This window comes from Nostoc sp. LEGE 12454 (assembly GCF_056620565.1).
In genome coordinates this window covers 1-57,671 of record NZ_JBWQXL010000032.1, presented here as the reverse complement: position 1 = coordinate 57,671, position 57,671 = coordinate 1, and the positions used below count along the sequence as shown (strand labels likewise).

52 protein-coding genes and 2 pseudogenes (1 of these 54 running past the window's edge) are annotated in these 57,671 nt (G+C 41.7%); 24 read left to right on the top strand and 30 right to left on the bottom strand.

Annotated elements, in window-relative coordinates; genetic code table 11:
* Both AC1F2U_RS25315 and AC1F2U_RS25310 read left to right on the top strand, forming a co-directional pair.
* On the top strand, positions 1-1,269 hold the 3' portion of the coding sequence (locus tag AC1F2U_RS25315) for an MFS transporter (RefSeq protein ID WP_480263587.1). It extends 15 nt beyond the left edge of the window; the window shows 1,269 of its 1,284 coding nt (coding positions 16-1,284); its start codon lies off the left edge, out of view; its stop codon occupies positions 1,267-1,269.
* Between the two features lie 303 nt (positions 1,270-1,572).
* Entirely contained in the window at positions 1,573-2,676 is a 1,104-nt protein-coding gene (locus AC1F2U_RS25310; protein ID WP_480263586.1) for an alpha/beta fold hydrolase, read from the top strand.
* 487 nt (positions 2,677-3,163) lie between these two features.
* Here the strand turns inward: AC1F2U_RS25310 and AC1F2U_RS25305 are convergent, their stop codons facing one another.
* Positions 3,164-4,693, bottom strand: a complete 1,530-nt coding sequence (locus AC1F2U_RS25305; protein ID WP_480263585.1) for a glycosyltransferase — start codon at positions 4,691-4,693, stop codon at positions 3,164-3,166.
* 363 nt (positions 4,694-5,056) lie between these two features.
* Here AC1F2U_RS25305 and AC1F2U_RS25300 point away from each other — a divergent pair, with 363 nt between their 5' ends.
* Positions 5,057-5,329 (top strand): Precorrin-3B methylase, encoded by a 273-nt coding sequence (locus AC1F2U_RS25300; RefSeq protein ID WP_194041835.1) that lies wholly within the window; start codon positions 5,057-5,059, stop codon positions 5,327-5,329.
* Between the two features lie 7 nt (positions 5,330-5,336).
* Here the strand turns inward: AC1F2U_RS25300 and AC1F2U_RS25295 are convergent, their stop codons facing one another.
* The gene (locus tag AC1F2U_RS25295) at positions 5,337-5,798 is read right to left on the bottom strand and encodes a DUF3592 domain-containing protein (RefSeq protein ID WP_480263584.1); all 462 of its coding nucleotides are present in this window, start codon (positions 5,796-5,798) and stop codon (positions 5,337-5,339) included.
* Between the two features lie 205 nt (positions 5,799-6,003).
* Between AC1F2U_RS25295 and AC1F2U_RS25290 the strand changes: the two genes are divergently transcribed.
* Positions 6,004-8,265: a family 10 glycosylhydrolase gene (locus AC1F2U_RS25290; protein WP_480263583.1), complete on the top strand. Its 2,262-nt coding sequence runs from the start codon at positions 6,004-6,006 to the stop codon at positions 8,263-8,265.
* Positions 8,266-8,439: 174 nt separating this feature from the next.
* Here the strand turns inward: AC1F2U_RS25290 and AC1F2U_RS25285 are convergent, their stop codons facing one another.
* The 10 genes and pseudogenes from AC1F2U_RS25285 to AC1F2U_RS25240 form a co-directional block, all read right to left on the bottom strand.
* The gene (locus tag AC1F2U_RS25285) at positions 8,440-9,081 is read right to left on the bottom strand and encodes a DUF938 domain-containing protein (RefSeq protein WP_480263582.1); all 642 of its coding nucleotides are present in this window, start codon (positions 9,079-9,081) and stop codon (positions 8,440-8,442) included.
* 415 nt (positions 9,082-9,496) lie between these two features.
* Complete coding sequence (locus AC1F2U_RS25280) at positions 9,497-9,964, bottom strand: hypothetical protein (RefSeq protein ID WP_480263581.1); 468 nt, start codon at positions 9,962-9,964, stop codon at positions 9,497-9,499.
* 103 nt (positions 9,965-10,067) lie between these two features.
* Positions 10,068-10,370: a hypothetical protein gene (locus AC1F2U_RS25275; protein ID WP_480263580.1), complete on the bottom strand. Its 303-nt coding sequence runs from the start codon at positions 10,368-10,370 to the stop codon at positions 10,068-10,070.
* Between the two features lie 512 nt (positions 10,371-10,882).
* On the bottom strand, positions 10,883-12,286 hold the full coding sequence (locus tag AC1F2U_RS25270; RefSeq protein ID WP_480263579.1) for a glycoside hydrolase 100 family protein: 1,404 nt from the start codon (positions 12,284-12,286) through the stop codon (positions 10,883-10,885).
* A gap of 62 nt (positions 12,287-12,348) precedes the next feature.
* A pseudogene (locus AC1F2U_RS25265) lies at positions 12,349-13,158 on the bottom strand (glucose 1-dehydrogenase).
* 392 nt (positions 13,159-13,550) lie between these two features.
* Positions 13,551-14,213 (bottom strand): class I SAM-dependent methyltransferase, encoded by a 663-nt coding sequence (locus tag AC1F2U_RS25260; RefSeq protein ID WP_480263578.1) that lies wholly within the window; start codon positions 14,211-14,213, stop codon positions 13,551-13,553.
* Positions 14,214-14,327: 114 nt separating this feature from the next.
* Positions 14,328-15,683 carry an APC family permease gene (locus AC1F2U_RS25255; RefSeq protein ID WP_480263577.1) on the bottom strand — a complete coding sequence of 452 codons (1,356 nt, stop codon included), beginning with the start codon at positions 15,681-15,683 and terminating at the stop codon, positions 14,328-14,330.
* A gap of 618 nt (positions 15,684-16,301) precedes the next feature.
* Positions 16,302-16,730, bottom strand: coding sequence for a hypothetical protein (locus tag AC1F2U_RS25250; protein ID WP_480263576.1), 429 nt, complete (start codon positions 16,728-16,730; stop codon positions 16,302-16,304).
* 244 nt (positions 16,731-16,974) lie between these two features.
* The gene (locus AC1F2U_RS25245; RefSeq protein WP_480263575.1) at positions 16,975-17,103 is read right to left on the bottom strand and encodes a hypothetical protein; all 129 of its coding nucleotides are present in this window, start codon (positions 17,101-17,103) and stop codon (positions 16,975-16,977) included.
* Between the two features lie 340 nt (positions 17,104-17,443).
* Positions 17,444-18,214 carry a tetratricopeptide repeat protein gene (locus AC1F2U_RS25240; RefSeq protein WP_480263574.1) on the bottom strand — a complete coding sequence of 257 codons (771 nt, stop codon included), beginning with the start codon at positions 18,212-18,214 and terminating at the stop codon, positions 17,444-17,446.
* A 315-nt stretch (positions 18,215-18,529) separates the two neighbouring features.
* Here AC1F2U_RS25240 and AC1F2U_RS25235 point away from each other — a divergent pair, with 315 nt between their 5' ends.
* Both AC1F2U_RS25235 and AC1F2U_RS25230 read left to right on the top strand, forming a co-directional pair.
* On the top strand, positions 18,530-19,951 hold the full coding sequence (locus AC1F2U_RS25235; protein ID WP_480263597.1) for a WGR domain-containing protein: 1,422 nt from the start codon (positions 18,530-18,532) through the stop codon (positions 19,949-19,951).
* 355 nt (positions 19,952-20,306) lie between these two features.
* Positions 20,307-20,912, top strand: a complete 606-nt coding sequence (locus AC1F2U_RS25230; RefSeq protein WP_480263573.1) for a YdcF family protein — start codon at positions 20,307-20,309, stop codon at positions 20,910-20,912.
* 157 nt (positions 20,913-21,069) lie between these two features.
* On the opposite strand, the gene AC1F2U_RS25225 is transcribed toward AC1F2U_RS25230, so the two are convergent.
* The 5 genes from AC1F2U_RS25225 to bchM all read right to left on the bottom strand — a co-directional run bounded on the left by AC1F2U_RS25225 (position 21,070) and on the right by bchM (position 28,168).
* Positions 21,070-22,650, bottom strand: a complete 1,581-nt coding sequence (locus AC1F2U_RS25225; RefSeq protein WP_480263572.1) for a TniQ family protein — start codon at positions 22,648-22,650, stop codon at positions 21,070-21,072.
* 5 nt (positions 22,651-22,655) lie between these two features.
* The gene (locus tag AC1F2U_RS25220) at positions 22,656-23,825 is read right to left on the bottom strand and encodes an ATP-binding protein (RefSeq protein ID WP_480263571.1); all 1,170 of its coding nucleotides are present in this window, start codon (positions 23,823-23,825) and stop codon (positions 22,656-22,658) included.
* Between the two features lie 2 nt (positions 23,826-23,827).
* Positions 23,828-26,560 carry a TnsA endonuclease N-terminal domain-containing protein gene (locus AC1F2U_RS25215; RefSeq protein WP_480263570.1) on the bottom strand — a complete coding sequence of 911 codons (2,733 nt, stop codon included), beginning with the start codon at positions 26,558-26,560 and terminating at the stop codon, positions 23,828-23,830.
* 396 nt (positions 26,561-26,956) lie between these two features.
* On the bottom strand, positions 26,957-27,400 hold the full coding sequence (locus tag AC1F2U_RS25210; protein ID WP_480263569.1) for a hypothetical protein: 444 nt from the start codon (positions 27,398-27,400) through the stop codon (positions 26,957-26,959).
* A gap of 81 nt (positions 27,401-27,481) precedes the next feature.
* Positions 27,482-28,168, bottom strand: coding sequence for a magnesium protoporphyrin IX methyltransferase (bchM, locus tag AC1F2U_RS25205; RefSeq protein ID WP_480263567.1), 687 nt, complete (start codon positions 28,166-28,168; stop codon positions 27,482-27,484).
* A gap of 210 nt (positions 28,169-28,378) precedes the next feature.
* Between bchM and AC1F2U_RS25200 the strand changes: the two genes are divergently transcribed.
* The 6 genes from AC1F2U_RS25200 (at position 28,379) to AC1F2U_RS25175 (ending at position 33,648) form a co-directional block, all read left to right on the top strand.
* A complete protein-coding gene (locus AC1F2U_RS25200; RefSeq protein WP_480263566.1) occupies positions 28,379-29,539 on the top strand; it encodes a DUF58 domain-containing protein in 1,161 nt (386 codons plus the stop codon).
* A 206-nt stretch (positions 29,540-29,745) separates the two neighbouring features.
* A complete protein-coding gene (locus AC1F2U_RS25195) occupies positions 29,746-30,111 on the top strand; it encodes a ferredoxin thioredoxin reductase catalytic beta subunit (protein WP_099100573.1) in 366 nt (121 codons plus the stop codon).
* Positions 30,108-30,500 carry a DUF309 domain-containing protein gene (locus AC1F2U_RS25190; protein WP_480263565.1) on the top strand — a complete coding sequence of 131 codons (393 nt, stop codon included), beginning with the start codon at positions 30,108-30,110 and terminating at the stop codon, positions 30,498-30,500. Before AC1F2U_RS25195 ends, AC1F2U_RS25190 begins: the two co-directional genes overlap by 4 nt.
* A gap of 298 nt (positions 30,501-30,798) precedes the next feature.
* The gene (locus AC1F2U_RS25185) at positions 30,799-31,296 is read left to right on the top strand and encodes an LptA/OstA family protein (RefSeq protein WP_480263564.1); all 498 of its coding nucleotides are present in this window, start codon (positions 30,799-30,801) and stop codon (positions 31,294-31,296) included.
* Positions 31,297-31,326: 30 nt separating this feature from the next.
* Positions 31,327-32,055, top strand: a complete 729-nt coding sequence (gene lptB, locus AC1F2U_RS25180) for an LPS export ABC transporter ATP-binding protein (RefSeq protein ID WP_480263563.1) — start codon at positions 31,327-31,329, stop codon at positions 32,053-32,055.
* A gap of 477 nt (positions 32,056-32,532) precedes the next feature.
* Positions 32,533-33,648, top strand: a complete 1,116-nt coding sequence (locus AC1F2U_RS25175) for an LptF/LptG family permease (RefSeq protein ID WP_480263562.1) — start codon at positions 32,533-32,535, stop codon at positions 33,646-33,648.
* A gap of 152 nt (positions 33,649-33,800) precedes the next feature.
* Here AC1F2U_RS25175 and AC1F2U_RS25170 read toward each other — a convergent pair whose 3' ends face one another.
* From AC1F2U_RS25170 to AC1F2U_RS25150, 5 genes are all read right to left on the bottom strand, one after another.
* Positions 33,801-34,421 (bottom strand): CP12 domain-containing protein, encoded by a 621-nt coding sequence (locus AC1F2U_RS25170; protein WP_480263596.1) that lies wholly within the window; start codon positions 34,419-34,421, stop codon positions 33,801-33,803.
* A 225-nt stretch (positions 34,422-34,646) separates the two neighbouring features.
* Entirely contained in the window at positions 34,647-35,243 is a 597-nt protein-coding gene (locus AC1F2U_RS25165) for a CPBP family intramembrane glutamic endopeptidase (protein ID WP_480263561.1), read from the bottom strand.
* 141 nt (positions 35,244-35,384) lie between these two features.
* Positions 35,385-36,446, bottom strand: coding sequence for a DUF3326 domain-containing protein (locus AC1F2U_RS25160; RefSeq protein WP_480263560.1), 1,062 nt, complete (start codon positions 36,444-36,446; stop codon positions 35,385-35,387).
* Positions 36,447-36,549: 103 nt separating this feature from the next.
* Positions 36,550-36,729: a hypothetical protein gene (locus AC1F2U_RS25155; protein ID WP_012408584.1), complete on the bottom strand. Its 180-nt coding sequence runs from the start codon at positions 36,727-36,729 to the stop codon at positions 36,550-36,552.
* A gap of 147 nt (positions 36,730-36,876) precedes the next feature.
* Entirely contained in the window at positions 36,877-37,197 is a 321-nt protein-coding gene (locus tag AC1F2U_RS25150; protein WP_480263559.1) for a 2Fe-2S iron-sulfur cluster-binding protein, read from the bottom strand.
* A gap of 194 nt (positions 37,198-37,391) precedes the next feature.
* On the opposite strand from AC1F2U_RS25150, the gene AC1F2U_RS25145 reads away from it, so the two are divergent.
* Both AC1F2U_RS25145 and AC1F2U_RS25140 read left to right on the top strand, forming a co-directional pair.
* Positions 37,392-37,883 (top strand): hypothetical protein, encoded by a 492-nt coding sequence (locus AC1F2U_RS25145; protein WP_323200641.1) that lies wholly within the window; start codon positions 37,392-37,394, stop codon positions 37,881-37,883.
* Between the two features lie 3 nt (positions 37,884-37,886).
* On the top strand, positions 37,887-38,825 hold the full coding sequence (locus tag AC1F2U_RS25140) for a GUN4 domain-containing protein (protein WP_480263558.1): 939 nt from the start codon (positions 37,887-37,889) through the stop codon (positions 38,823-38,825).
* A gap of 52 nt (positions 38,826-38,877) precedes the next feature.
* Here AC1F2U_RS25140 and AC1F2U_RS25135 read toward each other — a convergent pair whose 3' ends face one another.
* Both AC1F2U_RS25135 and AC1F2U_RS25130 read right to left on the bottom strand, forming a co-directional pair.
* Complete coding sequence (locus AC1F2U_RS25135; RefSeq protein WP_480263557.1) at positions 38,878-39,003, bottom strand: hypothetical protein; 126 nt, start codon at positions 39,001-39,003, stop codon at positions 38,878-38,880.
* Positions 39,004-39,093: 90 nt separating this feature from the next.
* Complete coding sequence (locus AC1F2U_RS25130; RefSeq protein ID WP_480263556.1) at positions 39,094-39,666, bottom strand: transposase; 573 nt, start codon at positions 39,664-39,666, stop codon at positions 39,094-39,096.
* 473 nt (positions 39,667-40,139) lie between these two features.
* On the opposite strand from AC1F2U_RS25130, the gene AC1F2U_RS25125 reads away from it, so the two are divergent.
* The 6 genes and pseudogenes from AC1F2U_RS25125 to AC1F2U_RS25100 all read left to right on the top strand — a co-directional run bounded on the left by AC1F2U_RS25125 (position 40,140) and on the right by AC1F2U_RS25100 (position 46,355).
* Entirely contained in the window at positions 40,140-40,535 is a 396-nt protein-coding gene (locus tag AC1F2U_RS25125) for a hypothetical protein (RefSeq protein ID WP_414512195.1), read from the top strand.
* A 373-nt stretch (positions 40,536-40,908) separates the two neighbouring features.
* Positions 40,909-41,853, top strand: coding sequence for a DUF4351 domain-containing protein (locus AC1F2U_RS25120; RefSeq protein WP_480263555.1), 945 nt, complete (start codon positions 40,909-40,911; stop codon positions 41,851-41,853).
* Between the two features lie 12 nt (positions 41,854-41,865).
* Positions 41,866-42,144, top strand: a pseudogene (locus AC1F2U_RS25115) (DUF4351 domain-containing protein); the annotation flags it as partial.
* A 316-nt stretch (positions 42,145-42,460) separates the two neighbouring features.
* Positions 42,461-45,091, top strand: coding sequence for a bifunctional aconitate hydratase 2/2-methylisocitrate dehydratase (acnB, locus tag AC1F2U_RS25110; protein WP_480263595.1), 2,631 nt, complete (start codon positions 42,461-42,463; stop codon positions 45,089-45,091).
* A gap of 57 nt (positions 45,092-45,148) precedes the next feature.
* Complete coding sequence (locus AC1F2U_RS25105) at positions 45,149-45,595, top strand: DUF29 domain-containing protein (RefSeq protein ID WP_480263554.1); 447 nt, start codon at positions 45,149-45,151, stop codon at positions 45,593-45,595.
* 340 nt (positions 45,596-45,935) lie between these two features.
* Positions 45,936-46,355 carry an endonuclease domain-containing protein gene (locus AC1F2U_RS25100; protein WP_480263553.1) on the top strand — a complete coding sequence of 140 codons (420 nt, stop codon included), beginning with the start codon at positions 45,936-45,938 and terminating at the stop codon, positions 46,353-46,355.
* Positions 46,356-46,623: 268 nt separating this feature from the next.
* On the opposite strand, the gene AC1F2U_RS25095 is transcribed toward AC1F2U_RS25100, so the two are convergent.
* On the bottom strand, positions 46,624-48,303 hold the full coding sequence (locus tag AC1F2U_RS25095) for a hybrid sensor histidine kinase/response regulator (protein WP_480263552.1): 1,680 nt from the start codon (positions 48,301-48,303) through the stop codon (positions 46,624-46,626).
* 346 nt (positions 48,304-48,649) lie between these two features.
* The gene (locus AC1F2U_RS25090) at positions 48,650-50,560 is read right to left on the bottom strand and encodes a GTPase family protein (RefSeq protein WP_480263551.1); all 1,911 of its coding nucleotides are present in this window, start codon (positions 50,558-50,560) and stop codon (positions 48,650-48,652) included.
* A gap of 252 nt (positions 50,561-50,812) precedes the next feature.
* Between AC1F2U_RS25090 and AC1F2U_RS25085 the strand changes: the two genes are divergently transcribed.
* The 3 genes from AC1F2U_RS25085 to AC1F2U_RS25075 all read left to right on the top strand — a co-directional run bounded on the left by AC1F2U_RS25085 (position 50,813) and on the right by AC1F2U_RS25075 (position 52,531).
* Positions 50,813-51,103, top strand: coding sequence for a DUF433 domain-containing protein (locus AC1F2U_RS25085; protein ID WP_480263550.1), 291 nt, complete (start codon positions 50,813-50,815; stop codon positions 51,101-51,103).
* Positions 51,100-51,474: a DUF5615 family PIN-like protein gene (locus AC1F2U_RS25080; protein ID WP_480263549.1), complete on the top strand. Its 375-nt coding sequence runs from the start codon at positions 51,100-51,102 to the stop codon at positions 51,472-51,474. The genes AC1F2U_RS25085 and AC1F2U_RS25080 overlap by 4 nt, the downstream gene beginning before the upstream one ends.
* Before the next feature lie 82 nt (positions 51,475-51,556).
* Positions 51,557-52,531, top strand: a complete 975-nt coding sequence (locus tag AC1F2U_RS25075; protein WP_480263548.1) for an AbiJ-NTD4 domain-containing protein — start codon at positions 51,557-51,559, stop codon at positions 52,529-52,531.
* Between the two features lie 182 nt (positions 52,532-52,713).
* Here the strand turns inward: AC1F2U_RS25075 and AC1F2U_RS25070 are convergent, their stop codons facing one another.
* The 4 genes from AC1F2U_RS25070 to AC1F2U_RS25055 all read right to left on the bottom strand — a co-directional run bounded on the left by AC1F2U_RS25070 (position 52,714) and on the right by AC1F2U_RS25055 (position 56,863).
* The gene (locus tag AC1F2U_RS25070; protein ID WP_480263547.1) at positions 52,714-53,427 is read right to left on the bottom strand and encodes a protein kinase family protein; all 714 of its coding nucleotides are present in this window, start codon (positions 53,425-53,427) and stop codon (positions 52,714-52,716) included.
* Between the two features lie 111 nt (positions 53,428-53,538).
* Positions 53,539-54,645: an AI-2E family transporter gene (locus tag AC1F2U_RS25065; protein ID WP_480263546.1), complete on the bottom strand. Its 1,107-nt coding sequence runs from the start codon at positions 54,643-54,645 to the stop codon at positions 53,539-53,541.
* 161 nt (positions 54,646-54,806) lie between these two features.
* Positions 54,807-56,240, bottom strand: a complete 1,434-nt coding sequence (locus tag AC1F2U_RS25060; RefSeq protein WP_480263545.1) for a bifunctional orotidine-5'-phosphate decarboxylase/orotate phosphoribosyltransferase — start codon at positions 56,238-56,240, stop codon at positions 54,807-54,809.
* A gap of 8 nt (positions 56,241-56,248) precedes the next feature.
* Positions 56,249-56,863, bottom strand: coding sequence for a cytochrome b/b6 domain-containing protein (locus AC1F2U_RS25055; RefSeq protein ID WP_480263544.1), 615 nt, complete (start codon positions 56,861-56,863; stop codon positions 56,249-56,251).
* Positions 56,864-57,393: 530 nt separating this feature from the next.
* On the opposite strand from AC1F2U_RS25055, the gene AC1F2U_RS25050 reads away from it, so the two are divergent.
* Positions 57,394-57,671, top strand: a 278-nt coding sequence (locus tag AC1F2U_RS25050) for an SIMPL domain-containing protein (RefSeq protein WP_480263543.1), incomplete at its 3' end; no start/stop codon positions are given.

Here is a 57,671-nt window from a genome sequence, read left to right as displayed (position 1 = left end):
ATTCAAAAAGACCTTCGCCATAACTTTACTGTCAATGTTATTGAAAGTGGATTTTTTGGTTTTGGGAGTGGTTTTGCTTCATTTTTCACGATTCTTCCACTATTTGTTAGCACTCTTACCGATTCTGCATTGCTTATCGGCCTGATTCCAGCTATTCCACGCTTAGGCTGGCAATTACCTCAGCTATTAACAGTTAATAAAGTAGCTCGCCTACAGTGTTACAAACCAACTGTAATGTTGTTGACAATTCATCATAAGCTTCCTTTTTTGGGATTAGCACTGGTGGCTTTATTACAACTAGAACTCAATCACCAAACTATCTTACTGTTGACATTTGCCATACTCATTTGGCATGGGCTAGGCGGTGGGTTTAGCGCCACTGCTTGGCAAAGCATGATTGCTAAAATTGTTCCCTCCAGAAAGCTTGGTATTTTTTACGGTACTTTAGCAGCATCTGCTAATTTGATGAGTATTTGTGGTGCTGCGATCGCTGGTTTACTGCTTAAGGAAATTGCTCAACCATTTAACTTTGCTCTGTGTTTTTTGTGTGCCAGTTTGGCAATGGCTCTATCTTGGTTTTTTATGTCTAGGACGCGAGAGCCAGTAAAGACCACACCATCAGCTTTTGAAACTAGAGGTGAATTTTGGCACACTCTGGGTGTAATTCTCCGGTGCGATGAGAATTTCCGTTGCTTTGTAATCGCACGTATGATCTCACAGTTCGCACTGATGCCACTTCCCTTCTATACACTCTATGCCATACATCAATATGGGATGGGAGAAGTTTCTGTTGGGTTAATTACGACTCTATTGATGGTTACACAAACTATTGCTGGATTGGTTTTGGGTTGGTTGGGCGATCGCACAGGTTGCAAGTTAATTTTACAAATTGGTTGTGTCGCTTGTGTATTCAGTTCGGTTTTAGCTTGTTTAGCACCCAATACAAACTGGTTTTACTTGGTATTTATAGGAGAAGGAATAGGTATGATGGCTCTGCAAAATATTGCTGCGGTAATGACTTTAGAGTTTGGCAACCAACACCAACGACCAGCCTATATTGGTCTTGGTAATACCCTTATTGCTCCTGCCACCATCCTTGCGCCCCTACTAGGTGGATGGATAGTGGAGAATATTGACTATAAAACTACCTTCTTGGTAGCAGCTATCGGTGCATTAGCTACAGCAGTGCTTTTGCACGTAGGAGTAAGCGATCCACACTATCTTGAAGAAAATTTTAGTAACGATTCAGTTAATGTTTTGCCTGAGTAGTAAGCATTTGATATTAATTCGTAATCCCTAATGCGAATGCGCTAGCGTGCTGTAGGCTCATGCACCTGTCACTAACCTATCCCTACTGAAGAGTTGTTAATTAATAAAAAGCAGGAGGCAGAGGGAATATTTTTTATTAATAGTTATTTTTGCCCATATACACCGTTTATTAACTAACCCAGCATTTTTATCACCCCAACACTGTATAAATCATTCTTGGGAGTGAAAGTTGGACTATTCTAACTATGGTATGAACCTAAAAGCAGTTAACAAAGCATTGCAAGGTTTAGGCTCATGATATTCATGCCTCATAATTTTCTACTTGTATGGCTGTTTCAACTGCTGTCCGTTGGGGTGCTTGGCGGGGGGATTTACATTCTCTATGAGTGGTATGAAAGAGAACTTGTAGGAACGCCCTACTTAGTAGCTGGACTAGTAATGTTTCTGTGGTCTTTTGGCGGTCGTTTTATCAGTTTGCCACTGCTGCGCCGTCCTGGAAACCAGGAACCCAAGTTTATGCGTAGCAAAACCGTACAGCGCTTGCCACGTCCAGATGGGAGCGTATTGCAAGTAGAGTTTTTTGGCCCTGAAGATGGCCAACCAATTATCTTGTCACACGGTTGGGGGCCAAACAGTACTATATGGTATTATGCCAAACGACAATTAAGCGATCGCTTCCGAGTAATTGTTTGGGATCTACCAGGGTTAGGAAAATCCACTAAACCGAAAAACAACGATCACTCTATAGAAAAATATGCCCGTGACTTGGAAGCTGTTGTTGCGATCGCAGGGGATAAACCCGTTATCTTGGTAGGACACAGCATGGGCGGCATGATTAACCTGACATTCTGTCGCCTGTTTCCAGAGCAATTGGGGAGTCGGGTGGCTGGCTTAATTCTTGTAGATACTACTTACACTAATCCGGTAAAAACTTGTATCTTTAGCAATCTGGTACGTAAGTTGCAGAAACCTCTACTCGAACCTGTGTTGTACCTGACTATCGTGTTGTGGCCGGTTTTTTGGTTGATGACTTGGCTCTCGTATTTAAATGGTTCGCTGTACATCACCGTCGAACTATCTGGATTTACGGGTACTGAAACACGCGGTCAATTAAGTTTTGCAGGTCTATTATCAGCATTGGGTTCGCCTGGTGTTCTGGCTCGTGGCACACTGGGAATGTTGAAGTTCGACGAAACAGACACACTTGCAACTATTAACGTTCCTGTATTGGTAATGTGTGGGGCTTCAGATATAGCGACAAAACCTGTAGCAAGCGATCGCATGAAAGCAGAATTACCTTACTCTGAAAGAGTCACCCTAAAACCAGGTGGACACATGGCATTGATGGAACAAAACCAACAGTTTGCTGAAGCAGTCAGCACATTTTGCGCTGGCTGCTCCTCATAGCTGCCTGATATCATGTCCGATTAAAGACTTATCATTAAGACCGCAGAGGTGCAGAGGGGAGGGGTTTTGGGTTTTCTGCATAGATTTGGGAATTATAACTAATTAACCGGACATGATATGAATCCCACATTTAGCATCCATCAAAAAATATTGCTCCAGGGTTGACGTTTCGGTGTTTCGCGCAGTCTGTAGCAACTTCCGCCTTCCCTGCAAGAACTTCCGCCTTGACGTTTCGGTGTTTTGCGCAGTCTGTAGCAACTTCCGTCTTCCCTGTAAGAACTTCCGCCTTGACGTTTCGGTGTTTTGCGCAGTCTGTAGCAACTTCCGCCTTAACGTTTCGGTGTTTCGCGCAGTCTGTAGCAACTTCCGTCTTCCCTGCAAGAACTTCCGCTTTGACGTTTCGGTGTTTCGCGCAGTCTGTAGCAACCTCCGCCTTCCCTGCAAGAACTCCCACTTTTTTTGTAGCAACTTCTGCTTTGCACTTTATTTAATCCGCATTCCTTACTACCTTTTGATTAGATCCAAAGTAGAGTTCGCTCAATTCTTCCAAAAAAACATCGGTCTGCGATTCTGGATTAAGGAAGTAGGGATGGATAGGAAGGAGTTCAGCGCGAGGGCGAGTTTCCGGTGAAGACAAAATTTGCTCAAGCAAAGACAGGTAGTTTTCACCAGTAGATTCCCAAGTGTACTTCTTCAACACTCGTTGCTGACCAGCTTGGGCAAAATACTCCCACTCCTGAGCATCGCATAGCAACCGCTCCAAGCCCCGTGCAATATCAGCAGGATCTTCTGGATCGACGAGTACGCCATATTCTCGATCTCCCTGTCGCAAGCTCTCGCTAGGGCCGCCGTTCTTGGTTGCTACCACTGGTAAACCTGCTACTGCTGCTTCTAAGGGAGCAAGCCCAAAGGGTTCGTAGAGTGCGGTCAGCGCAAATACTGAGCGACGTTTAACCAAAAACCTATAGGTTGCTGCTAATGACTCTTGAGACTGATGTAACAAGCCAAATGCACTGATTTTGCCCCACAAGTCGTTTTCTTTGACCGCCTCCCGAATCGGGGCTAATACTTCTTCAGTTATTTCGTCGCTAGTTTCTTCTCGTAAAGGATTGTCCAGCGCCCCTGTAATTACCACCAAGTTAGCTCGTTCTTGAAGTGTTGGACTGATTGCGAAAGCTTGCACTAGACCCAATATGTTTTTTTTCAGTTCTAATCGACTAGATGCTAAGATAACGGGCAAATCTCGACGATCTTCTGCAATGTCCCGTATCAATCGTTCCTGAATGAACTCGTAAGTAGCCTCCTCGTTTTCGGAACGCGCTTTTGCACCAAAAATCGAGAAATCTGCTCCCGGTGGAATCACTGCAAAGCGGTTGTCGTTGTCTACATCCACTGCACCAGTATAGACTCGATGAGAATACTGTTCAAAACGTTCTTGTCGTGTACTGGTGATATTAACTGCCGAGCGATTCATGCTCAGGCGTTCGGCTAAAATGCGATATCTAAAATTAAATTGCTCGTCTATTGCTGTGAGATTTTCTGGGGTGACTTCCAATTTGTCGATCTTTTGAGCGCCGAGAGAATGAGCAGTAAAGGTAAAAGGTATGCCTGTCTCCTCTTCAATTAGAACGGCACACAGTCCTCCATCAGCGTAGTGAGCAGTCATAGCATCGGGTAAGCTACCTTCCTGTTGATAAAATTTTAAGATGTTGGGTATCCAATCAGCGACAAGATGAGGCCATAACAACTCTTTAGAGAGAAATTCTTTTGGCCCAGCTGGTAAGCGGATAATGCGGACATTATCGATTTTTGGATAAGTGCCAATCGCTTCGGCAAACTCTGGCCACTCCGGGTCAATAATTTGACGGGTGATAATATCAACTTTATGACCCATTTGAGCAATGGCTATGGCGACTTGCCTAACGTAAATTAGCTGACCCCCAAAATCTGGGTGTTTGGTGATGTGGTTATTGCCTGAATCAAAATTGCCTTGAGGGTTGAGAAATCCAATATGCATTGCCCACTTCCTAATACAGGTTGATTTCTACCAGAGATTTTTGCCTGAAGACGGCAGCATAAGAGCTTAGTGAGCTTGTTAAAAACTCCCAAGGCTGAAAAATGCAGGCAGTGAGACTGTAGATAAATACCATCAAAAAGTAAGTAAAAGGTCTTTTATTGATTCCCTTTAGCTTAAACTCAATTAATACAGTCATTTTCCTAATGCTTAAGTTAATCACTACTGCGGTTCGCGCACATATACCGAATGACATAAATAGTAATGTGATGGAATTACCTCAGTGAAATCAGCCAGCTTGAAATTTGAACTGTCAAGATAAATCTGACTCGCTAGGATGGCATTAGAAATTTATAGCATTTGAGTATGACCAAGCAAGATACTCCACTTACGGGAGAGGCACTGATTAAAGAAGTCTGTCGGCGGATTCGAGTAGCCCGCAGCTATTGGGATGCTCACAACAATGCTGCTTGTCGGGGCGAACGCGATCGCGCTTTAGCCCTTTACAATACCTTGACTAAGGAACAAAAAGACCAGATTCCGCAAGTGTTGCGGGTGTGGTTGCGTTACCGCAGTGAGAAATATTTTGGCGCACACCGAACGCCGCCAAAGTCAGCACGAAAATCAAAACATATCTAATTTATAGTCACTCACCTGAAGACCAGCGTATAGGCAACAGTGCGCCCACACTAAAAACCACAGCTAACCCACCCATACCAAACATTCCCCAAGGTACTAAACCTTCTAGCGGATTCACGACACGCGCAGTGCTTATGGGTTGTTTAGGATTGTAACGTATCACCACCATCTGGCCGTTGCTGGAGCGGTAAGACTCATAATTGCCTGTAAAGCGAGTGCGTTTACCGTTAGCTAAAAACTCGATAACTGGCGCATAGGTTTCTTTTTGCTCATTGTTATTCGTACTGCTGCGATCGCGACGACTAATGCTGTCTACCACCGTACCACGTGTTTCGTTTAGCGTTGCACTTTCGCGGGCAATTATGTTACGTACCCAAAAACCGCCCCCAATGAACAGCAATCCAATGGCCAGTCCAATACTTGCGCTTAGTTTGTCGTCAAAAGTATTTTGGTGAGGTTGAAAATTCATGGGTTTGAGGATAGCACAACAATAAATTTCATCACAGCATTTCGATTACAGCTTACATTTGAAACATTTCTATTTGGCACCACTAACCTTATAACTGCGTCAAATATCTTGCAGCTAAATTACTGCATCAGTTTTTTGATGTAGTAATTTAACCTTTATATGGTACTAAATATAACCAATTAACCTCATTTAGTAAGCAGAAGTAATGACAACTCAGTTTTGGGAAAAAAGTAGAGAAATTAATGCAACTCTAACTAACTTACTATTTAAGCCTGTACACAGACGAGTACTAGTAGGTCTAAGCAAGCTACAGGTAACGAGTCAACAGACATCGCCGTGGATTTTGAAAAAGCGTCTGCTGCTATTATTATGTCTGATCTCATTCTTTCTAGTATTGCTACTAAACAGCTTTGCGCCTGCCGTTGCCCAATTACCTGCTCAACCTCGTCAGGAAATTCGGGGAGTATGGCTAAGTGGTAACGATTTTAGCGTTTTTAGAAATCGTTCACAGGTGCAAGCAGCCATGAGCCAACTGCGGCAGTTAAACTTTAATACTGTTTATCCCGTAGTCTGGAATGATGGTTATACACAATACCCCAGTGCCATCATGGAGAAAAAGGGTATCCCGTTTTTCTTCAAGGGAGCAGAGGGACAAGATGTAATTGCAGACATTATTACTCAAGCCCGCAGACAAGGGTTACTAGCAATACCCTGGTTTGAATTTGGTTTTATGGTTCCTCTAACTTCAGAACTCGCATCGCAGCATCCAGATTGGCTAACACAAAAAGGGGATGGGACTCAAACTTCAATTAGTGCTGCGGGTGAAGTAGCGTGGTTGAATCCCTTTCACCCCGAAGTGCAACAGCTTATCCGCGAACTCGTGATAGAAGTTATCGCTAAATACGATGCTGATGGCGTTCAATTTGACGACCACATGAGTTTACCTGTAGATTTTGGTTACGATAAGTACACAATTAGTCTATATACTCAAGAAACTGGGAATCCTCCACCACCCAACCCCCAAGCCCAAGCATGGATAAAATGGCGGGCAGATAAAATTACTACCTTCATGGTAGACCTTTACCAAACCGTGAAAGCCAGAAAACCAAATGCTATTTTTTCAGTTGCTCCTAATTACTATAATTTCGCCTATAAAATGCAACTGCAAGATTGGCTAAACTGGGTACGGTTGGGTATTGTTGATGAGTTGGTCATGCAGGTGTACCGTAATGATTTGGAAAGTTTTATCGCTCAAATTACCCGCCCAGAAATTTTAGAAACCCAACAAATTATTCCAACTGGTATCGGGATTATGGCGGGTTTACGAAATCGTCCAGTAGCCATCCCACAAATCAAATCCCAGGTAGAAGCAGCGCAACAACGCGGTTTAGGTATCGGCTTTTTCTACTACGAAAGCCTTTGGGATATTGCCCCTGAACCAGCAGCGCAACGCCAGTCGGCATTTGCGGCTCTTTTTCCAAATTCAGCGTTGCGCGATATCTCGCAAAATACACCCCGCCAGCCAACTTTTAACACCATAAGCTTACCTTTATATCCAAAACCTTCCCTTGGGCAACGCGTTCGCGGCTATTTTTTGGAAGTTGCGATCGCAAATGGTCAACCAAAACGTATTTTATTAGATACAGGGTCAGCAGGGCTAAGAGTTCCCAAAGAGTTTTTAGGTAATTCTCCGATCGAAAGAACAGGTCAAAATATCAAGGAAGTATTAAGCGATGGTACTATCCTGGAAGGAGAATTAGTTTACACTAATGTCCGATTTGGTTTGATTCCCACCGCCGAACCTGTTCCCGTACAGGTTGTTACTAGTCGCCAATGTACTGCCCAAAAACCTAAATGTTCGGCAAATAGTGGTGTACCATTTTCGGGAATTATCGGTGTTAACTATTTTGAAAAATCACTTCCCTATAACCCGTTGAGAAAATTACCAGGCAATCTGAGTAACGGATTTATTGTCGTTGGAAATGGTGGTAGTAATAATGGCAGCCTAATTCTCGGTTTAACTGCCGAGAATCAAGCAGGTTTCAAAATGGCCTCTTGGAGTCAACAACCCGAAATTAATGGTGTACCCGGTAAAAGATGGGATTCTCGACTGAACAAAGTTTGTTTAACTATTGCTGGGAGTTCTGCAAAAAATTTGTGTAATAGCAGAGCGATCGCTGATACTGGAACTATTAATGGTTTGACTGAATTCAAGTCAGCTTCTACAGCAGGTAAACTCAAACCCGGAGTATTAGGGTCAGCAAATGCTGTGAAAGTAGGAATTAATGGCATTTTTGATTACAGTTTGACACCAGGAACCCGTGACGGATTTAATCGCTGGAATTTGAGTATCTCGCCACAAGCAGAACTGACTATATTTGTAAATCCTGGAATCGCCTTATTTGATAAATACGATGTACTCTTTGACCAAGTTAATGGTAAACAGGGTTTTCGCAGTCGGCGGTGAGAAGAAAGTAAAGACTTGCTTACTCAGATAGCGTTCAATTAACCCAGGATTTACACAAACATTGCCGAAACCCAGATGTAGAGACGCGATTTATCGCGTCTTGAAAGAGCAATTATTGACACCAATAACCCTTAACTTAAGGGTATTGGCTTTTAGCCCAATAAAAGTCAATCACTAGATAGAACGTTGAAACACTACTGAAAGATTATTAGCTGGCATTTGGTAAATCTGTTGCAATATCAGATTTTGTGCGCTAGCTACTGCTATGACATCATCCAAGTTACGCACACCCCACTCTGGGTTTTCAGTGCGTAAATATTCGTCAAAAGCTGCATTACTCGCAGCTGTATGTTCTCCACCTTGTTTGAAGGGGCCATATAAATAGAGGATACCTCCTGCTTTTAGGATACGACCTGCCCCTGCCATTAACCCCAGACAGGCTGACCAAGGTGAAATATGAATCATATTGATGTTAACGATGGCCACAATTGGCTTCGTATTCAGCCAATCAAATCCACCATTTTCCACAGCCCAAACTGGTTCTTTTGCATCTAGTTCAAGCGGTGCATAAACGTTATCACATACATTGTGTTCAGTCCATGAAATAATGCTGGCTCTTGATTGTGGATTTACATCGGTTGGGAGCCACAGATAATCTCTGAGCCTGGATGCAAAAAAGACTGCGTGTTCGCCAGTACCACTTGCTATTTCTAAAATAGTGCCGCTCTCCGGCAACACTTGTAAAAGTACTTCTAGAATTGATTCGCGGTTACGCTCGGTTGCTGGTGCGTATTTTCGTGCGTCTTGTGGTGTCATCTGGATCGTTATATTTATAATTAATCTGAATATGAAACTATAGATATCTCTCAAACATTAAACGAAGAACTTGACTAACTTTTATAAAAGATTTGCACAATTTTGAGCAAGTCACTTTTTGCAGGCTCACCGCCATACAACCATTTTATTAAATCATCAGGGTAACTTCTCGCTTTGTGCATTTTTGATTCGGAATCGGGTTTTGGGAAAAGGGAAAAGGGAAAGGGTTAAAGGTTTTTTCTTTACCTTTTCCCTTCCCCTTTTCTCCTGAACTGATAAGTATTAAGAGTGCATTGCTTTGGAGTGGAATGCCCAACAAAGTCAAATCAAACGGTCGCCAGGAGACGAAGATAAATAACTTTTGACTACAATCTTTAGTTTGCTTTTAGCCAGAGGCTTTCATGAATTTAGCTCTCTAGCTCAAGAAAAATTTTCCAGAGATTGGATCTTGTTTGAGGGATTGAATAAAATCCCTTAAAGTCATCATGCTACCTGTTAAAGTAAACTTAGGAGTGCCATTTTGAGCAACGATTCTCACTTCACTATCTTGGATCTGAATCTTATTTTTAATACTATCCCATAGAGCATCGAAGCTCTCATCATCCTTACAACCATTGGCTTCCAGGAATTTTTGGCGTACTTCTGTTTTTAGTGCCAGTGCTTCTGCTGCTTGAGTACGCGCCTCAAAGTGCTTAACTACATCTTCATAGGTACTTTCTCTCAGAGTTTTGTTTTCAGCCAGAACTTGTTCTAACTGAGTTTTGATGGCTTTCAGTTGGGATGCTAAAGCGGCTGATTTTTGATATTCAACTTTTAAGGCTTGCTTTGCATTGGCTAACAAAGTTTTATAATCTAGCTGATCTTGATTTTTTTCGGATTGCATTTTTATCTCTCGATCAACACATCTTTGGGGGTCAACTCTCGTCAGCTATATAACAAAACTGGCGAGAGCTTAGTAAATATTGTCTGTGTTATCTGAGTTTCAGCTATTGCACCAATAATGGTGATTCAGAGTGAGGATTCTCCTGAATACTACTCAAACTAGAACTAATGTGGGAGCGGATAGCTCGTTCATAAACACTAGTCTGCTGAGTGCGTACCCCTACAGCCTGATATATTAAGTTAACTTCTGGAAATTCAGACCAATACATCAAAAAAATATCTTTAGCTGGAGTAATAATTTCATAATTATTCTCTTGTCTTTTCTTTCTAAGTTTACAATTATTTAGTTGCAATTTTTGTCTGAATAGTTTTTCAAATTCTAGAATTAAATCTGAAGTATTTTTCATGGTTAATACACGTTAAAACGTGTTAATTATGCAAAGACGATCTGATGATATTACTAAGTATGACACTTCAGATACCTCTTACAATATAGTGTATCAGTTATCGGGTATTTGAGAAGGGTATTCAGAGGCAGGGTAACTCGTTGGTGTAAACTCTCATAGAGAAGTAGGCTGTGCGATCGCTGTAACTTTTCAATCAAGATTTTTATAGTACAAATACACTATTTACTAAAATATACTTACCAAAAGTTGGCCCGCTTATAATGTTATGTCAGTATAGCTAGTACAGTCAAAAGTTTGTCTACTTTTAACCAGTTGCTCAAAACAACTTGTCTGCCTGTTGTCTGCTGAATTGAGATGGTAGCTGGATTGACGGCTCGCTGTACTAGTTAGTAGAAACACCCTGTATAATTACACCACTAATCATTTTTGGGGTTAAACTTTGCGAGGTATTGACTACTCAATCTGTTGGGTTCAGGCAAGAGACGCGATGAATCGCCGTCTCTACAATCTACCTACAGGCTACAGCCTGGGACTTCCAGACCCTCTGCAAAACTGATTAATTCTAAGTGCTCTGGATTTTCCACAAGCTTTTTAGCAGCTAGCAATCCGGCAATGCTCCAAGTTTGATAAATTCGGGCTTCTTTGCCAATTAAACGACCATTATTGCCATCGTAGTATTCAGGAAATTTATCTTTAAATAAACGCCTTTCGGCAATAGCGATCGCTGCTTGAGCAAGTTCTGTTCGACCGGCTTTTAGTGCCGCAGCGGTAAATAACCACAGTAAAACGGGCCAGTTACCGCCGTTGTGATAAGACCAAGCCCTGTTTTTAGAGTCACATCCTGTCACAATTCTCCACTCTAAACCTTCCAAAGCGGGAAAGCAAATTTTAACAGGCATATAGCCGATTAAGTCTTGCCAACGTTGAGCGAATAAATTCATAATGCTTTGAGATTCTTTTTCGCTGGCTAAGGAAGTTAAAATTGCCATCAGATTTCCCAGCGCAAAAAAGCGAAAATCTATCCGTCCCGGCCCCAGATTTCCCGCTAAATATCCTCCAGTTTCGGGCAACCACTCGGTCAACCAACTAGGAATTGATTCTGAGTTGATGTTGAATTTATTAACAATTTCTTTACCAAATTCGTTATCTTTGTAACGATAGATTTCCCCCAATCGCTTTAAGTCTAGCCAATAATAGTTGCGGATATGATATTTCAAAGATCCCAATCGTCTATTGACTTTGCCGAGGTAAGTATCGTTATCCCCATCTGGTAACAGCAATTCACCAGCAGCCCTCAAAGACGCGTAGAATAACACCTGAATTTCTAAAGGATGTTCGTAAACTCCCATGCGACGGTCAATCATAAACGCGCCATCGGGAACTAACATTGTTGGGTACATGGAAAACCGATGTACTAAGCAAAGATCCAAAATTAGTTTGATTCCGGCTTGAAAATCTGGCTGACGCGCTAGTGACAAATCGCCTGTAGTTTTTTCATAAGCTCGTAGCAAGAGAATCCACCACATACAAGAATCAATCGGGGGAACACGAGCGATCGCTAGTTCACCAAAATCAGCGACCAAAAATTCCTCATTCCCCTTAGAATGTACTTTGAAACTGGCAGGCATTAATCCCGCTCCCGGTTCAAAGCAGTCTATCTGCTTTTCATGACTTTGTAATTTCAGTGTTTCTACTAAAAAGTTACGCACAATCTCTGCTTTGCCGTGCATAAGAAACACCAAGGCAGAAGGGACAAAATCGCGGAGGAAGCACTGATCATAATTGAGTGCATCTGACTCCGCATCTTTGGCGGCTACAGTACCAATGGGTTTTCCCTGGTAATAAATTACGGAATCTTCCAATAATTCCCAGGCTTCTGCTTCCATCTGACTGTTCTTATCGATCGCGTTAGTCATGGGCGTTTAATTCCACTAATGGTATGTATCGGCTTAATTGTGGAAAGTACGCCAGCCTAACCTCAAGCTGACCAGGATTCCCGGAAGTCAGCATATAAAGTCAATCCACCATCTACAAATAGTGTTTGTCCGGTGATGTAGGCGGCTTCATCCGAAGCTAAGAAAGCTACTGCGGCTGCCATCTCCTCTGAGGAACCAGCACGCCCCATTGGGATGTGACTTTCCACGATCGCCTTTTTTTCAGGATCATCTATCCAGGCTTGATTTATTGGCGTGACTGTTGCTCCGGGGGCAATGGCGTTGACACGAATACCTTGGCTTGCATATTCCAAAGCTAAAGTTTTGGTGAGGTTTTCCATCCCGCCTTTGCTAATGGAATAACTGATATACATCGGTCGCGGAATAATTTCGTGAACGCTGGAAATATTAATAATCACCCCCGGACGATTAACAGACAGGAGGTGTTTAATAGTTTCACGGGCGCAGAGATAAGCACCTCGGAGATTGACTGCAATTACCCGGTCAAAGTCTGCTGTGGTAACTTTGTGAGATGGACTTTCTACTTGAATGCCAGCATTATTAACTAGAATATCTAAACTGCCAAATTCCTTTACTACAGTGTTGACCATCTCAATAATGTCTGATTCTTGGGAGACATCTGCCTGAAGCAGGAGCGACTTCACACCACAATTTTCGATATTTCCGCAGGATTTTTGCAATGCCATCTCTTATGTGTCTGCCGCGGCATCAGGGTATGAGCGGCAATTGATGGCGATGTTGCAGCCTTCTTGAGCGAGTCTGATAGCGATCGCTTGACCGATACCTGAAGTTGCACCTGTAATTAAAGCATTCTTCCCTTTTAAGCCTATCATATTTCCTAACCTTGCTTGAATTTTAACTTAATCAAACAATTTTGGATTTTAGAGGTTGTTTGAAAAGTGTTTCGCTGTGATTTTAGGCACTTATTGATCCCCCCTAACCCCCCTTAAAAAGGGGGGAACCGGAATCAAAGTCCCCCTTTTTAAGGGGGATTTAGGGGGATCTAAAACGTTTTGCTACCAAGAAGAGAACTTTTCAAACATCCTCTTAGATTATTGTTTAAAATATCTAAAATTCGTGCTGTTAACCCCTAATGGAGGTAATTTAAATTTAAAAAATGTGAATTTATAAAATCAATTCTCAAAAATCAGGCTACAGATCCAAGAGATGAAAACTCAACTTGAATCTGATGCCTCTTAATTACGAATTACGAATTAGTTAGTCTCTATCGCAAATTCGCTGGTACTTGTTCGGGAACTACCCAATAGTAAATAGTTTTGCCTTCTACATTGAGAGTTTGCTGTGGTTTCCAATCACCCATATCGAAGGCGTGGGAAACAATGCGAGTACCAGGTTTGAGTTCTTTCAATAGCTTCGGGCGGAGTTTAGCATTGACCTCTGGCAATAAGTAAAGTGTAACTACTGTTGCTTCACTAAAATCAGTGTTGAACAAGTCTTGTTGCACAAACTTGACGCGATCGGTTACTCCTGCTTTCTGGGCATTATCATTAGCTTCTTTGATGCGTTCAGGATTAATATCTATGCCGACACCGCGCGTACCAAACTTTTGTGCCGCAGTATTAACAATTCTTCCATCACCACTACCAAGGTCGTAAAGCACATCATTCTTACCCACTTTTGCTACTTTCAACATTGCATCGACCACTGGCTGTGGTGTAGGTACATAGGGAACATCTCCAGGACGTTCTTGGACTTGAGTTGTGGGAGTTGTCGCCGCTGGTGTTTCGGTTTCGGTCTGACCTGTTAAAGTAGAAGGTTGTTGTGTTCCGGCTTCCAAATCTTGTTGTTGCGGCGTACACCCAGCAATTCCTAAACTGGTAATACTAACGCTTGTAATCAGTAAAAACAGAATTTTTTTGAAGTCCATAAATTTTCTCCTTGATTCAGTAGCTTGTGGTCAGTAGTTAGTAAAACAACTGATAGTCAGAAAATTTTGAATTGCTCATTATGTGAGGTTTAGGTTGCACAATCCAAAATTGTATTAAGTCCTACCTTGACGGTAGTTATTCCAGAACAACAGAGGGATACCTGCCGCCACCACTAAAACACCTGCGATCGCTCCTACACCTGTATAAACCAAGCTGGAATACAGCAAGTAAGCGCAGACGGCGCAAAACAGTAATGGAGTGAAAGGATAAAATGGCACACGAAAAGGGCGAACTATGTGGGGTTCGCGGATGCGCAATACCAGCAGTGATATGCCGGAAAGCAGGAAGAAGAACCAAAATATCGGGGCGGTGTAATCCACCATTGTTTCAAAGCCTTTGCGGGTGAGCGTGCCTAAAAAAACCAGTGCTAAGGCGATCGCAGCTTGCAATAATAAGGCATAGGTAGGACTGCTAGGACGTTGTTGCCAGCGTCCCATAAAACCAAATAGCGAAAAATCCTGTCCCAGTGCGTAATTGGTACGCGCTCCAGTAAAGATTGTGGCGTTGGTTGCTCCTAAAGTAGCGATCGCAATCAGCACACTGATAAACAAAGCTCCCGGTTCGCCCCAAAGAGAGCGCATTAAATCTGCGGCTACTGCTTCTGACTGGGCCATGTTTGCTAATCCTAGTCCCCGTAGGTAAGCCAGATTGATTAGTAAGTAAATGGCAGTGATGATGCCAATACTCCACATTAGCGATCGCACAATATTACGTTGTCCATCTTGAATTTCTGCGGAGATGTAAGCCGCCTCATTCCAACCACCATAAGATAGCAACACAAACACCATTGCCAGTCCCCAGGTTCCGGATGATGCAGATTCTACAGGGGTGGCAGAATTAGGAATGGCGGTAAGCCCAATAATGACTACCAGCAACAAACCTAGAACTTTCGCAGCACTTAGCAAGTTTTGTGTCCACTTACCCTGTTGCAAACCGATGATGTTCAAAGCAGTTAAAAGTGCGATCGCTATGGCTGCATATATAGAAGACGAAAACGTGCCTAGCCGCCATATCTGAGAAACATAATCGCCAAAAACAAATGCCAAAAGAGCAATGGAACCAGTTTGAATCACTGTCATCCGCGCCCAAGCAAATAAAAAGGCAACTCTCCGCCCAAATGCACGTTTCAAATAATAGTAGACACCACCAACGTCGGGATAGACAGTGGCCAACTCTGCATAGCACAGCGCTCCTACCAGAGATACCACACCACCCATTAGCCAAAAAAGCAGTACAGCAATATCGCTACCTGCTTGACTGGCCACTAGAGCCGGCGTTTCAAAAATCCCCGCTCCGATGACAATACCGACAATTAGAGCCACTGCGTCTGGTAATGTCAGGGATGGTTTGGGTGTTGCTACTTCAGTTGTTGTTTGATCGAGCAAATTGTAGTTTTTACGTCTACTCACATTACTTCCTTATTTAGTGTTGAGTTGGGACTTTTGGCTTTGTTTTATAGTCTTTGTTCAACAGAGGAATCATCTATGTACTCCAGATTTGGGAACTCACGATTCAATAAAACCTTTGAGATTGGGGATACCAGCCCAAAATTTAACTTTTGAGAAAGTACCTATACTTTTATGATTAACAAGAAATTATGACGAGAAAGTGACACTCACCAGTGATATGTCTTCAAACTGTAATCTCCATCAATCCACATTAAGATTAATTTCTGTGCGTAGCTTGCCACCGTAGGTATCGCTCTAACTTCTTTTGCTAGAAAGCATTATTCCCCAAGTACGATAGAAAATTTGAATTGGTAAAACGTCTTCCCATAGTGGTATTTACACTAATCTCAAGTATGATTGCTAATAAGGCATAATCGTGCATTTTTTGATAAAAAAGCTATTAACGCTATGCATAATTTTTATAGCAAAAACGTTTTATTTCTTTATAATCGATGCTTGCTTGATTTACACCTTGCTGTACTACAGACAGCGATCGCTCCATAGTTTCCCTTAAGTAGGGATGCACATCTGTGCGTTGTTAATTAATAAATAATATATCGGTTTTTTATCCTTAATTCTTTAGTATCTGCTACTGGGGAAAAGTAAAATGTCTATTACTTCACCTACTACCAAACCCAATACAGCTAGGACAGTTATAACCCAAAATGAATCTAGTTTATTGTAGCCAGAAAAGCGCATTTCTAAATCAGCTAAAAGCGTAGTGGCTAAGGGTATAATAAAGAGTCTTAATAATATCGACCAAGTTGCTACTAAAGCAATTGATATACTTAAAAACAAAATAACAACTAAGGTTTTCGAGCCAAACTCAACTAAACGCTCTAACCAAGAAAAACTTTTTCTTGCTACAGCTATAACCATAGCAACAACAAAAGCTCCTACTAACCAAATAATATGATTAGCAGCAAGATACCATCCCAGGAGAATGTAAGCCAATAAGAGTAATACTAAAGGCATCAAAGGAATCCTGTTAAAAAATTCCATATTCATACTGCCAAAACTTGTAAAAATACCAGGTTAATCTCTTAATTCTATTCAAAAAATATTACTACTAAAACTTGTAAATATACCAGCTTTGCTGAGGATATTTCTCTATCTATAGAGCCAATTGAAGCAGGTACTCTTTCGTGATGACAATATACAGCAGAATTCTGAAATTCAGGAGTAAAACACGCTTTATACTTAGGTAACAGACTTAGCTTGTGTATCGCACCAATCCGACTTTCAAAAACCCTCACGTTTCTGGCGGTTGGTGTCTGCCGCGATCGTCTGTAAGAGGCTTTGCTAAACCAAACAGTAGTTCAATTAATGCCTTTTTTCGCACTGCTATGCTAGCAATCACGATACCAAAGACTATCAGCATCAATGGCGTAATTTGTTTAGCTAAATAATAGCCCAGAGAATATAATCGTTAAAAACGGTTGTAGTAATTGTATCTGACTAACCCTTGCAATACCACCGATGTACTTAAGTACTATCCCTCTTTTGTCACTCTCGGAAAACAATAATCTCAGCCAAATTCTGAGACTTGCATTTAGTCTAGGTTTGAGGCTTTATTTTCTAACATCAACTAAAATTTATAGACAATTCGACTAAAATTAATACATCAACTAAAAATGCGATCGCCTACGGTGGACAAAACAGCGCTATCGCTAAGGCCAACTGCTGGTTTTGAGTAGTAAATTTTAGATCGTATACATTTACTATTTTTGTTCGAGTTGTTTTATCAACTCTTCAGCTTTACGGACATCATACTTGCGTCCTTGCTGCTCGAATAAATCTCGGCAGCGCCGCATATAAGCTAAACCCTCCGCCTTTTGCCCAGATAGCACTAGAGCGTTACCTAAGTTTCCGTATGCTTCGGCAAAAGTTCGATTGAGGCGAATTGTTTGTTTATAAGCCGCGATCGCGCCTGCTAAATCGCCTTGTTGATCGCGGGCAACTCCTAAGTTGTAGTAGCCTTTCCAAGACGAAGGATTGCTCTTGATTTCGCTTTCATAAGAGGCGATTTTCTCGGCAAGTACGCCAAGACCTTCCGGCAATCCTAGTTCCAAACTGAGTGCAGAGCGTTTGGAATCTAAGGCGGTTGGGAGTTGTTTGGTAAACTCAGCAGTTGCAGCTTGTAAATCCCCTTTTTTTTCTAAAGCAAATCCTAAGTTAGCCTGTGCTTCACCGTAGTTAGGAGCAAGTTCTAGAGATTTACGAAAAGCAACAATGGCTTGGTCTAGTTGCTTTTGCTTGACAAGTGTCACTCCAAGGTTGTTGTAAGCAGACGGCAGGTTGGAATTAGTTTTAATGCTAGAGCGAAAAGCAAGTTCAGCTTGAGCAAAATTTCCCTGCTTGTAAGCCACAATCCCTCGCTCCAGATAGCACTTGCTATCGCACACCGGGTTGCAAACTAAAACCAGCACCAATGGCGCAATTGCGACCAATAAAATTAATTTTTGCCAAACAAAGATTTGCTTAGAAGTCATATAAATTTTCTTTCTTTTGATCTCAAAAGCATCCAAAATTGGGGTGTAGAGCCAAAGCAACTGCAATTTCAGGCGATCGCCAGTAGAAATGCTCTAACAATAGTAGCCTTGTTAGCTAAGTAGTGTATGTAATTACATTAAATTATTAGTATTATAAATAACTTAAAAAGTTTATTAGCTCGTGATCTAGATCAGTGCTAAAAGCTCAAGATACTTCCCACAATAGATTGGGGCAAAGTCTAATCTGTAGCTAATTTGCATATCCCAAATTTTTCTGTATATTTAAACATTGGTATTGATTTTATGAGAGAAGTCATCCCAGAAGAAAAGACATATTTAGAGCTTTCCGAAGCTAGTGGAAGCTCTCACAAGTTTTATGAAGTAATAGTTCAAGATAACCAATTAACTATACGTTACGGTCGGATTGGCGACTCAGGGCAAACTCAAACAAAAGCTTATCCAACTTCTGAGAAAGCCAAAGCAGAGGCTAGTAAAAAAATTAAAGAGAAGCTCAATAAAGGTTACGAGATAGCTGTTATGGGTGTTCGCCAGAAGCGCCCTGTGACACGCCGCCAAGTCAGCAGCACTATTTCCACCGCAAAACAAGCTCCGATTATTTGGAAGTTTGCTTCTAATTCAGCTGCTTTTGGAATTTTCATTGATGCCAAACGTTGCTGGGTTGGGAATCAAGCAGGTCAAGTTTTTGCTTTGAATCATCAAGGTCAAGCAATCAATCGGTTTAAGCTTCCTGATGGCGTTAAATGTTTAGTTGCCGATGATATTTGGATTTATGCTGGTTGCGATGACGGCAATGTTTACGACCTGACTGGCAAGCTACCGCGTCTGAGCTATAAAATTGATGAAAATGTTGATATTTTTTGGTTAGATATCAAAGATGGATTGTTAGCCGTCTCTGATGCCAATGGTGGCGTAACGACAATCGATCATGATGATGAATCACAGTGGACTCGTCTAAGTCTTGGCGATTCCGGCTGGATGGTACGTTGTGATCAATCAGGGATTTATCACGGTCATAGCAAAGGCGTGACTATGTACGATCGCCTTGAAGGTCGGATGTTATGGCATCAAAAAACTCAAGGCAGCGTACTGTTTGGTTGGCAAGAGGCATCAACAGTCTATGCCGGAACAAGCGACCATAAAGTTTATTCCTTTAATAAAAATGGGGAAGTTGGCTCCGTTTTCAAATGTGATGCGTCAGTTTACTCTTGCGCTACCGCACTTAACGGGAAGTATGTGTTTGCTGGAGACAATAGTTCTTCAATTTACTGCTTTGATAGTCTAGGAGAGCGTCTTTGGAAGCTTTCTACAGGGTGTGGCTCGGCTTTATCTATGCAGTTTTTCAACAACTATATTTATATTGTTACAACAGATGGTTATTTGGCTTGCATTGATGCTAGTGAAACTGCGATTAGCTCTGCTCAAACAGGCACAGTTCCCGAAGCTGTAGTAATTAAAGCACCATTAGGTGAAGGAGCTGCACCCTCATCTGTTCTAGAAACTACTACAAATACAAGCTCTGGGGTTATTGTTGAATGCTTTCGAGAAGGAAGCAAATTGAGAGTTCGTGTTGTTTCTGATGGTTACAACCACAACTGGAAAGTTCAGTTTCCCAAGGATATTCGTATTGAAGGTGCGCGTTACCTTGTTCAAGAAATACGTGAATCAGCCAGTGGCGGATTCTACCGTGCCTATGGTGATATTCAAAAATTAGTTTAACTAGATAGAGCCTGAGCTTCAGCGCGACATCTCTCGAAAAGCGCCGACACTAAAGCATTCAGTCCCGAATGGCACGCTTGATAACGTGAAACCTCGTCTGGGCTATCTTGTTGGGGGTAGGGGGTAGGGGGTAGGTGTAGTGTTAATAAACATTCAAGCTCACGAGGTGAAACAGAGATTACTTATTCTTCATTCCCTACACCCCACACCCGATACCCTACACCCTTTCATCCTTATAGATAATGGATTTACCCTTATCAAGCGTGCCATTCCATTCAGTCCCAGGTTAAACCGTAAAGACTGCGATCGCCCTTGAGCAAATTGAAACTAAGAATGAAAAATAGCACAACGCCCCATGCTCAATTACAAAATTCCCAAAAAATGGTTAATTTTGGTGACAGTGGCTTTGATATCTGCCTTGTTGCTGGCGATCGCTTCTTCTGCCTCAAGTATTTATTTATATGGCAGGAGTAATAATAATATCAAGGCAGATGCAGCAATTGTTTTAGGAGCGGCAGTTTGGAAAGAAGAACCATCTCCTGTTTTCAGAGAGCGAATTAACCACGCCATTAACTTATATAAAAATGGATTTGTTAAGACAATCATTTTTACTGGCGGAGTTGGCGAGAGTAATGAACCAGCTGAAGCTATTGTTGGGAAAAATTATGCGATCGCACAACAGGTAAAAGCTGCTGATATTCTCATTGAGACTCAATCTCGCACAACTCACCAGAACCTCAAAAATGCTTTGGAAGTAGCGAATGCTCACCAATTAACCAAGTTTCTTATTGTCAGCGATCCATTGCATATGAAGCGAGCCGTATTGATGGCACGAGGCTTAGGAATGGATGCACATTCGTCTCCCACACCTACTACTCGCTATCGCAGTTTTCGCAGTCAGATGGAGTTTTTGAGCCGAGAAACTTATTTTTACTTTGTCTACTTAGTGTTTAAAATATAGCCGTAGCGAACTGCAACTAAAAATGCCCAAATTAGAAAATAAACCTGTGTCGGTGGAAGGATAATATTGCCGGAATGGCTTGCTTATGCTTCCAATTAACTTCGGCAAAATTATACTTCTAATCCTAAGCATAGGTTGTACTCAGTTGCCAAATGTGTTAAGCATAGCCAAGAGACTGTTGAATTTCACGTAAGTAAGACCTCACCCAAAGGTTACGCATCACTCCCGGCTTGGTAAGAAGTTGAGTAACCCGACGTTGTGTAGGTTTTTGTCCTTGTGAATGAAGCAATTGAGCAACATTTTGTATTTCTTGGCATACAAGCTCTCTTTTTTCCTTACCAATTGCATTATTGTATTCTTGGTAACGCTTGGAGATAGAACGAGAAAGTTCAGGAAAATATCTGTATAAATAGCTGTTATTTTTGTAACCTAGTCGTCGAGAAATTTCTAGGAATGAAGGAGGTGGAAATTCCTGAAGTGCTAATTCGAGAATAGGTTGAATTTTTTGCTGTCTACTCACGCTTTTATAATCAGCGTGTCTAACTTTAATTATTTGACATAATTCGGGAAAATGATTCTGTAAACAAAGCGGATAATGTTTTAGACGAAACGCGACATCTTCTAAAGAAGGTGGTGGGTACTCATTAATTACTTCTTGAAGAACTATATTTAAAACTTGCTTTCTCTCGGAATTGATTCTTTTATAGGACTTTCTTGGTTGTTCGGCTTGATTTGTTGATGAGCCACAAGCAATATTATCAAAAAATAAAATATCTGTTGTTAAAAAATCAAGCAATTTGATTCTCATCTGATGACTTAGTAGCAAAAGTTTATCTATTTGAGGTATTACTTTTCCTTTACACCATGAACCAATTGTTGCTTGATTTACTGAAATAGCGCGAGATAAAGCAGCTTGATTTGATTGAAATGCTTGATTAATAAAAGTAGAAATTGTCTGACTAATCCGATTTGAATCAAGAGGAGATATGATAGTGGGTGCAGCTGCGATTAATTCTCCCAATTCGTGATTCACATAAAGTTGCCAAGCAATTTCATCCGCTTTTTTCATTTGGTTGATTCCACCACTTTTGTATCGGTAACTCCCCAGCCATTTACCGCATTTATTACAGTGTCCGGTCTGAGAATCACCAGAAAGTACAAGTTGTTGATTCAAACAATGAGGACACACTGATAAAAAAGGATGGTGGTGGATTGGACAAATCTGAACTACATTAATACACCAAAGAAGTGGCTCATAAATACTTTTGTTGGTATCACGCCATTCTTGGTAACAAGAAGGACACCAAACACGCTCATGGCGAAGTAAATCCCTTTTAGAAAGCACCTTTTCCCAAGGTATAAGGGTAAGAAAATGTAAGTCTGTTCGTTTCGTCAGGATGGACATTGCACGTACTAAATTAGTTGCCATTAAGCCCGTTCCATTAGTTGCTGTTCTATCTCTATTAACTCCAAGTATTTTGCCGATACTTTCATTCCTTTCATTTCTTAAGTTTGATAATTTCGGTTCTCTACCCATAAATGGGGCAATTTCCTTTATAAGTAGCTTTCTAGTAGTGATGCAATGTTGTTCAGCTAGTCTAATGACATAGCTTGTTAAACTTTCTACATAAGGAGTTCCTATACCAATTGGCTCTAGATTATACAAACGGCTTCTTGGTGGAATCGGAGATTTTTGCGTATCCCACGATGGGTAAAGTTTTAGGGTTAATGTGGGCATATCACTCAAGTTCCTACTTGACGACGCTTAGGTAATGGTTGTCCGACTTTAGACTGCACTTTTCTCAAAGTTGAGTTACTCTGTTGTGGTTGAATCTCAACTTGTTTAATGTCGTTATCAATTAGCGCAGATTTTATTGGTAAGCCCAATTCCGCACGCAGTTGCTGAACTTCTCCCTCAATTTGTGCCTGATTATTCTCTCCTTCTTTAATTTTTTTGAGGATGTTTCGACATTGGGCAACCGATAAGGCGCGACGTTCTAGATGTTTAAGCTCAACAGAGTCAGATCCTTCATTAATTGCATCGAACAATGCGTTCTGAAACCAGTTTTTAAGAATGCCTACACAACCCAAACTTCGCTCATAACAGTAATCCCAATGTGATACTAAATCAGGCTCTTGCTGTAATGGCATCCTTAGTTGAAAACCCCAAACCACACTTTGGAATACTTCTCTGTCTTGTTCTATATCAGCATGGTAACGGGGAAAATGTAAGTAAACACTACGTCGGCTTAACTGGTCGCCAACATCATGTAGGGTCAATAATTCGTATGTGCCTACTAGACCATGCACAACTCCAGTTCTGTTAGCTAATGACTTTATAGCTTCAGGTAAATCTGTTAGCTTGCGTCCAGAGGCTACCATTAGCATATGATGAGCTTCATCAATAAAAAATATTTTGGGTTTGCGATGTTTAAGAGCTTGCTCTAACGCCCATCCTAAATCTGTTTCAATGACTTTTGATTCAATCACAATTTGCCCCAAATTGTTACGATAAATACCTCGCGTGCCGTAGTCTATCTTATGTTCAATTAGTGGTTCATTAAGGGCAAATAAGCAGCGCTTAATATGGTCTTTCGAGTTAAAAATTCCTGATTTTTGAACCACTGCCTCAACTGATGCGAATGGTAAACAACCAGGGTCAATTTCGAGTTGCGATAAATTCGATTCAACTAACCACTTTTCAATTAGTAAACGTAGGGTAGTTTTACCAACCCCTGTTGGACCGTAAATAAAAATAATTCGTGATTCCGAAGAATTACTAACCGCTAGCTTGAGAAAATTGAAGGCTTCTTCTAGCCGAGGGTGTGCCATTGTATAATTGTCGAAGTACAATAGCTTTTCCATCGTTGATTGTGTCAGTAACGCCGTGGGAAAATGCTTTTGATTAGACATGATTAATAAGAATCGAAAATTTGGAGTTTAGTAGGTATTTGAGCAACGCTTTCTACTTGAACTAATCCTAAAGTGTTATTTCCGCTTGGCTCAATAGCTACTGTTTCTGTCAAATTTAATGATTCATGAAATTGAACTTTATTCCTTTCACACTCAATGACTTTAAATACTTCTTTTCCTTGATTATCCCGGAGACGTTGTACCAGTAAAACCTCTTCTGCTTCTGCTGATGAAAGAAATTCTGCTAATTTTTTGGCTCGAACTTTAAATTCTTGATGATGATTGGTTTTACGTTTTTGCAACTCAGTTGTTGCCAGCCAAATCTCTTTTTCTGAACGCCCTTTAAAAGCTGCATAATATTCGCTAATACATTCAATCCACTGACCACGAACATAGGCATAAGCAATCCCAATATCAAATGGGTCGTATCTTATTGGCACATACGTTTTGTGAATACTAGGGTCGCGGAAAGCCGAATTCCAGTAATGAATTCCTCGAATTTGTATCCCTTGGACTGGGTGAACTTTTACTTTCTGTGATTGTGTTGTTGGTAAAGTTAAAATTCTCAAGTTTTCGTCCCAGGGTATTAGTCGGTGAGTTCTTAATCCATACTTTGCTATACCTTGATTAAATGCGTCAGAAGGAGACATCCCTAAAGCTGGATGTTCTGTTGTGTCATATTCTGAGTAAGCCCATTCGCAAAGATACAGATACAATAACCCAAGAGTCCAAATTGCTAGATTTTTAGGGTTGACTGTTTTGGTCATCAACCTGACTTTTTTGGTAATCTGCGTGTTACCAGCTAAGTTATAAACAAATTGAGTGTTAGCTGTTCCAAATAAACGCTCGCAAACTCCACTAAATCGGGATGCAGCAGGGGGACGGTGTTTGAGCGTACATTCAAACAGAGCTAACAAACTCTCGAAGTACGTACTGTGAAATTCTTTACCGTTGTCTGTGACTATGATTTGGGGCAAACGTGAGTAGCGCATTACACAAATCCGCAGTACCATCATGCAACTGCGGTAACTCGGAGGGTCAAAAGTTAAATAAACTGCTAAGATTCTTCTGCTGTAAGCGTCTACCAGAAATGTAGCCCAAGGTCTGCCAAGTACTTGGTCTGTATGTGAACAACGTAGCTCTATGTCCAATTTTGTGTGGTCAATATGACAAACCTCTAATGACCTATCTCCGTGTTTTGGTGTTGTTAGCTCTAATTCCCAGTAAAACGATTGTTGTGGGTAAGCTGCTCTATGTCCTTCTCTACTACAAGTTTGCTGCCAACCACTACGCTGTTTTATCTCGCTAATAAATGTTTTATAGCTAGGAATTTGGTCGTCTGGAATTCCTGCATTGATGCAAGCATTACAAAAAGCTCCATATACCTCGTACTTGCGTTTTTGTTTGTGGGTTTCGTAGCTTTGCGTAATAAATTCATTGATTAATTCTAAGATTTGTTGGGGTAACTTCCGGTTGCGGTTTCCTTTTTTATTGGAGTGATTTAAAAGCCCAATATAGCCGTAGCCGTATTGTTGTTGAGCTTGTTTATATTTGGCTAGCCAATCCCTTAAAGTGCGTTCTGGGACTGTTGGATTTTCTATTTTTTGACCTAACAATATTGGCTCAATACTTCTGTAACGTCGGTTAGCATCTTCTAAATCTTTTTGGCTTGCACCCCTTAATATTGAATTTAATTCGTCGGGGTTACTGCCCGCATACATCTGTTTATTAACTGTTATTTGACCCAGCCGAATTTTACTCTCTAGTTCGGTAACTGGTAAGTCAATCAACTCCCCTAATTCAGAGCGCAGAGTAATTTGTGTATGACCAACTTTTATCAATGTATAGATTTGACCATCCCAGTTTATTTGTTCTTTTGGAACTAAATTTATGACTGGAACAGTTATTGTATCTGCACTTCGCAATGACAAAAATATCGATTTATGGGAAGAAGCATACTCTCGGTCGCAAAAAACTTGGCATTGTTCTGGCTCAACTAGTAAGCACGTCTCTAAATCTATATAAATCTGCTCGCTAGCAATTAAAAAATAAATCGAATCTGCGCTAATTCCTAACTTATTGTCAAGCAATTGATTCAGAGTTATTCCTGGTTGGGCGCGAACAATATTTTCAATTAACTCGTCTGACCTATTCCTCAGATTTTTGGATTCATCAATAGCACGATAATAATCTTCTAAAAAGGTTAGATTGCGGTATAAAATCCAATTAATTTTAGCATCTGAAAAAATTTGAAAATCAAATCCAAATTGTGCGGCATACGATAAAGCAGGTGGTGATAACCAATAACCATCACTATTAAAGCTGTAACGATGAGGCTGTTTGACAAGCAACTTTTGTAATTCTTTTTCTGTTTTACACTCTACCCACCCAGCGCTCGAAGCTCTGATAACGAAAAAGTCCGGGGTGTAGAAAAATCCAAGATTTCGCCCCGACTTGGACTGGTAATTTATTTTAAATGCCGGAGGTTGGTCGTAATATTCCAGAACCGACTCATCATGCTCTAGTTCATATATAAAGGGAAGCTCGACTTTATGAGACTCAAATTGAATGCTTTTTTGATTCTTTTTGCTGGGGTAAAAACCTGAAACATTCTTTCTTCCACCCCCAACTCGTCGTGCTGGCTCGCTAGAACGAATATCTGTAAGAGTTGAGATTGATGATTTTGATAATTTTTGGTCGCTACACCATTTTTTAAACTCGTAATCGGTGAGCATTTTTCTTACTCCCTGAAACTTGAGTTAGACATGCAGTCTATAACAATGGCACGTCAGAAGTAGCAAACACTAATTAATTGGGAGAAACAGTAGCCGATTATTACTCAAGCCATTGCACTACGCTGATGTGTTATTAATTGTACCTCTAGCTACAAAAGCGTTTTGAACGAGTCATCTAATTTAACAATTTTGGCACGTTTATTGTTCCATTTTTAGTTTTCGGCAGTATTATCATTCCAATTGCCAAATTTTTGGTATCAGTGATTAATGGCAGAATAAACGTTTTGAGCTTTGTCGTGGCAATATTATGGTTCCATTTTTGGCAATATTATCCTTCCACCGACAACCTGTAACCTTTTCCCTGTACAAATTAACTAACATTATCAACCCTTGTAATTAGTTAATTTCGAGGCGAAAACGCTTAAATGCTCTAGCTGCTTCAGGAATTAGCTCAATGTACCAATACCCATTCGTTTCATCTGCAAACCAATTAACTATTGCAAGTGCTGGTTGACCAAATTCATCATCTTTTACTCCAAAGAATTTGCAAAAACTTGCGCCTAAATGGCCAATTTGTCCAGGAGAATCACCATCATATTCAGCAGCTTCAGATAACTCCCAAGTACGTAATCTGCGATTATCTTTCATAAAGTAACAATGCTGATATAACTTATCCAAGATAGCTTTATGTCCTAGAGTTAATCCCTCATAAATTGAATGGAATGCCTCTAGATATTCTTCTTCGGAAAAAATACAACGTTCAGCATATTTAACCACTTTATTATTCCCATTTCTATTTCCCAGAATACCAATATTGAGAAAAACAAAGCTTGATGTCAACGGTAATATTTACCATATCTCATGTTTGAGATTGTCAAATCGCAGCAAGAGGTTTATTATACCTTTGCTGCGATTTGAACCTTAATTGCGTGTAGCTTCCAGTAGGCGAGAAAAATAGAAGCGAGTCTTCGTCATTGCCCGTCGTTGCAAAGAAAAGCCATTGCTTTCTAAGATTTTCACCACATCAGCCTCACGATGTAAATAAGCACGAGTGGCTTTACTTGGCCCAGGAAAGAAACTGCCAATTTTCTTGAGTATAGTCAGGGCGCAGGTCTTCGGCGCAAAACTGAGAATTATCCGCGACTGTGCCAAAGAACAGAGGTGAGATATCATCTCATCGGCTTTTTCTTGAGGGTAATGGATGAGAACATCTAGGCAAATAACGGTATGGTAGCTACCACTCAACGATTCTAAATCCTGCACGGCAAAAGTAGGATTTTCGTTATTTCCCAAAGTTTGCTTTGCTCTATCTCTGCCTTCTTCTACCATTTTTTCCGAAATATCGGTGGCATAGACTTTGGCACCATCTACTGCTAAGGGAATGCTGAGACTACCGACACCACACCCAGCATCACAGATTGATAGCTCTGGTAAATTGTTATCAGCCTTCAGCCAACCGAGAACTGTATCCACAGTTTGCTGGTGTCCATTGCGGATGTCTAATTGGACTTTGTTGACTTCGCCATCGCCGTAGATTCGCTTCCAACGGTCAAACCCTGTGGAATTGAAATATTCGCGAACAATCGTTTTGTCATCGGCTGCGTTCATAAACTTCGATTTTTAGGGGTTCCCAATGCTTAAAATTATCATTGATAGGAACCCATAAGAGCGGTCTTCCAGATTTTTCCAGATGAGAGTTGCCCCCTGAATCTAGCACGCTTCAAATTGCTTGACGCTTGATAAATAGTACTATTATGGTTTTTTTGGCATACCCTTAGACCCTGTGAATTTAGGGTGGTGTTGAGCTAAAAAAGAAACATGAAAATTATTAAACCCATCACCAATTGGTTAGAAACCCGCGCCAGTGCCCCTGCATACGGCGGTTGGGTACTAGCTGCAACGGCTATTTGTTTTTTTGGCGCAGGTATCAATACGATGGCTGGTTGGCTTTACGCCATTAGCGGCATTAGTTTTGCCCTTTTGGGTGTAGCAGCCATCTTACCGCCGCGATCGCTCACAGGTCTATCCATCACCCGCCGTCCCATGCAACCAGTGTCAGCAGGCGACGATCTCACGGTGGAATTAGAAATCTGCAATCAGACACAGCAGCCTGTCAGCTTATTGCAAGTTGAAGATATATTGCCCTTCGTTTTAGGGAAACCAGTACAAAAGGCAATCGAAACAATTCCTAGCCAAGGTAGTTACCGTTGGGTATATTACCACCCGACTCAGCGCCGGGGTGTTTATCGCTGGCACACAGTCGAACTTGGTTCTGGTGCGCCTTTGGGGTTGTTTTGGTGTCGCCGTCAGCGTGATTGCGCTGCCACAGCGATCGTTTATCCCACAGTGTTACCCTTGGCTACCTGCCCCCTAATAGACGAAATGGGGCAAGAAGAGAGCAAAAGAGGCGATCCTCGTGGTAGACCCTTGCAGACAGCGACAACGGGGCTGGTGCGATCGCTCCGTCCCTACCGTCTAGGAGATCCTACTCGCTTGATTCACTGGCGGACTAGTGCCCGCTATGGCGAATTAAGGGTGCGGGAGTTAGAAATGGTCACAGGTGGACAAGAAATAGTTATTGCCCTTGACAGTGCTAGCAATTGGGAAGAAGAAAACTTTGAACAAGCAGTAATTGCCGCAGCATCACTGTATTTTTATGCACATAAACAAGAATTAGAGGTGCAATTATGGACAGCATCAACAAATTTAATTAAAGGCGATCGCTTTGTTCTAGAAACCTTAGCAGCAACCAGAGCCTTAGAAGATGCCAGTTCAGTAATTCCTAAAAGCTATCCTTTGATTTGGCTGACTCAGAATCCTCTGAGCCTTGCTACTCTTCCTCAAGGCAGTCGCTGGGTTTTGTGGCCAAATCTTTCCTCAGCAGCAGAACCAGAAGTAATCAATTGGGAACACCCTGGTATAGTTTTGCAAAGCGATGGTTCACTGCAACCCCAGCTACAAAAAACATTACATTCATAAATCAATTCAAATTTTATAATTTCAAAGACTGCTGACAATTTCAGCTTCTGCGATTTCTGAGATTTTCTCCGATCCCAGGACACCAGATATATCAGCCTTTGAGCAAAAGTAAAACGATTTGAGCAGGTAAGGTTGGGGAAATACACCCAGTAATCCCTTAGTGAGGCTGAGGTACAATGCAAAGAAATATTTAAATTATGAACGACATGATCGCATCAGAACATAACACAAAATCCAGCGATAAAAGCCTAGAGGCAATGCGGCATTTTTCCGAACAATACGCCAAGCGTACTGGAACATACTTCTGTTCTGAACCTTCTGTCACCGCAGTTGTGATTGAAGGACTAGCCAAACATAAAGACGACCTGGGTGCGCCTTTATGTCCTTGTCGCCATTACGAAGATAAAGAAGCTGAGATTCACGCCACATATTGGAACTGTCCTTGTGTGCCAATGAGAGAACGCAAAGAGTGCCATTGCATGTTATTCCTCACCCCTGACAATGAGTTTGCTGGAGACAAACAAGAAATTTCTCTAGAAACAATCAAAGAAGTACGAGACAGCATGGGATGAGCGAAATCATCCCCCAAGAGTTTTGGCAAGGCGTAGAACAGTTCAATTCTGGACAGTTCTACGCTTGTCATGACACTTTAGAGGCTTTGTGGATTGAAGCAAGCGAACCGGAAAAAAGCTTTTATCAAGGCATTCTCCAAATTGCTGTGGCATTGTATCATTTGGAAAATCGGAACTGGCGAGGTGCTGTAATTCTATTGGGAGAAGGCAGCAATCGCCTACGCCGTTACCCATCTAGTTACGGCGGCGTTGACGTAGATGAGCTATTGAGCGAGAGCGCAGCGTTGTTAACGACATTACAACAAATCGGGCCAGATAAAATTGCTGCTGGCGACCTGGGCGAAAATCAAGTCTTATCTTTGCCTAGAATTGTGCTAAGTACTGATTAGACATCTAGTTAAATTATGCGTTACCCGGAATCCTTGGTAGGCAAAATTCATCTAGCCGAGGGCTTCCCGTACCACTACGTGGAAGCAAGCTACGCGTAGCGTCTTTGTTAAAAGAAGAGTATTGTGCCCACGTCATTTTCACTTCTTATGTCAATTAGCTGAAACCTTGAGGTTAGGGGTAGCGTCACTATTTCAGCCAGTAGTTATCAGAAATCGCTCCAGATTGTATATTTCATAATCTGGATAAAGTACTTGAGATAATTAGAATGCAAGCTGAAATCCTAAATCCCCAATTGCTATGATGCCCTGCTATCAATTGCCCTTATCACAGATACGTCGTTTTGGATTAGCTTTAATGCTGCCAGCTGCACTCTTGGGCGCTTTTGCCTTCCCTACCCAAGTGCAAACTGCTACTGCACAAACAGCTGAGGCAAATCGCCCCCTGACTATCCGCGCTGATGTGCAAGAATATGACGCGAAAAATCAAGTAATCACTGCTCGCGGTAATGTGCAAATGTTGTATCCGGCTCGCCAACTTCAGGCAACATCTGCCCAAGCACAGTATTTTAGTAAAGAACGCCGAATTGATTTCAGTGGCAATGTCTATATTTTGCAACAGGGCGGTAACAGTATTCGGGCAGAGAAAGTAACCTATTTAATTGATGAAGGGCGATTTGTTGCTTTACCCCAATCCAACCGTCAGGTAGAGTCCATCTACATGATCGAGGAATCAAATAATAGTGGACAAACTGCGACACCTGCCCCAAAGACGCCACCTTTGAAGCCTTCTAATTAGCATTTACCACCAAGAAAGGGTGCTTCCAGAGTGAAAATTGTTTTAGAGAATATTCACAAATCTTACGGCAAGCGAGTAATTGTCAATCGTGTCAATCTTTCTGTTGCTCAGGGCGAAATCGTTGGTTTACTAGGCCCCAATGGGGCTGGTAAAACGACGACTTTTTACATTGCCACAGGTTTAGAAAAACCCAATCAAGGAAAAGTTTGGCTGGGTAATGTAGACGTGACGGGAATGCCAATGCATCAAAGGGCACGACTGGGTATTGGTTATCTAGCACAAGAACCAAGTGTTTTTCGCCAGCTCTCGGTAGAGGATAATATTCTGTTAGTGCTAGAGCAAACTCATGTGCCACGATGGGAGTGGTCAATCCGACTCAGAACTTTACTGCGAGAGTTTCGGTTGGAAAAATTAGCTAAAAGTAAAGGAATTCAACTTTCTGGTGGTGAGAGACGGCGGACGGAATTAGCAAGGTCTTTAGCTGCTGGACGAGAAGGGCCAAAATTTTTACTTTTGGATGAACCATTTGCGGGAGTCGATCCGATCGCAGTCTCAGAAATTCAGCAAATCGTCGCACAACTGCGCGATCGCGGCATGGGAATCTTAATTACAGATCATAATGTCCGTGAAACCCTCGCTATCACCGATCGGGCCTACATCATGCGTGAGGGACAAATCCTCGCTTTTGGCGCTGCTGAAGAACTCTACAGCAATCCCCTCGTGCGGCAATATTATTTAGGGGATAATTTTCAAGTCTAAATTAACAATTATTTAGTTAATAATTTCAAAGGATATTTTGATTTTTGATTCTTCAGCATGAATTTTATGAATTCATTTTAGTTCTGTTTTCTCAGCTATTGAGAATTAAACTTTGATACTGAATAAATTAGATACACCAGTTTGCAATTAAGTGAGGTAGAGAGCCTAAACTTAAAGACCAGATATAAAGACTATTTTTCTCCTGCCTCCTGCCTTCTGCCTCACTTCTCCTGTCGGAGACGCTGCGCGAACGACTACGCTCAGTGACCAACTGCCTCCTGCCTCCTGCCTTCTGCCTCCTACCTCCTGCCTTCTGCCTCCTGCCTCCTACCTCCTGCCTTCTGCCTCCTGCCTCCTGCCTCCTGCTATATACTTTGCTTTGCCAGGGTTGCCAATATCTAAATTTTCAAGTTGCTTATGATATCAAAGAAACTCCCGTTTTTTAATAGTCTTTATTCGCTGCTGCCTTTTACGATCATGGATCGCTATCTTGCCAGCGAATTGTTAGCGCCGTTTTTCTTTGGTGTCGGAGCTTTTTCATCAATTGGCGTCACCATTGATGCTGTATTCGATCTCGTCAGAAAAATTGTCGAATCTGGGCTACCTATAGACATTGCTATTCAAGTTTTTTTGTTAAAATTTCCCAATTTTATCGTTTTAGCTTTCCCCATGTCTACGCTGCTGGCTACTTTGATGACCTACAGTCGTCTTTCTAGCGAGAGCGAACTAATTGCTTTGCGTGGTTGTGGCGTCAGTGTCTATCGCATGGTGCTAACTGCTGTGATGTTAAGTCTTGTGGTTACAGGAATGACATTTGTGTTTAACGAAGAAATTGCACCAGCAGCAAATTATCAAGCGGCGATGACTCTGGATAAAGCACTCAAATCAGACAAGCCAACTTTTAAACAACAAAATATTTTCTATCCTGAATACCAGGATGTTGTCCAGCCGGATGGCTCTAAGAATCGGATATTGACACGCTTGTTTTACGCCGACCAATTTGATGGTAAGCGGATGACAGGGTTGACAATTATAGATCGCTCAACAAAAAATCTGAATCAAATTGTGGTATCAGAATCTGCTCAGTGGAATCCTTCTCAAAATGTCTGGGATTTTTACAACGGTACAATCTATTTTGTTGCTGCCGATCGCTCTTACCGCAATATCGTTAAATTTGAACATCAACAACTGCAACTACCGCGCACGCCATTAAGTCTGGCAGAAAAAAGCCGCGATTATGGTGAGATGAATATTTCTGAAGCACTAAATCAACTAGAAGTGGAAAATCTTGGTGGCGATCACCAAAAAATTCGTAAACTTGAAGTGCGGATTCAACAAAAAATCTCTTTACCTTTTGTATGCGTGGTTTTTGGCTTAGTAGGCGCAGCGATGGGAAGCATACCCCAGCGAACAGGGAGAGGTACTAGCTTTGGGATTAGTGTCGTAGTTATATTTTCATACTACTTAATTTTCTTTATTAGTGGGGCGATGGCACAAGCAGGTGTCCTTTCTCCCTTTATGGGGGCTTGGTTGCCCAACTTTCTTTTTTTGGGAATAGGTTTATTCTTATTAATGCGAGTTGCGAGAAGGTAAATTGAGGAGGATGCGGAAGTAGATAAACAATATTAAACATCTGGTGAAATTAAATATGTGTTATCCATAACCCTTGCAGAAACATAGCAGTGGTACGTCTCTACATTTATTTTCACCAGATGTCTATTATTCTCCCTCATCCCCCACTTCAATTACGGATGATAATTTCGACATTGTGGTGCATCGGGGTTTTCCTTGCAGTATTCTTCAAAAGAAACTTTCGCTGATATCATACCCTCAGCTTTCTGGTGAGCTGCTTCTGCCTGAAGTTCTTCTACCTCATCCCAGGCAGCTGCACAGGGTTTAGAATAAGCACCTTGTTCAGTGCAAATAGCACGAGCTTGCTCAATTGCTTTTTGAATTCTCTCCTCCAGCAGTAGCGCTTTTGGCGCTTCCACAAAGTCGCTTTTAGTCAAAATGTCGGTAATCGAGATGATGCCCAACAACTTGCCTTGAATCACAGGTGCGCGATGAATACCAGTATTAGCAAATAACCGCGCTACATATTCCACACCCAAATCAGGATTTACCACAATGCAGGGCTTGCTCATAATTTCATAAACCCGCACTTGCTTTGGATCTTTTCCGTAGGCTGTTATCTTATAAACAATATCTGTTGCTGTGACAATGCCATAAGCATCATTCTCATGGCGGCAATCCACAACCAGCGCCCGCAATCCTTTGTCCTTCATCAGCCCCACCGCTTCAGCAACAGTTGCCGAACCGCGAATGGTAACTACGTCTTTAGTCATGATATCTTCAGCTTTCATCATTGTTGTAGTCTCCTGGTTAATAGTCCGGTGCAGCACTGCGCCCTCATGGACGTATCGAAGCATTGCAGCGCACAGTTTGCTCTAACTAAAAAGTAAAAAAAGTTGAACTTTTGCCCAGCTACAACAATAAATTAGACCAGTTGTCAACTTCTGATGTTATCCAATGTAACCAATGCCCAAAAACCTAGCATAAATTGCGATCGCATTCTGCCGATCGACAAATATTTATTTTTTAATTGCCGAAAATTGCCGCATTTTCCAGAAATAGCTAGAAATCCAATTGGTAATAATATGAGCGACAATCGGCACTAACAAGTTGCCCGTGAGCAGGGCGCTATATGCCAATATCATCCCGACAATTGTTGCCCAAATTACGTAAGGCCATTGTTGGGAACCGCTAAAATGCAAGATGCCAAAGCAAAGACTGGATACAATTACAGCTGTAAGATCGGAGCCTAAAGCTGGCAGGATCACACCTCTAAATAACAATTCTTCACTCAATCCTGGTAGCAACCCCAGCCAAATTAAATCTGGTAAAGCTAAAGGCTTCAGTACTACTTCTAGGTAATAATCTGCACTCTTACGATAGGCAGCCCATAGGCGATAAGTTAAGCCACTTAACGCGGTGAGCACAAACCCCAACCCTACACCTAACAGCGCTTCTCTTGGATTCAAGTCCCAAGAAAATAGCGAAAAGTTGCCAAGGTATAACGAAAGTTTGGCGACTATCAACAAAATGATTGCAGTCGCTCCCATCGCCCCAAGTACTTGGATGCGCGTTAGGTATGGAATTTCTGGCTCTTGCTTTTGTTGTTCAATCACAGGTTTTAGGGGGAGAGGGGCAGGGGAGCAGGGGAGCAGGGGAGCAGGGGGGCAAGGGAGAATAATTTTTAGCTGTAATTCAGGGAATTAGTATGAATTCTAACTTTATACTTCTGCCTCCTGCCTCCTGCCTCCTTGCTCCTAACTAATGGACTGCAAAGGTAATAATTTGGGACGGAGAGCGGAGGGATTGATGCCTGCTTTGTGTGCTACCAATACACCTACTGCTTCTAAATATGAGTTTACCTGTATAGATTTGATCCCCAAAGGTTGGGGAGGAACTTTTATTAGAGTTTTATTTTCTTCTACTGTAATTATTTGGCATCGTCTTTGGCTTAAACTCAGTAAGGCACTGCTACCACAGGCAGTTGCAGGTACGATCGCAGCATCCACTTCATCTGCCCAAATATCTCCTTTCTCTGATGCAATCGCTCCTTTATCTATTATAAATTGTGGGGCACGACTTAATCCGACAAGCACGCAGGGCAAAAAGGTATAGCCTAATTCTTCGGCGGCGGAACGCGGAGATAAATCAGGTTGTGGAGGTTCGCTCAAAAGTGCGGGAGAATGGGCGCAAGGAATTTGAAAGGTTCGCACTAGCAAATGGCTAATTACGGCTTCTGCACCCGCCAGAGAATCTACGCCTTCACCTTGGCGATATTTCTGTACTGCTTCCTCATCCATATCATCGGGGAAACGGGCTACAACTGCGATCGCTTCTGCCCCCGCTTTTTTAATTAATATCTCGGCTGCCCGTAACAAGCTATCCGGGTTGCCAATTGTTCCCCAACTAGCTCCCGATCCTGTAGTCCGCAATTCTACATTTAATGGTGCATCAGTAATTACATAATCTGTTAGAGTCAATCCCAAAGTTGCTCTGACTGCATCGGCTGCTTGTATATGTCGTAGGCGTAATTCTGGCTCAATGGCTTGATCTAAAAGCAAACCTACTTTGTTGCTGCGGACTGGACGCAGACCCCAGCATCCAGAAGCAAATTTGTCAAGCCCGTAACCTTCAACATAGAAAGCATTGGGGAGGTTCCAATACAAACTTGCGCCATTCAGGACATTGGGGTGAGTAATTAGGCGATCGCAAACCTGCGCTATGACTTTGGCAACAGGTAAAGCATCTCCTGCATAACCCCCAATGGCAGCCCCAACGCCTGTCGGTACAATTAAAATAGCGGTATATGGACGATTCATCTTAAGTTAAGAGTGATGAGTGATGAGTTTATGAATCACAAGCCATCAAATCCTAACTCTTGTACAGACGCGATTAATCCCGTCTCTCTTAATCGCGTCTATCCTAACTCTTAACTGTCGTGACAACGGCTTCAACTGTAGCTTTTTGTTCGTCAGTATCCACAGAAGTAACTGCCCAACGCAGAGGTTCGCCTTGTTTTTTTAACTCTGTTTCAATTACTTCTAGCAACTCTGCGGGAGTTTCTTGTAAATCAATTTCTGCCGTAATAAAATGAGTTGTCATTTTGGTAAATCCTGTTGATTTGTAGTTTCTAGAATACCTGACTTCATCTGCAATGAAATACTTGCGTAATTTATCAGATTTGGTAATCTCCGCGAACAGTTATTCAGTTATGAATAATCATCCGATATACTGATAACTGTTCGCTGATTATTTGCCTTTGCCAAATTGTAACTGATAAACTACGTCTTCCTTTTCCGTCTCAAGTTTCAAATCAGAAAGGGGTTTGGCAACACAAAGCAATACGTAACCTTGCTTTTGCAAATCTGGACTAACGCCCATACCATCAGTTTGATCCACAGTTCCCTGGCTTATTTGACCGGCGCAAGTTGTGCAGACACCTGCATTGCAAGAACTCGGCAGTTCCAAACCAGCAGCATCGGCAACTGATAAGATCGTTTCATTCTCAGGAACTTGCAAGGTATGAATTTTGCCTTGGTGATCGATTTCTACGGTGTAAGTTTTGGGCATATACAAAAGAAGCGTGATGCAACGGACAAATGTATTAGTTTATCTGAATCAGTTAGAAATATCCAGATGTTACTATAAAAATTTAGGTAAAAGATTGATAATTATAGCAACTAATCCTGAACAGGTTTTAGATTAGTAACATTATTTACTATACAATACACAAATAAATTAGTTAAATTTGCTTACTATAAAATATGCGCGATCGCGTTTCTTTAGAGACTGTATCTGTAAGTCTGCCTTTTGGCATTGGTTCGATGTCTTGGAAAGTTGACACCACACAAAAGAAGGCGGCTTGGTCGCTTTATGTGGAATTGGTGACACGCATTGCTGTACAACCTTTGGAAGTTGACCAGGGTTTGGTACGAGAAGCGATGAACTCTCTTTATAGTTTATTTGGTACAACCCGCGAAGTTCTCAAAGCCGCCGGGCCGGATGTGGGTGCTTCTCGTGATTCTGTGGGGGGAATTGCGATCGCAGTGTTGAATAATGGGTTAAGGCCGTTTTTGGCTAAATGGCATCCGTTGTTGCAAGCGTGGGAAGCTAGACGACCTGTGGGGGTGAGTCCCAAGGAACATGAGCAGAGTTGGTCAGAGGAACCCAAGTTGCGAAGTGAGTTGGAAGTTTTGCGCGGTGGGTTGGAAGATTACGCGAAGGCGTTGGCAAAAATTGCAGGTGTGGAGGAGTAAGTAATGGTACAGTTTGATGTTTTTCTGGCTCACAATAGTGAGGATAAACCTCAAGTTAGAAAAATTGCTCAAGAACTCAGGCAGCGTAAGCTAAAGCCGTGGTTAGATGAGGAGCAAATTCCACCGGGACGGCCATTTCAGGATCAAATTCAAATGGCGATTCAAAGTGTTAAATCTGCTGCTATTTTCATTGGCCCTACAGGATTAGGAAAATGGCAAATAATGGAATTGCGATCGCTCATGGCTAAACTTGTAGAAGCAGATATCCCTGTAATTCCCGTCTTGTTACCAAAGGTGCAAGGAATTCCAGACTCTTTGGACTTCCTTAGGCAGCTAAATTGGGTGAATTTTGCAAATGGATTAGATGATAGTAGAGCGCTAGATAATCTAGTGTGGGGAATTACCCAAAAACAGCCAATAACCCAAGTTCAAGCTGATAACCTAGCCTCTCAAAAAGGCATAGACTACACTATACTACGCAACATACTAGCAGAAAAAAACTGCAACTGGGAGGAAGCCAACCAAGAAACCTATCGGGTGATGATTCAGGCTAAAAAAGGTGGCAACTTTTGGTTCACCTTAGACGAACTCTTAAATTTTCCTTGCACTGACTTACGCACAATTGACCGCTTATGGGTAAAATACAGCAAAGGACACTTTGGCTTCAGCGTCCAGAAGGAAATTTACTTGAGCGTTGGCGGAGCAGCAGACGGCAAGTATTATGAGGAAGCCTGGGAAAGGTATGGCGATCGCGTTGGATGGATAAAAAGAGGTAGTTGGATCAATTACGACGAAGTAACTTTTGATATTTCTTCCCCTAAAGGACACCTCCCTAAGTGGAGTCCGATTCCCCCCTCCCTTTTTGAGGAGTTTGGGCCGGGCGGGTCGCGGGGGCGCGGGTTCTCTTCTCTCGCATCGAGACTTGTAAACTGTAACATCTAAGGCTTTCAGACATTTAAAAAGATTTCTTACAAACCCCAAATGCACGGTATAATCAACATTTCATAACTCCGATACCTGGCACTGCGGGGTTATAGCAATTCGCCAGAATAAACTTTTCTGCTACCTCATGCACTTCAGTATCTTCTGTGACTCTCTGCTTGTCCCAAGGTAAACTCATCTGTCCCGGTGACTTCTTCTTACCCTTATTTTTCAAAGAAGGCAAAAAACGACTACCCCAATGATTCCTTGTTTCAGGCTTTGGCTTTGGTCAATATTTCTTACAAAACTGGCGATATCTAGCAGCGCATTCTTCCAACGTCCTCCCCAATAGCAAAAACGCTGGATGCCACTGAGTGATACCATCATTACTCAAACGGTCATGAGTCCCGTAATTGCTGAAGTCATAGAAAAATCCCTGCTGTATTCCTGCGGCTTTCGGGTTGGCGTGGATATATCGCAGAGTATTTAACGCCCGACGTTTATCTGTATTGGCAAAACCTGTACTGTGGTAGCGCTTTTCCCAAAAACTTGTGGTGAGCGAAGTCGAACCATGCCCCGTGCGGTTGAGCATTCGGTTAAAACACATAGCAGTATACCAATTCAACCAGTGCATAATTTTCGGTAAATCTTCTGGTTGTTTTGGTTCCAGCAGATAATGCACATGATTGCTCATAATGCACAAGGCATAGAGTTTAAATTGATATTTTTCCTGTGCCTTTTTGACGGCATACAGAAAGACTTCGCGGCATTCTAAGCGCGTTAGGCGAAATTCGCGGTTATTGCAGCGAGTCGTGATGTGGTAGCAAAAGCCAGGTTGCAAGTTACGTTGAGGGCGAGGCATGAAAAAAATCGTTAAAATACCACGCTTGGTATTATGCACTCACCAATAAACTTTGGTCATCAATGTTATAAGGTTGACTCTTAAAGTTACAACATTAAGCCTTAAGGTTACAGCATTAAGCCTTAAGGTTACAGCATTAAGCCTTAAGGTTATAACATTAAGCCTTAAGGTTACAGCATTAAGCCTTAAGGTTATAACATTAAGCCTTAAGGTTACAACATTAAGCCTTAATGTTATAGCGCTCGCAGTTGACATAGAATACAGACCATTTGTAGCAGCACAGCAATGCTGTGCCCTATTGTCTATTGCTTAAACATAATATTATTTTGCTGAAAATCAACCTTTTATGATTAAATCCGAGAAATCACGGACATAAATAAAAACTTTCACTAAAAAAATGCGCTTTTTGCTGAACCAAAATCCAAGTTAATTGAGACAAAATAGCTCTGTAAAACTTTTAAAAGTGTAAATTTATGGCTCGAAAAAAACGTAGTTCCCGGATTTTAGAAAAAGCTGAATTTAGAGTTGCCGGGCTAAAAGCTATCGATCCACAGATCAATTTTGATGATACTCACAACTTGCAAAACCTGACTCAATTAATAGACAATTTTCACAATGTGCTTGATGATTATAACGCTGCTATAGCTATGATTGACTCTTCTAGAAATAAGTTGGATGAGATGGAAAAAACCTTAAGTCAGGTTTCAGACAAAATGCTGACATGGGTTGGTTGCAAGTACGGCAAAAATAGCAATGAATATGAACTTGCAGGCGGCGTTAGAGACAGCGAACGTATCCGTAAAAGCAGATTGACACGCTTGAAAGCTAACACAGATAAAACATCAGATGAAAATGCAATAACCGCCTAGCATCGCTACGCGGAAGTCAAAAGTAGAAAGTTAACACTGAGCGAAGTCGAAGTGTCAAAAGGCTTATAGAATCTGCTTTTAACTTTTTTAGAATGGTATATGTAAAAATTCAAGGTGTCCAGATCCCCGACTTCTTAAACTGACTTTTCACATTATTTGGAAAAGCTAACGATTGACCTAACCCCCTTCCCGATCCGGAAAGGGGGAAATTCAAAGTCTCTCTCCTTTTAGGAGAGAGATTTAGAGAGAGGTTTTCCAGATGCCGTGAAAAGTCAGTTTGAGAAGTCGGGGATCTATTTCATTACGAATGATTCAGAACTGCTATATAATAACACTTTGCATTAACCCAGAACTTCCAAAATCTTAAAATTGAATGACCAGGTTTATCCATGATAAATTCGCCAAAGACTATCTAGAAGAACTACTAAAAGATTACGGAGAAGTCAAGGCATCAGAAAAAGTATCAGGAGAAATTAAAGAAATAGATGTTTTATTTACTCCTGCCAAACAACAAAGTTCTAATATACAAATACTAGGTTTGCTAGGAAGACTTGCTGAAAATCCTGCAATTATAGAACCATACCGCAATCCAGCTTCTACCGATGAAATCTGCGACTGTATTCTCAAATTATTAGAAATCAAGGCTCTCCTGCGACGAGAAGCTAAAACCAATAAAACCAAACTTCAGGACTCAGAAATTCCCAAATTGTGGGTTCTTACACCTACCATATCTGAAACTAGATTGTCTAGCTTTGGAACTATACAAAAAGCAGGTTGGTTATCAGGAGTGCATTTTCTGCCAGATGCATTGCGGACAGCAATTGTAGCAATACACCAACTACCCCAAACACCAGAGACATTATGGTTGAGGCTTTTAGGTAGGGGAAGCGTGCAGTCACAAGCGATTATCGAGTTGCAAGCGTTACCATTAGATCATCCATACCAAAAAGCAACTCTTGAATTAGTTTACAACTTGCGCGAAAACTTGAGAGTAAATCAAGAATTAGAAGCAGATGATAGGGAGTTAATTATGCGATTAGAACCACTTTATCAAAGAGACAGAGAACAAGCCAAAGAAGAGGGAAGGCAAGAAGGAAGGCAAGAGGGAAGGCAAGAGGGCAGGCAAGAAGGAAGGCAAGAAGGAAAACAAGACTTAATATTGCGTCTACTAAATCGCCGTATTGGTGAGATTGATACGTCATTAATCGAGCGAATTCAAGGCTTATCGCTTGAACAATTAGAAAATTTAGGAGAAGCATTGCTAGACTTTTCTAGTGTTGCTGATTTAGAAACTTGGTTAAACCAACAATCAATCTAATTTATTTCGATTGATAAAGAGTTAATTATGCGATTAGAGCCACTTTATCAAAGAGACAGAGAACAAGCCAAAGAAGATGGAAGACAAGAGGGTAGGCAAGAAGGAAGGCAAGAAGGAAAAGAAGACTTAATACTGCGTCTACTAAATCGCCGTATTGGTGAAATTGATGTATTATTAATTGGGCGAATTAAAGGTTTACCCATTGAACAATTAGAAAATTTAGGAGAGGCATTGCTAAATTTTTCTAGTGTTGCTGATTTAGAAACTTGGTTAAACCAACAATCAATCTAATTTATTATTACTACACCTGGCGACTAGAAGTCGCGGCTATACAGACTTGTGTTGAGCGGAGTCGAAATACAAAACCCACCAACCTGGGTTAAAATCCTTGATTTCCTCTTAGTCCACGGAGGTGGACTTTGTTTGCGTAGTAGCGAATTTTATTCGCCTAATACTTTTAAAACTATACCTTCAGTATAAAAAAGTTGCTAATAACCGATTACCAGTAAGGCTTTCACTAATAAAAGTAAGCTAAACTTTTATAGCCGAGTATTGCCTAAAAATATTTCATAATTGAAGGGAGAAAATCCCAATGGAGAAGATAAAAATGCTAGAACAATATCGTAAACACGTTGCCGAAAGAGCAGCACTCGGTATTCCCCCTTTACCATTGGATGCGAAACAAACCTCAGAATTATGTGAATTACTGAAAAATCCGCCCAAAGGTCAAGAGGATATATTATTGCATTTATTGAGCGATCGCGTTTCTCCTGGTGTTGATCCAGCAGCTTATGTCAAAGCTGGATTTCTCACCGCGATTGCTAAAAAGGAAATCACCAGTCCCTTGGTTTCGCGCATAGAAGCAGTGCAATTGCTGGGGACGATGGTAGGTGGTTACAATGTGCAATCTTTAATCGATTTGCTGCAATGGCCCACCGTATCCCTTTCAGACTCATCTGAAACACCTTTAGTAATGGGTGGACAAGGAAAGGAACCCATTTCCGCCTACGCCGCCAACGCCTTAAGCAAAATCCTCTTGGTGTATGACGCTTACCACGATGTTTTAGAGTTGTCTAAAACCAATCCTTTCGCCAAGCGGGTGATTGACTCTTGGGCGGAAGCTGAATGGTTTACCATGCGCCCCACAGTCCCAGAAGCAATTACTGTCACCGTTTTTAAAGTTCCAGGCGAAACCAATACCGACGATTTATCACCCGCCCAAAGCGCCACAACTCGCCCGGATATTCCTTTACACGCCTTGGTGATGTTAGAGTCACGGCAACCGGGAAGCTTACAAACCATTGCCGAATTGAAGAAAAAAGGACATCCTGTAGCTTACGTGGGAGATGTAGTTGGTACAGGTTCCTCGCGTAAATCTGCTATCAACTCAGTATTGTGGCACATGGGAAATGATATACCTTTTGTACCAAACAAACGCGCTGGGGGTTATGTTTTAGGTGGTGCGATCGCGCCAATCTTCTTTAACACAGCTGAAGATGCCGGTGCTTTGCCTATTCAGTGCGATGTCACCAAACTCGAAACCGGCATGGTAATTACCATCCATCCCTACAAAGGCGAAATCACCAACGAAGCAGGCGAAGTCATTTCCACCTTTGCCCTCAAACCTGACACCATCCTCGATGAAGTCCGCGCAGGTGGACGCATCCCCCTACTTATCGGACGTACCCTCACCGACAAAACCCGTCTTGCACTTGGTTTAGAACACAGCACCGTTTTCACCCGTCCTCAGCAAGCCTTTGATACAGGCAAAGGCTACAGCTTGGCACAGAAAATGGTAGGTAAAGCTTGCGGATTACCTGGTGTGCGTCCCGGCACATCTTGCGAACCCATCATCACTACCGTTGGTTCTCAAGATACCACAGGCCCCATGACCCGCGACGAATTGAAAGAACTCGCTTGTCTTGGTTTCAGTGCAGACTTAGTGATACAAAGTTTCTGCCACACAGCAGCTTATCCCAAACCAGTAGACATCCAAACCCATCACGAACTCCCCGATTTCTTTGCTTCTCGTGGCGGTGTCGCCCTCCGTCCCGGTGATGGTATCATCCACTCTTGGTTAAATCGGATGCTGCTACCCGACACCGTGGGAACTGGCGGCGACTCTCACACCCGCTTCCCCTTGGGTATTTCCTTCCCCGCCGGTTCTGGGTTGGTAGCCTTTGCAGCCGCCTTGGGTGTCATGCCTTTAGATATGCCAGAGTCAGTTTTGGTAAGATTTAAAGGAGAATTGCAACCAGGTATCACCCTGCGCGATGTCGTGAATGCTATTCCCTACGTAGCAATTCAAAAAGGTTTGCTGACAGCAGAGAAGCAGAACAAGAAAAACGTGTTCTCCGGGCGAATTCTGGAAATAGAAGGTTTGCCAGATTTAAAAGTTGAACAAGCCTTTGAACTCACCGATGCTAGTGCCGAACGTTCTTGTGCCGGATGCACAATTAAGCTGAGTGTAGAGACAGTTTCTGAATATCTGCGTTCTAACATAGCCTTGCTGAAAAATATGATAGCACGGGGCTATCAAGATGCGCGTACCATGCTGCGCCGTGTGGCAAAGATGGAAGAATGGTTAGCAAATCCCGTGTTATTGGAAAGCGATGCTGATGCCGAGTATGCCGAAATAATTGAAATTGATTTGAACGAAATTAAAGAACCAATTGTTGCTGCTCCCAATGACCCTGATAATGTTAAATTATTATCGGAAGTTGCTAACGATCCAGTGCAAGAAGTATTCGTAGGTTCTTGTATGACAAATATTGGTCATTATCGGGCAACAGCGAAAGTTTTGGAAGGCGCAGGTGAAGTGAAAACTCGCCTATGGATTGCACCACCAACGCGCATGGATGAACACCAATTAAAAGAAGAAGGTGTATACAGCGTCTTTGGGGCTGCGGGTGCGCGTATAGAAATGCCAGGATGCAGTTTGTGCATGGGTAATCAGGCGCGAGTTGCTGATGGGACAACAGTATTTTCTACCTCTACCCGCAACTTCAATAATCGCATGGGTAAAGATGCGCGAGTGTATCTTGGTTCAGCAGAATTAGCCGCAGTTTGTGCGCTGTTAGGACGGCTTCCGACAGTGCAGGAATACTTGGATATTGTGGCGAGTAGAATTCATCCTTTTGCAGATGATTTGTATCGGTATTTGAACTTTGATCAAATTATCGGATTTGAGGATGAAGGGCGCGTGATTTCTAAAGAAGAACAGGCGTTGTTAGTATAGTTTAATTAGGTGGGTGTTATGCCCACCTAATTTTTAGCGTTTCCAAGAGGAATATTCATGACCAGTCCATCTTTTATAAATGAGAAAAACATTTATGAACAAGACTTTTACTTGTGGACACAAACAGTTGTCCATCAGTTAAAAGAAAATAAGTTGAATGAAATAGATATACCTAATTTAATTGAAGAAATTGAAAGCATGGGGAGGAGTGAAAAACGCGAGTTAAGAAATCGATTAATTGTGCTATTAATGCACTTGCTGAAATGGCAATATCAACCAGAAAAACGTAGTGAAAGTTGGCGCAGTACCATTTCTGAACAACGTATCTGTATTGAAACATTATTAGAAGATAGCCCCAGTTTGCAACCTCTACTTGCAGAAGTATTTGAAAATTGTTATCAAAAAGCTCGTGTAAAAGCATCTGATGAAACAGGTATTAAATTAAATTTATTTCCTAAAGAATCTCCGTTTACATTAGAAGAAACCTTAAAAAATAGTTATTAAGTTGGAGAAAGGAATGAATTTTTATACCGTTGTACTCAGAAAAAATTCTGGCTATTGGGTTGCTTTATGTTTAGAAAACGGCATTGTCGGGCAGGGAAATAGTCAAGAAGATGCAATTAAAAAACTGAAATAAGCAATTGAATCTTTTGAAATTGTTTGTAGCAAACCTTTGGAACTTTAGAATAAATTACGACCATCCCAATATATCTGACCTAACCCCCCAACCCCCTTCCCTGCAAGGGAAGGGGGAGAAATCCGGCTCCCCTCTCCGCTTCGGAGAGGGGCTGGGGGAGAGGTCACACATAATATAAAAATAAACACCTATTTTCATACTTCATAAATGAATAATCCAACTCCCGAAGAACCCTATCCACCAAAAAAAAAGGGAACTCGCAATATTGTAATCGGATACAAAGCAGACTTAGTTAAAGTGCAACGTGCTAAAGAACTTCGTCAGCAAATGACAGCAGAAGAAAAAATTCTTTGGCAACATCTTCGTGCTAATCGCCTGAATGGTTTGCACTTTCGCCGTCAGCAGATTATCAATGGTTTTATTGCAGATTTCTATTGTCACTCAACTGCATTAGTGATAGAAGTAGATGGCAAAATTCATGAACAACAAGCCGAATATGATGCAGAACGAGACAAAGTTTTGTCAGCTAGGGGACTGCGTTTGTTGCGAATTAAAAATGAAGAAGTGAGACACGAGCTTGATAAAGTTTTGATGCGTATTTCCACAGCTTGTTCTCAACAGACCTAACCCCCCAGCCCCCTTCCCTACAAGGGAAAGGGGAGAAATCTGGCTCCCCTCTCCGCTTCGGAGAGGGGCTGGGGGAGAGGTTAATCTATGCGATCGCGCGCGTATGTTCCAAAACAAAGCAACGGATTTGCATTAAGTATGTAATAAGCCTTATGAGGGGACATCAAGGGTTAAGATGCAGACTTTGGCCATTGGTGTCAACTTCAGAACATAAAGCCCAAATTTGTTGGGTGTAAACGTCAATCTCAAGGGTGGCGCTTACGCCTTGTCAACTTGATAATACTTCATCAAAGTATCGATCGATTTCTGCTACCAGAATTTCAAAGTCTACAGGCTTGGTCAAGTGGCATTTGAAACCAGCCTTCAGTGCAAGCTGCCGATCCTCTTGGCTACCGTAGCCGGTAAGTGCAATCAGAATTGAGCGAGTAAATTTGGAGTCTTTACTCAGTTCCTGTGCAACGGCGAATCCATCCATTTCGGGAAGTCCAATGTCACAAATAATGATATGAGGCTCAAGCTTCTTTGCAGTTTCTACCCCTAAAATTCCATTGTTGGCAATGGAAACTTCATGCCCAAAAAACTCAAGTACTGCTTGTAATGATAAAGCTGAATCCTCGTTATCTTCGATGACTAAAATCTTTAACGATTTTTTCGCCGCCTCTGTAATCTCTAGTTCGTTGTCCGAGGCTGTAATCTCTTCGCATATAGGGAGAGTAACTTTGAATTCTGCCCCCAAATTTATCCCTCTACTCGAGGCTTCAACATTACCACCATGAAGTTCTACAAGACTTTTTACTACCGAAAGTCCCAAACCTAGCCCGCCCCGCGAACGATCTAAACTGCGATCTGCCTGGGTAAACGGCTCGAAAAGTTCTGGTAATATTGTCGGTTCTATGCCGATGCCTAAGTCTCTTACAGATAATACCGCTACACTACCTGAGCCATTCTCACCTGGAATAACTGAGAAATCCACCCAGATCGTTCCATCTGGCTGGGAAAACTTTAAGGCGTTATCAAGAAGGTTCCCAAAGATTTGGAAGAACCGCGTCGGGTCAACATAAGCCCACACGGGCGTGTTTGGCAGGTCTTCTACTACATTAAGATTCCATCTCTTGATTGCTTGTGCATGGTCATTGAGACTTTGGCGAACCAATTCCACCAGATTAACCTTCTCCAGATTTAATGAAATCTTCCCATAAGTGATGGACGACACATCAAGTAACTCATCGATCAATTTCGAGAGGTGCTTAATCTGGTTTTGCATCATTAAAACTGTTTCCCCAACCGCACCAGTCTGTCCTAGCTTCAATTTGAGAAGCTGAACGCCGTTGGAGATGGGAGCAACGGGATTTCTCAGCTCGTGAGCTAGCATGGCAATAAATTTGTCTTTTAGGGCATTTTGGTTCGTCAGTTTCTGGAAAAGTTGCACGTTGGCGATCGCAACTGCTGTAGTATCTGTCAAAATCTCAAGCAGTCCGATCTCTTCGGGCGTGGCTAGGTGGCATGTACTCCAGTAGGCTCCGATCGCACCCAGCGGATCGGAAACCCGAATGGGAACCATCACTAAACTTTTGACAAAAGTTACTTTGTACGCCTCAATCGGAATTCGTGCATCCTGGTAAATGTCCTCAATTATGGCTGCTTTTTTATTGAGCATTGCCCAACCGGAGATACAAGACTTGAGCGGAAAACGCATACCTTTCCAAAGTGGCCCAATGGCGTTTTCATCGACATAGTGGCAACATTCACCATCCCGCAATACAAAAGTTACTCCATCAGCATTTGTGAGATCGCGAGCAGCCAAATGCACAATCTCAATAATTTCCTCAATAGTCCGCACACAAGCCAAATCCTTCACAACGGAAAGCAGCCTGTTGTAAGACGAAATGCTATAGCTTTGATCTGAATTCTGTTCTTGAGGGATGGAGGTTTGTAATATATTTTTCATAAAAACTCCGAACAAAAAGATGTCTGTATAAAAACTCAGGTAAAGCGGGTAGGTTCAGCAGACACCTACTCTTAATCGTAATCTTAACCTCGATCTTGAGAGTACAATCTGTTAGGGCATTTTAGCTTCTCCTATTCCTGTTATGGTATAAATAAAATATTTGGGATCGTTCTAAGTAAATATTCGTAATTTACTCGTATTTGCTAATGCAACTTTGGTGTTTAATCTACAGCGGTTATTAGGCGTAGTATTTGCAAGAGCGTCACCAATAGCATAGAGGTAGCGAGTCCGTGAGAATCCCCAAGAGCGTCACAACCCTTCGTAGACATCGCCGATCGCAGGCAAATTATTTGGCGATCGCTAAATAATACTCAAATCGCTGCCGGAGTTGTTCAACCGTCAAATTTTGAGTCCAGTACTCCACTAGAGCGTGACCAAATGCCCAGGCATTGCGATCGGGTGCAGCGGTGTTTTCCAGCAGTAGCGGCCAAAGGGATAGCAATTCAAAGTTGAGCGAGTTGGGGTTCAAGAGTGAGAAAAGCTCATATCCCATTTGCAGTTTACCAATGACAATTGGCAACTGTTCCACAGGAATTTGCTCCGCCAGCATATACGCTAAAGCTGGAGATCCGGTTGAGAAGGTAGAAACAAACTGAAGGACGGGACTTTTGAGCAATGCCGTTAATCCTTGCGTTGTCGTCATCTGGAAGGTATAGTGGTCGATGATTTTGGCGGCGGCGACGATGCGAGTTTCTAGGTTACGCAAAAAGCGGGCGAGACGGAGTTGCTTGGTAGGTGCGATCGCATCGACTAATCCCAACGATAGCGCTTCTACTCCCCAGGCAACTCGATTTGTTTTGCTGTCACTTGTAACCACGGGTAAAACTAGATTACAGAAGTTTCCCAGCAGTTTGGCGCGATACTCAGTGGCTTCTCTAATGGCAATTTCTTTGGGACGATCGCCCCATTCCCAATCATAAGGTGGTTGCCATTCGCGGATGGGACGCAGACGATCTACTTGAGTGACAATCGCGATCGCAGGTAAATCTGCAATTTCTGCTTTGATGTCTTGCAAAAAGTCCACATCCATTTGCAGGGCAGGATCGAGGGCAGGGGTGGCTAACAGCAGCAAATCTGAATTGATGGCATAATCAAGCACCAAGTTTCGGAGTTCGGCACGGTTGACTTGTTCGTAACCAGGTGTGTCCAAAAGCGTCAGGGTTTCCCCACTTTCAGTCTGCCATTGATAATTCTGAATGCGATCGGTACTGGGTAAAACATCAACTGCTGCGAGATCCGCCTGAAATAGCGTGTTAATCAGGCTACTTTTTCCCGATCCCGTGCGCCCCACCAGCAGAATATTCACGGGTTTTTGCTCAACCGCCTCGGCTGGTTGAGCTTGAGTCAGGATTTCTCGGAGTGTTTGGGTTTTTGGCTGGGGTAAAGTTGCTGGGGAAGCTACGGTTGCTGGAACTGGTAATGTGCTACGTCCGTAAAGTGCGATCGCTTGTCGGCATAAGTTTCTCAAAGCAGCTTCCCGAAATAACTGGCTCAAGTTCCCCAATAATTGCTGAGTTGCTTGGTTACTAGAACCCTGACTGGCTTGTTTTGCCACCGCCGCCACCGGATTTAAGATCCACTGTGCCCAGTTCCAAGCTTTCCAGAATTTCCGAGCCGATGGTTCTAACTTCCGGTAGACCTCATATCCTTGGTATGCTTGTCCAACCGTCACCTGATTGAGGACAGGGGATAACTTTTGCATCCACCGATCCATATCATCCACCGTTCCCCGAATCAGCCCGTAAGCTTGGGGGACGTAAATATTCAACAGGGGATATTGAACTTCAGGATTGTAGATATGAGCGATCGCTACGACTAAATCTTGGCATCGCGTCCAAAAAGTTTGCCAGTCTTCCCAAATCGGGCGATCGCTTTGTGCTGCTTGGAGAATTTCTTGAAGGGCGGTTTCTGTAAGTTTTGTGGTGTCACTTCCCACAGGCACCCCCCCTGTATCCTCTGCTGTCGATTCCAGTTCTTCACGGACTTGAGTTAATACAGCTTCCACTTGGTTAACAGCTGGTTGAGTCCATTTGACTAGCAGCCAACGCCAACCAACAAATAAAACGGTGAATACACCCCAAATCCAATTAATGCCCCACGCATGAATTTGTGAACCGGCGGACACCAGTAAAAAAATGATGATAAACGCGATCGGGATTGCTAAGACTACCCACTGCCACAGTTTTAATCGCACCATTGCCCCATACCTGCTTTGAAATGTTGAGAAATTCGAGTTTTTGCAAAAATTACTCTTATAAAAAGTCTATCGTCTTCAATGCAAGCAGGATATTTGGTATTCTGGGATTAATGGTAGACTCCTAATTATTAGGGATAAATGTTTTATTTTGCTGTAGGTAGCTAAAAAAACAACTGGATATTTATATTTCTAGATTAGAAGAAGTTTAAAATTGCTCAGTTGTCTATGAGAGCAAAATTTAGTAAACAAGCTATGCAAACAATTACCGACATTGGTACGCTGATTGTCAGCACACCCGGAACTTGTGGTGGTCGCCCTCGGATTGCGGGACACCGGATTACGGTACATAATATTGCGATAGATTTCAACGCAGGCATGAAACCGGAAGAGATAGTTGTCCAAAGACCACAACTAATTTTGGCACAAGTTTATGCAGCGTTAGCTTACTACTATGCTAACCAGGAAGTAGTTGACACGGAGATTGCCGCAGAAATTGAAGAATACGACCGTTTGGAAGCTGAGTACACGGCGAAGAGACAGTGAGCCAAATTCGTTTGTATTTAGATGAGGACAGTGTTGAGAAGTCCCTAATCAAAGCTTTCTGTAATGCAAACTTGGATGTTGTGACAGTCGCCGATGTGAGCAGGCAGAGCTATTCTGATCATGAGCAGCTAATTTGGGCAACAGAGCAAGGGCGTGCTATCTATAGCTACAACCGAAGAGACTTTTGCTGCTTGCATAACGAGTTTTTAGCCACAGAAAGAAATCATGCTGGTATTATCTTGTTGCAGCAACAACGCTATTCCGTAGGGCAACAGTTACAAGGGTTGCTCAAGTTGGTTGCTACTCGTTCGGCTGAAGATATGGTAAACCAACTGATATTTTTGAGTGCTTATATTAATAAAACCTATTAAACCACTGTCGGCATTTTAATTAATACTAGGTTTCATTGGTAAGACTGCTATTTTAATAAAGATATCCTTGAAGTGATCTCGTATGTCATCAGCTAATTGTAAGGCAATAACTAAATCTGGAGAAAAATGTAAGCTCAAAGCTAATTCTTCTGGATACTGTCATATACATACTCCTAAAAAAATTGCTGAATACGAAGTAAAACAACATTTACCTGAAATGTTCGCAGTTGAGGTTTCAGCCAAGACTTTTAGCCAACGACGAGGCTTGAAGCCAATATCTGAGATTATCCAAATTGATAGTATGAATGATGAGTTACGCAATTCTCTTTGGAATGTATTAAGTGCAAAGTTATTTTCAGAATACTCCAAATCCGTATTTTTAACAATATATTCGCGTAAAAGTATAAAAATTTTTATTAAATATATGTGGGAAAAATATTTTAAGTTACCTTTGGATAACTTGCCTGATGATCGAATCTCATCTGTAAAAATGTTATTAAAATATTTTCAAAATTGCCAATGGAATGAAGTTTACGACTTTCTTGAAATCACTATAAACTATTTTAAATCTCCGAAACTTGTAGAAGATATAAACTCTGTATTAGAAATAGAACTGGCAGGTTATAGATTTGTGGGAGGTGTATTCACAGATATCACCAATGAGCAAGAAATTGAAATGCTTGAGCAAGCAGTAGATGATAAAAACTTTCCTGCTGTGTCCACCCATTTGAAGCGCTCCCTTGCTTTGATGAGCGACAAGAAAAATCCTGATTACAGAAACTCTATAAAAGAATCTATTTCCGCAGTTGAAAGTCTTGCAAAAGCTATTACTGGAAAACCAAAGGCAACTTTAGCAGATGCTCTGAAGGTTCTGGATGTCTCTCACAATTTACATCCCGCTTTAAAAAATTCATTCTTAATTCTGTATGGATATACAAGTGATGAGGGAGGTATCAGACATGCTATGTTGACTGAGCCTGATCTAACTATTGCTGATGCAAAGTTCTTTTTACTTTCATGTACGTCTTTTATAAATTATCTGAAATCGAAAATTTAGAGTGCGATCGCTTTTTAATTAGATTTGGGAGATAAGGAGCGATCGCCTCTGGCTATTTACACGATTGTCTTAGATACATTCAGCGATCGCAAGCAACAATAGAATTTATCAACGAAGTGTTGATGACGAAAGTGCCAAAATAGGCAAAAATTGGACAGCACAAAATTTTCTGGCGATCGCTCTTAACGTTTTAAATACTTCTTTAAATACTTAATATTAGTTAATCTTAAGGATAGTTGGCAACAAAAATTTTTAACAGAACTTCCCAAGCGATAACATTTGCGGACGATATCTAAGGCAAAGTATGGTACGCGCAGTCGAAGTGGATAAAACACGGGCAGATATAACCAGTAGTAAGCCTTTTTTAAGTTATTCCACTTTGAGCAAGGTTCTTGATGCAGGAAATCTGATATGTCTACGACTAATCCTCTGCCCTGGTACATCATGACATTACGCCCGTGGACATCATGAGGGTAGAGTCCGCAACTTCGGGCATAGTCAAGAGCTTCATCGATGTCCTTTATTACCTGCTTGGGAATTAGTAAACCGAAGTGCATACAATCGTAGAGGGTTGTTCCATAAAGCCTTTTCAAGACTAAAAACTCATCCTTGGCGTACAAACACTCAGAAAAGGCTGGATGATAACCTAGGCGATGGTAAACTTCTACTTCTTCTTCAAAGCCTGTCCTTCCTGGGGCATAAATCTTAACTACATAGTCAGGGTAATCGGGGTGATAAACTACTGCGGCGTAATTTCCTTTGCCAAGCAGCCGCCAAGGTTGGGGGAGATAGCTTACCTTAATTGGATCGCAGGGATTGACACTTTCAATCTGTAATCTAGGCAGTAGTTCCTGATAAATGTTTTTGACGAACTGTTTTGGGCGCAATTTGTCCATATCAATTCCTTAGCCAATTTACGAGGTTTGGGAATAAGGTTGACTTGAGTGAATACGACCTAAATGACACCGTTGCAACTTCCCATTAACGGTAGAGATGGCAATTTTTATCTACAACTCATGCGATATTGATTTTTCTATCAACAATTCTGATTCTGCTTCACCCTCACCCAGATTATCAGAATTAGCAGATTTAGAAAAACCATCTGCCACATCTTTGATAAAACCAGCTACAGGTACTGCAACTAGTAAACCCAAGACTCCGCCAACATTGGTTCCTACAAGCAAAGCAATTAATACCCATATTGGTCTAATACCAGTAAATTTGCCTAAAAGACGTGGTGCGATCGCCTGATCGATTAACTGATCGATAACAACAGCTACCGCAAAAACCTTAGTTGCTAACCAAAAGTCATGTGACGCTATGATTAAAGTTATTAAAACCAGACTGACGACATCACCAAAGGGAATTAAGCTCAAAAGTCCAACTCCCAAACCAAAGAGTAAACCAAACTGGACTTGAAAAGCTAAAAATAATAATGTTATTGAAACACCCATCAGCAAAGCCAAAGTTCCCTGACCAATTAAGTAATTTTGGAAGTTTTGCTGAATAGACTGACTTATCTGTTGAGCAAGATTTCCAGGTAACTTCTTAAATATTGCCTCCCAAATTCTTGGGCCATCTAACAACAAGTAAAAAGTTAGCACTACTGTGATTAATGCCTCAGAAATACTATCAATTGTATCTATGATAATACTTAAAAGTTTATCTGAAACAAATTCTAATTCATTAGGTAATTGGTCAGTAACTTGTGCTAATAGCTGACTTAAATTAACATTTACTTTATGTTTCAAAAACCAATTATTGACACTCTGAAGTTTTTCTTCGCTAGAATCAATCCATTGGGGAAAGACTTTAACCATTTCATTAAATTGCTCTAAAACAATGGGCACTAAAGTGATACCCAAAGCCACAACAATTATCAATGCTAATATAAAAACTAATGCTACTGCATAGCCGCGTTTAACTCTCCGCTGTTGGAGAATCGAAACAGGATAGTTTAAAACAAATGCAAGCAAAGTAGCCAAAACAAGAATTGTGACGACAGGTTGAAAGTTTCTCACCAGCAAAGATGCTAGCCAAGCATTGAGAAATACTAGAGGAAATAATAGCGTAAAAATTAACCATCTAAGTAGTTGATTCAGGGAAAAATTCATAATTAATTTCAAAGCGAAAATTATTCTATTTACTAGATTGAACCGGGTAATCAAATCTGTTCAAGAGGAAGTAGACAATAAAAATCTTTCTCCACTACAGACGACGCGATTAATCGTGTCTCTCGCAATTTCACATTCTCTACTCCCCATTATTCCAATTACTAACTTTCAGCGAAAGCTGAAAATTGCTCCTCATTTATTCGCCCTGCTTGATAGAGAGTATTAGTAATTTCCGAAATAGTTAAAACCGCATGGCTGCGATAACCATTTTGCTGTAACCTATCTTTCACTCCCTGTTCGTGATCGATAAATACCACAATATCATTAACCTTTAATCCAGCTGATTCCAACTTTCCTGCCCCTTCCATGACACTTTTGCCGCTAATGAGAATATCGTCAACCACTACAACTGTTTCACCAGCATGAAAGTTACCCTCAATTACTCTCCGAGTTCCGTGTGCTTTCACCTCTTTACGCGGGAAAATCATCGGACAATGAAGGCGCAAAGCTAAACCAGTCGCAGTAGGTAATGAACCATAGGGAATACCTGCTAATCTATCAAAATTCAGATTCTTCAAAATATCCTCATAAGCTGTGAGAACTTGATTAAAAACTTGGGGATTGGAAATAATTTTGCGTAAGTCGATGTAATAAGGAAATATCGCTCCTGATGCTTGGATAAAACTGCCAAACATAATGCAGTCAATATCGTAAAGTTGTAAAATCAAATCTTGGTGGGGGTGCTGATTTAGAAAACAAACATCAGGAAACCACACAGAACAAGTAGAATTTTCGTAAATAATTTCAGTTTTGATTTTATTTATTTCTGCACGTAGAGACTGGACTTCTTCTGATAATTTGATATTAACCAACATATCTTGAGGAACAGGAATCAGTAAACCATCACCGTTACTATTCAAGCCAGCTTCTAAAATTTGTTTCAGGTTTTGACCCTCCGCCCAGATGCTACGCGCCATAATAATTCGTTCAGGTGCAACTGCTCGAATAAGTGCTAAAACTTCAGGATTTGTAGTTCCCACTTCCAAACCCAATTGTTCTGGAGTTCCCCAGGTTTTTGATTCTTTTACTACTTGTAAATAAAGGGGTGATTCGTTTGTAGGATATTGCTGTAGAGCTTCTGCACCTGGATTAGAAGTACAGCATAAAATAAACACCGCTTTATCAGGATAGACTAAAAAAGGTGCTACGTGATCTTGTCCTGTGTAGGGGCTGAGAGTGATTGCGTCCACTTGCCATTGTGTAAACACAGTCTGGGCAAAGATGCTACTAGTATTTAAGTCACTGTGTTTGGCATCTAAAATCACTGGGATATGGGCTGGAATAGCTGCTAAAGTTTTGTACAGCAGTTCCAAACCAGGAATACCTAAAGCTTCGTAAAAGCCGAGCGTCGGTTTATAAGCACAAACGTAATCAGAAGTTTCCGCAATAATAAATTGTAACCACTTTTCCAAACCAGCAATAAGTTCTTCAGATTCATAACGTCCAGGCATCATCTCTGGATTTGGATCGAGTCCTACAAATAGTAAGCTTTGATTTTGTAAGATATTTCCATTCAATTTATCAAAAAAGTTCATTGTTTTGTTTAAAAAAGGATCGTCGATCGAAACATTGATTCTGTTAATTCAGTACCACCAGCCTTACGCCCTAATTGATAGTGAATTACTACAAATAAGATAACCATCGGCACTGAGGCAAAGTGAACAATTCGCAATGCTTGCCAATCGCCAAAGCAATCCACAATCCAGGAAAGTTGAGCAGGTTTATACATTCCTATCCCTGTAAATAATGCCAGCAGCAAAATAGGAATAATTGCTGTATAAGCAATCCGATGCCAAGCATAAATTCGACGTTGGGAATTTTGAGTTTTTTGTAATGCTTTCAAGTCATTAGCACCGACAAATCTATGTCGCCAGCGCCGGGTAACTAGGACGTAAATTCCATACCACAACAGATTTAGCGAGAATAGCCACATTGCTGCAAAATGCCAGTGTCTACCTCCTGCCAGCCAACCTCCTAAAGTAAATATCGGCGGAATGTGCAAACCTGCGCGTCCACCAAAAACAGGGTTAGCGTTGTAAATTTGTAGTCCGCTGGTGAGCATGATAAATAGACTAATGATGTTACACCAGTGGAAAATTTTGGCTCCTATTGCTTGAGTGGGTCGCTTTCGAGTTGAAGAGGGAACGTTGGAAGTCATAAATTTTGACTGATAAAATTTGCTGTTTATCTGTCTTGGGTAAATAGCCCAGCAAGTTTGGGTGGGTATTACTCACTTTTATTTTCCCATCATTTAGATTCAGTATTTTGGCATTAATGGTCTACCATCTGCTGTTTTAGCTGTCAGTTTAAGTATGGCTAAGGTTGTTCTAAGCTAAATTACGCCTAATGTGAATTAATGTTGGGTTTCGTTACTCAACCCAACCTACGCCAGTTTTAGTTTTTAGCCTTAAGTGAACCGTATTGAATTAAAGTCCAGATACGATTACCAGTAGACCAGTGTCAATCCAATACCTAAATCAGCAGCGCAGCAGTAGAGGATTGCTCTTTCTTGGTGGAATGGGGTTTTGTGACGACCCTAGAGTTGTCAAACAATCGGATTTTGGCTGGCGAATGCGAGAGCGTTTTTTATCCAGTATGTATTGGTGATAAACGCGGTTTACTTTTTAGACATCCTTTAAGATTAAAACATTAACAGGTATCAAACATCATTTAAGCAAGGAGAATAAGATGGCTAACACAGATAATCTCACTGGTGTGAGAAATTTGGGTCTTGCGATCGCCGATCCCTTCATTGGTAGCACTGCTCCAAAGACTGCTCAGATATTGGAAGTTACTGGTCAAGGAGAGGTAAATGTTGCTACCACTTTAACTGCTGTAGAATTGGGGATTAAAGTACAGGCAAAAACTGCAACCGAAGTTCAAGAACAAGTTGCTCAACGTTCAACTGCGGTGGTTGATGTACTGCAAAAGCTTGGGGCGCAGGAACTTCAAACTACATCTATTCA

Bases quoted from the DNA above. Each gene is read 5' to 3' on its own strand.
- AC1F2U_RS25310 (WP_480263586.1), top strand. From the start codon at position 1,573: ATGCCTCATAATTTTCTACTTGTATGGCTGTTTCAACTGCTGTCCGTT.
- AC1F2U_RS25305 (WP_480263585.1), bottom strand. From the start codon at position 4,693: ATGCATATTGGATTTCTCAACCCTCAAGGCAATTTTGATTCAGGCAAT.
- AC1F2U_RS25300 (WP_194041835.1), top strand. From the start codon at position 5,057: ATGACCAAGCAAGATACTCCACTTACGGGAGAGGCACTGATTAAAGAA.
- AC1F2U_RS25295 (WP_480263584.1), bottom strand. From the start codon at position 5,798: ATGAATTTTCAACCTCACCAAAATACTTTTGACGACAAACTAAGCGCA.
- AC1F2U_RS25290 (WP_480263583.1), top strand. From the start codon at position 6,004: ATGACAACTCAGTTTTGGGAAAAAAGTAGAGAAATTAATGCAACTCTA.
- AC1F2U_RS25285 (WP_480263582.1), bottom strand. From the start codon at position 9,081: ATGACACCACAAGACGCACGAAAATACGCACCAGCAACCGAGCGTAAC.
- AC1F2U_RS25280 (WP_480263581.1), bottom strand. From the start codon at position 9,964: ATGCAATCCGAAAAAAATCAAGATCAGCTAGATTATAAAACTTTGTTA.
- AC1F2U_RS25275 (WP_480263580.1), bottom strand. From the start codon at position 10,370: ATGAAAAATACTTCAGATTTAATTCTAGAATTTGAAAAACTATTCAGA.
- AC1F2U_RS25270 (WP_480263579.1), bottom strand. From the start codon at position 12,286: ATGACTAACGCGATCGATAAGAACAGTCAGATGGAAGCAGAAGCCTGG.
- AC1F2U_RS25260 (WP_480263578.1), bottom strand. From the start codon at position 14,213: ATGGACTTCAAAAAAATTCTGTTTTTACTGATTACAAGCGTTAGTATT.
- AC1F2U_RS25250 (WP_480263576.1), bottom strand. From the start codon at position 16,730: ATGAATATGGAATTTTTTAACAGGATTCCTTTGATGCCTTTAGTATTA.
- AC1F2U_RS25245 (WP_480263575.1), bottom strand. From the start codon at position 17,103: ATGCTGATAGTCTTTGGTATCGTGATTGCTAGCATAGCAGTGCGAAAA.
- AC1F2U_RS25240 (WP_480263574.1), bottom strand. From the start codon at position 18,214: ATGACTTCTAAGCAAATCTTTGTTTGGCAAAAATTAATTTTATTGGTC.
- AC1F2U_RS25230 (WP_480263573.1), top strand. From the start codon at position 20,307: ATGCTCAATTACAAAATTCCCAAAAAATGGTTAATTTTGGTGACAGTG.
- AC1F2U_RS25225 (WP_480263572.1), bottom strand. From the start codon at position 22,650: ATGCCCACATTAACCCTAAAACTTTACCCATCGTGGGATACGCAAAAA.
- AC1F2U_RS25220 (WP_480263571.1), bottom strand. From the start codon at position 23,825: ATGTCTAATCAAAAGCATTTTCCCACGGCGTTACTGACACAATCAACG.
- AC1F2U_RS25215 (WP_480263570.1), bottom strand. From the start codon at position 26,560: ATGCTCACCGATTACGAGTTTAAAAAATGGTGTAGCGACCAAAAATTA.
- bchM (WP_480263567.1), bottom strand. From the start codon at position 28,168: ATGAACGCAGCCGATGACAAAACGATTGTTCGCGAATATTTCAATTCC.
- AC1F2U_RS25200 (WP_480263566.1), top strand. From the start codon at position 28,379: ATGAAAATTATTAAACCCATCACCAATTGGTTAGAAACCCGCGCCAGT.
- AC1F2U_RS25195 (WP_099100573.1), top strand. From the start codon at position 29,746: ATGATCGCATCAGAACATAACACAAAATCCAGCGATAAAAGCCTAGAG.
- AC1F2U_RS25190 (WP_480263565.1), top strand. From the start codon at position 30,108: ATGAGCGAAATCATCCCCCAAGAGTTTTGGCAAGGCGTAGAACAGTTC.
- AC1F2U_RS25185 (WP_480263564.1), top strand. From the start codon at position 30,799: ATGATGCCCTGCTATCAATTGCCCTTATCACAGATACGTCGTTTTGGA.
- AC1F2U_RS25175 (WP_480263562.1), top strand. From the start codon at position 32,533: ATGGATCGCTATCTTGCCAGCGAATTGTTAGCGCCGTTTTTCTTTGGT.
- AC1F2U_RS25170 (WP_480263596.1), bottom strand. From the start codon at position 34,421: ATGATGAAAGCTGAAGATATCATGACTAAAGACGTAGTTACCATTCGC.
- AC1F2U_RS25160 (WP_480263560.1), bottom strand. From the start codon at position 36,446: ATGAATCGTCCATATACCGCTATTTTAATTGTACCGACAGGCGTTGGG.
- AC1F2U_RS25155 (WP_012408584.1), bottom strand. From the start codon at position 36,729: ATGACAACTCATTTTATTACGGCAGAAATTGATTTACAAGAAACTCCC.
- AC1F2U_RS25150 (WP_480263559.1), bottom strand. From the start codon at position 37,197: ATGCCCAAAACTTACACCGTAGAAATCGATCACCAAGGCAAAATTCAT.
- AC1F2U_RS25145 (WP_323200641.1), top strand. From the start codon at position 37,392: ATGCGCGATCGCGTTTCTTTAGAGACTGTATCTGTAAGTCTGCCTTTT.
- AC1F2U_RS25140 (WP_480263558.1), top strand. From the start codon at position 37,887: ATGGTACAGTTTGATGTTTTTCTGGCTCACAATAGTGAGGATAAACCT.
- AC1F2U_RS25135 (WP_480263557.1), bottom strand. From the start codon at position 39,003: ATGAGTTTACCTTGGGACAAGCAGAGAGTCACAGAAGATACTGAAGTG.
- AC1F2U_RS25130 (WP_480263556.1), bottom strand. From the start codon at position 39,666: ATGCCTCGCCCTCAACGTAACTTGCAACCTGGCTTTTGCTACCACATC.
- AC1F2U_RS25125 (WP_414512195.1), top strand. From the start codon at position 40,140: ATGGCTCGAAAAAAACGTAGTTCCCGGATTTTAGAAAAAGCTGAATTT.
- AC1F2U_RS25120 (WP_480263555.1), top strand. From the start codon at position 40,909: ATGACCAGGTTTATCCATGATAAATTCGCCAAAGACTATCTAGAAGAA.
- acnB (WP_480263595.1), top strand. From the start codon at position 42,461: ATGCTAGAACAATATCGTAAACACGTTGCCGAAAGAGCAGCACTCGGT.
- AC1F2U_RS25105 (WP_480263554.1), top strand. From the start codon at position 45,149: ATGACCAGTCCATCTTTTATAAATGAGAAAAACATTTATGAACAAGAC.
- AC1F2U_RS25100 (WP_480263553.1), top strand. From the start codon at position 45,936: ATGAATAATCCAACTCCCGAAGAACCCTATCCACCAAAAAAAAAGGGA.
- AC1F2U_RS25095 (WP_480263552.1), bottom strand. From the start codon at position 48,303: ATGAAAAATATATTACAAACCTCCATCCCTCAAGAACAGAATTCAGAT.
- AC1F2U_RS25090 (WP_480263551.1), bottom strand. From the start codon at position 50,560: ATGGTGCGATTAAAACTGTGGCAGTGGGTAGTCTTAGCAATCCCGATC.
- AC1F2U_RS25085 (WP_480263550.1), top strand. From the start codon at position 50,813: ATGCAAACAATTACCGACATTGGTACGCTGATTGTCAGCACACCCGGA.
- AC1F2U_RS25075 (WP_480263548.1), top strand. From the start codon at position 51,557: ATGTCATCAGCTAATTGTAAGGCAATAACTAAATCTGGAGAAAAATGT.
- AC1F2U_RS25070 (WP_480263547.1), bottom strand. From the start codon at position 53,427: ATGGACAAATTGCGCCCAAAACAGTTCGTCAAAAACATTTATCAGGAA.
- AC1F2U_RS25065 (WP_480263546.1), bottom strand. From the start codon at position 54,645: ATGAATTTTTCCCTGAATCAACTACTTAGATGGTTAATTTTTACGCTA.
- AC1F2U_RS25060 (WP_480263545.1), bottom strand. From the start codon at position 56,240: ATGAACTTTTTTGATAAATTGAATGGAAATATCTTACAAAATCAAAGC.
- AC1F2U_RS25055 (WP_480263544.1), bottom strand. From the start codon at position 56,863: ATGACTTCCAACGTTCCCTCTTCAACTCGAAAGCGACCCACTCAAGCA.